Genomic DNA, 53,270 nt, shown 5'->3' with positions numbered 1-53,270 from the left:
TTCCATTACCGGAACCTCCTTCGTCCGCGCGTACGCACGCGGGAGGGGATCTCAAGTGACCAGTAGACCCTGGACGTTCAGAGCAGCCGCGATAGGCGTGGCCCTCGCGGCGGCCACCGCCACCTGCTCTGCGTTCACCGTGGCCCAGGCTGACACGGCTGACAAGGCCGACCGTCCCGGCGCCGTGGACCGGCAGGACCCGGCGGACCGCCACCATGTCGAGCACGACCTCGAGGGGCCGCTCTCCAAGACGCAGGCGGCCCAGCGTGAAGAGGCGCTGAAGCAGGTCCTCTCGGGCAAGGCCGAGGTGAAGAAGAAGAACGGCTCGAAGGTCGTTCAGCTCAAGAGCAAGAAGGGCGACAGCAAGTACGTAGAGCTCGGCCGGGAGAAGACCGACAAGATCTTCACCATCCTGGTCGAGTTCGGGGACAAGATCGACAGCCGCTACGGCGGCACCCCCGGCCCGCTGCACAACCAGATCGCCAAGCCGGACCGCAAGGTGGACAACTCCACGGCCTGGCAGGAGGACTACGACCAGCGGCACTTCCAGGACCTGTACTTCGGTTCCGGCAAGGGCGTCGACTCGGTCAAGACCTACTTCGAGAAGCAGTCCTCCGGCCGCTACTCGGTCGACGGCCAGGTCTCCGACTGGGTCAAGGTGCCCTACAACGAGGCCCGGTACGGCTCCAACCAGTGCGTGCCCGACAACTGCGCCTGGTACGCGGTGCAGGACGGCGTGACCGCCTGGGCCGAGCAGCAGAAGGCCGCCGGCAAGACCGACGCCCAGATCAAGGCGCAGCTCTCCCAGTACGACGAGTGGGACCGCTACGACCACGACGGTGACGGCGACTTCAACGAGCCCGACGGCTACATCGACCACTTCCAGATCGTGCACGCCGGTGAGGACGAGTCCGCCGGCGGCGGCGCCCAGGGTGAGGACGCCATCTGGGCCCACCGCTGGTACGCGTTCGGCACCGACGCGGGAGCCACCGGCCCCGAGCAGAACAAGCTCGGCGGCACCCAGATCGGCAACACCGGAATCTGGGTCGGCGACTACACCATCCAGCCGGAGAACGGCGGACTCGGCGTCTTCGCCCACGAGTACGGTCACGACCTTGGTCTGCCGGACCACTACGACACCCAGGGCGGCGAGAACTCCACCGGGTTCTGGACGCTGATGTCCTCGGGTTCCTGGCTCGGCACCGGCAAGAACGAGATCGGCAACCTGCCCGGCGACATGACCGCCTGGGACAAGCTCCAGCTCGGCTGGCTCAACCACGACACGGCCAAGGCCGGCGTCAACTCCTGGCACAAGCTGGGTGTCGCCGAGTACAACACCAAGCACAAGCAGGCGCTGGTCGTCGAGCTGCCGAAGAAGGACGTCACCACCGAGGTCGTCACTCCGGCCGAGGGGCAGACCCAGTGGTGGAGCGGCAGCGGTGACGACCTCAGGAACACGCTGACCCGCAGCGTCGACCTGACCGGCAAGGCGTCGGCCGAGCTGACCCTCGACGGCTGGTACGAGATCGAGGCCGACTACGACTTCCTCTACACCGAGGTGTCGACCGACGGCGGCGCCAACTGGACCGCCCTGGACGGCACGGTCGACGGTCAGCCGATCCCGCGCGACGGGAGCGACAAGCCGGCCCTGCACGGCACGGTCGACAGCTACAAGAAGCTGGCGTACCCGCTGGACGCCTACGCGGGCCAGAAGATCGACCTGCGCTTCCGCTACCAGACCGACGGCGGCGTGGCCCTCAAGGGCTTCGCGGCCGACGGGATCACGGTGACGGCGGACGGCTCCGCGCTCTTCACGGACAACGCCGAGACCGCCGACGACGCCTGGACGGCGAAGGGCTTCTCCCGCATCGGCGCGTCGTTCACCAAGAAGTACGCGCAGTACTACATCGCCGAGAACCGGCAGTACGTGTCGTACGACAAGACGCTGAAGGTCGGCCCGTACAACTTCGGCTTCGCGAACAGCCGTCCGGACTGGGTGGAGCACTACGCCTACCAGAACGGCCTGCTGATCTGGAAGTGGGACACCTCGCAGCAGGACAACAACACCAGTCAGCACCCGGGTACCGGTCTGCTCCTCCCGGTCGACTCGCACCCGACCGCGCTGAAGTGGTCCGACGGCACGCTGATGCGCAACCGCGTCCAGTCCTACGACGCGCCGTTCAGCAAGTACCGCACCGACGGCATGACGCTGCACAAGGCGGACGTGGCGACGTGGATCCCCTCGTCGAAGGGCGTGTCGGTCTTCAACGACCGCACCAACACCTACTACGACGAGTCGAACCCGACGGCGGGCGTCAAGATCACTGACACCAACACGAAGATCAAGATCCTGAAGGAGGCCAGGGACGGCTCGACGATCGAGCTCGAGGTCGGTCCTGCCGGCAGGTAAATAGCATCTTCGCAGGTCAGCACATGATCGGCGGTGGCCCCCTGGCGGGTCACCGCCGATCCGTGTTTAGGTGCCTCCTGTGACTCGCTTATTGACACCGGCTGACACGGGGGTGTGACCGCATGGCCGCAGGAGGTTTCTGCAAGCTGCCGAACGGCACGGTGGTGGTGGCACTGAACCTGCCCAGCCCCGCCGCCGACGCACCCGCCGGAGTCCGCGTCCTCGTCCACGCCCAGAACCGGGCGCGCGCCCTGACCAGGCTGCGCAACCTGGGCCTGCGGGCGGTCTACCTGCGCGGCAACACCGCCCCGCCCAGTCCCGACGAGGTCACCGCGGTCCTCCACCACCCCGACGGCCTCATATGGCGCACCACGCCCACCCCCGACCCCCTGACGGTGGAGCTCTGGCACCCGATCAAGGCCCTGCTGACCAGAACGTAGCCGGCCCGGCGCCGGGAGCCCTGAGCCACGTCCGGGAGCCCGGGCACCGGGACTACCGCACGACGACGGGCTTCCCGGACAGCTCCACGCCCGCCGCCCGCAGGTCCTCCAGCGCCCGCTCGGTGGTCTCCGGCGCCACCCCGGCGGTGAGGTCGAGCAGGACCTGGGTGCGGAAACCCTCGTGGGCCGCGTCCAGCGCCGTCGCCCGCACGCAGTGATCCGTGGCGATGCCCACCACGTCCACCTCCTCGACCCCCCGCTCCCGCAGCCACTGGGCCAGCGGCGTCCCGTTCTCGTCCGTCCCCTCGAACCCGCTGTAGGCAGCCGAGTAGGCCCCCTTGTCGAACACGGCGTCGATCGCGCCGGACGTCACCGCGGGCGCGAAGTTCGGGTGGAAACCCACCCCCTCCGTCCCGGCGACGCAGTGCGCCGGCCAGGACCGCACGAAGTCGGGGGCGTCGGCGAAGTGCCCCCCGGGGGAGATGTGGTGATCGCGGGTGGCCACCACGTGCTGGTAGCCGCCGGCCGAGGCGGCCTGGCCGATCAGCTCGGTGATGGCGGCGGCCACGTCCGCACCGCCGGTCACGGCGAGGCTGCCGCCCTCGCAGAAGTCGTTCTGCACGTCAACGACGATCAGTGCGCGGCGCATGGTCGGTGTCCTTCGGCTGAGGGGGCGGGTGGTGACGGGCCCGGCCGGATGAACCTCCGGGCCCGGTGAGGGCCGGACGATACGGACGGGGCACGGGCAGGGGCACGGGCAGGGGTACGCCTTTAGCTACCCGAGGTCCCGTGCGCGTACTCCGTCGGAAGGACGGGTTCCCCGCGGGAGAGCTGCGTAGCGGACAGCGGCAGACCCGCGCGGGCCGCCGCGTGCCGGTCGCGGATCACGTCCAGCGTCTCGCGGACGAGCACCTCGCCGCCCTCGACCAGCGGCACCAGCAGCTGCCGGCCGGCCAGCTCGTCCGGCACCTCACCGGTGCCGATCACCTCGGCCTCGGCGACGCCGTGCCCGTCCAGCCGCCGCGCGGCCCACTTGCGGCCGCCGACGGAGGTCTTGCCGCCGCTGGACTTCTTCGCCACCGGCACCAGCGGCGCCCCCGGGTCGGCGGACTCGGCGCGGGCGACCAGCTTGTAGACCATGGAGGCGGTCGGGTGCCCCGAGCCGGTCACCAGCTGCGTCCCCACGCCGTACGCGTCCACGGGCGCGGCGGCGAGCGAGGCGATGGCGTACTCGTCCAGGTCCGAGGTCACGATGATCTTCGTGTCGGTGGCGCCCAGCTCGTCGAGCTGCTGCCGCACCCGGTGCGCCACCAGCAGCAGGTCACCGGAGTCGATCCGCACGGCGCCCAGCTCCGGCCCGGCGATGTCGACGGCCGTGCGGACCGCCTCGGCCACGTCGTAGGTGTCCACCAGCAGCGTCGTACCGCCGCCGAGGGAGTCGACCTGGGCCCGGAAGGCGTCCCGCTCGCTGTCGTGCAGCAGCGTGAAGGCGTGGGCGGAGGTGCCCACGGTCGGGATGTCGTAGCGGAAGCCGGCCGCCAGGTCCGAGGTGGAGGCGAAGCCGCCGACGTACGCGGCACGGGAGGCGGCCACCGCCGACAGCTCGTGGGTGCGCCGGGCGCCCATCTCGATCAGCGGCCGGCCGCCGGCGGCGGAGGACATCCGGGACGCCGCGGCGGCGATCGCCGAGTCGTGGTTGAGGATGGAGAGGATCACCGTCTCCAGCAGCACGCACTCCGCGAAGCTGCCCTCGACGCGCAGGATCGGCGAGCCCGGGAAGTACACCTCGCCCTCGGGGTAGCCCCAGATGTCACCGGAGAAGCGGTAGCCGGCCAGCCAGTCGAGGGTGGCCCCGTCCACGATGTCCTTCTCGCGCAGGAAGGCGAGGACGTCCGGGTCGAAGCGGAAGTTCTCCACCGCGTCGAGCACCCGGCCGGTGCCGGCCACCACACCGTAGCGGCGGCCCTCCGGCAGCCGCCGGGTGAAGACCTCGAACACGCTGCGCCGCCCGGCCGTACCGGACTTCAGCGCCGCCTGAAGCATCGTCAGCTCGTACTGGTCCGTGAAGAGGGCCGTCGAGGGAACGCCCACCCGTCGCCCACGCCCAAGGTCTGCTGTGGTCATGGCAGGGATGCTACCCCCATTTCGTCAGTTTGACGATTTAGGTTCGGGCGCCGGAACAGCGGGCCGGTTTGTGCGACCACCCCCCTGCGGTGGCAGCATGGGCAGTGTGACGTCACCCGCACCCCTGGAGATCGAACGCACCGAGTCGGCGGAGGAGGTCTTCGCCGTACCCGAGCCCGACGTCCCGTGGGTCACCATCGTCCACAACGACCCGGTCAACCTCATGAGTTATGTGACGTACGTCTTCCAGACGTACTTCGGCTACTCCAAGGACAAGGCCACCAAGCTCATGCTCGACGTCCACCACAAGGGCCGGGCGGTCGTCTCCAGCGGTACGCGCGAGGAGATGGAACGCGACGTCCAGGCCATGCACGGCTACGGACTGTGGGCCACCCTCCAGCACGACCGGAAGTGACCGAGCCGGACATGACCCGACCCCGCCCGCAGGACCGGAAGTAGCGATCGCCGCCATGCCAGGAACCTTCGAACCGCTCCCCGGCGGCGGCGCGGCCGTCGCCCTCGACGTCGTCGAGATCTCCATCATCCGGTCCCTGGCCGTGCAGCTGATGGAGCTGATCGGCCCCGGACCCGCCGAGGACTCCTCCGGCGACCCGCTCGCCGGCCTCTTCGCCGAGGGCCCGAGCGAACCGCCCTCCGACCCCGTGCTGCGCCGCCTCTTCCCTGACGCCTACCGCGACCCCGAGGGCGCCTCGCAGGGCAAGGAGGCCGAGGAGCAGCGGGCGCACTCCGCCGAGTTCCGCCGCTACACCGAGAACGACCTGCGGGCCGGCAAGCGCGACAACGCGCTGACGGTGATCCGCTCCCTGGACGCGCTCACCCCGGCGGGCGAGGGCGGCGCGGTGCTCGAGCTCTCGCCGGACGAGTCCCGCCAGTGGCTCGGCGCGCTGAACGACCTGCGCCTGGCGATCGGCTCCCGTCTGGAGATCGGCGACGAGGACGACAGCGACCTCCTCTTCCACCTCCCCGACGACGACTCGCGCAAGCCGATGGTGATGGCGTACCTGTGGCTCGGCGGCCTCCAGGAGACCCTCGTCTCGACACTCATGCCGTGAAGATGTACTGAACTGTCCGGAAAGATCACCTGATCCGTTCGCTCAGAAGAACCTCAAGTCCGGATAACGATCCCGTCACCACCCCTGCGGATTCGCCCCGCTTGGGCGGTTTCCTGTGACCTGCATCACTCGGCCTGAGGTAAACGGCGTGGTAAAAATCGGCAACTCGCTTGCGGCCCACCCCCTGCCGTGAGCAAGGAAGCCGGTCACCGCCGGTGTGTACGACCAGCACGACAGAAGGACGACGGACCCGGTTCCCGGGCCGCCGCCCCATCGCCGTCGCCGAACGGGACGTGGGCCCCGCCCACCGACACCCGCTCCGCTGCGCACGCCAGCACGTCCCCGCGCCACCTGAGGAAGTTCGATGTCACTCGACTCCATCACGCAAAACATCGACGACGCAGTAAGTGATTTCTTCGACCCCGTCGCGACCACCGTCGGCGACATCGTCTTCTACACCGTTCCGGTCGGCGGCACCGAGCTACCGCTCATCGTCGCGTGGCTCGTGATCGCCGGTCTGGTCTTCACCGGCTGGTTCGGTCTGATCCAGGCGCGCAAGCTCAAACTCGCCTTCGACGTCGTACGCGGCAAGTACGACGAGGAAGGCTCCCCCGGCGAGGTCAGCCACTTCCAGGCACTGACCGCCGCCGTCTCGGGCACTGTCGGCCTCGGCAACATCGCCGGTGTGGCCGTCGCCGTCTCCATCGGCGGCCCGGGCGCCACCTTCTGGATGATCCTGTGCGGCCTGCTCGGCATGGCCACCAAGTTCGTCGAGGTCACCCTCGGTGTGAAGTACCGCGAGGAGCACGCGGACGGCACCGTCTCCGGCGGCCCCATGCACTACCTGCCCAAGGGTCTCGCCGAGCGCTTCGGCAACGGAGGCGCCAAGCTCGGCAAGGTGCTGGCCGTCCTGGCCTCCGTCATGATCCTGTTCTTCGGTCTGTTCGGCGGCAACCTGTTCCAGACCAACCAGAGCTACGCGCAGATCTCCTCCACCTTCGGCGGCGAGGACGGCTTCCTGGCCTCCTCCGCGGGCGCCGTGCTGTTCGGCCTGGTCGTGGCCGCCCTGGTCGGTCTGGTGCTGCTCGGCGGCATCCGCTCCATCGCCTCGGTCACCAGCCGGCTCGTCCCCGCGATGGCCCTCATCTACATCGTGGCCTGCCTGGCCGTCATCATGACCAACGTCACCGCGGTGCCCGACGCGTTCGCCTCCATCCTCGAAGGCGCCTTCGAGGCCGACGGTGTCGCGGGCGGTGTCATCGGCGCCCTGATCGTCGGCTTCCAGCGGGCCGCCTTCTCCAACGAGGCCGGCCTCGGCTCCGCGCCGATCGCCCACTCCGCGGTCAAGACGAAGCACCCCGCGAGCGAGGGCCTGGTCGCCCTGCTGGAGCCGTTCATCGACACGGTCGTCATCTGCACCATGACGGCGCTGACCATCGTCATCGCCAACCCCGCCAGCTGGGGCGAGGCCCGGGAGGGCGAGAGCATCGGCGGCGTCACCATCACGTCCGACGCCTTCGAGACCGTTCTGCCCTGGTTCCCGAACGTGCTGACCCTCGCGGTGCTGCTGTTCGCCTTCTCGACGATCCTGACCTGGGGCTACTACGGCCTCAAGGCCTGGTCGTACCTCTTCGGCCGGAGCAAGGCCAGCGAGACGACGTTCAAGGCCATCTGGAGCGTCTTCGTGATCGCGGGCTCCCTGCTCTCCCTCGACTCGCTGATCAGCCTCGCCGACTCGGCGCTCTTCCTGCTCTCCGTGTTCAACATCATCGGCCTGTACCTGCTGGCCCCCGTGGTCAAGCGGGAGCTGAACACCTTCCTGGAGTTCGTCCGCCGCCGCTCCACCGGCGCAGGCGGGGCGACGGGCGCGGAGTCCGAGGAGTCCGCCGTTCAGGCCACCAAGACGGTCTGACCCCGCTCAAGGCGTCCGGCATCCGGGCCGTTCCGTACCACCCCTCGGTACGGAGCGGCCCGTCTGCTTATCCTGAGCCCCATGCTGACCATCACCCAGGCCCTGTACGACCGGATCGTGGCCCACGCCCGCGAGGACCACCCCGACGAGGCGTGCGGCGTGGTGGCGGGCCCGGTGGGCTCCGGCCGCCCCGAGCGCTTCATCCCCATGCTGAACGCGGCCCGCTCGCCCACGTTCTACGAGTTCGACTCCCAGGACCTGCTGAAGCTGTACCGGGAGATGGACGACCGGGACGAGGAGCCGGTGGTGATCTACCACTCCCACACCGCGACCGAGGCCTACCCCTCCCGCACGGACATCTTCTACGCCAACGAGCCCGGCGCCCACTACGTCCTGGTCTCGACCGCGGACACCGACGGCGCCGGCGAGTTCCAGTTCCGCTCGTTCCGCATCCTCGACGGGGAGATCACCGAGGAGGAGGTCGAGGTCGTCGAGGCCTACTGACCCTCCTGGGCTGCGGGTCTCGCATGACGGAAGGGAGGCGTCCGAAGAATGAGATCACACTCCGGGAGTCCCTCCGGGAATCGATACGATGACCGCATGGTTCTTCTCGACGTGAGCGAAACAGCGCCGGGCGCACTGCTCGTGGCGCGGCTGCACGTCGATCTGTGCCGGCTGAACAGCGCCATCTGTTGATCTTCGCTGCCGCCGTACGGCCGAGAGCCGCGGCGGGCTGCGGCGTGCCGCCGCGCGCTCTCCCGAACCCCCGACAGACACTTCCGACAGGAGCCCTCAGCCATGGCCATCGAGGTCCGCATCCCGACCATCCTCCGCCAGTACACCGACGGCCAGAAGGCGGTGGAAGGCAGCGGGGACACCCTCGCCGAGCTCTTCGCCGACCTCGAGACCCGGCACTCCGGCATCCAGGCGCGCATCGTGGACGGGGCGCAGCTGCGGCGCTTCGTCAACGTGTACCTGAACGACGAGGACGTGCGCTTCCTCGACGGCATCGACACCAAGCTGTCCGACGGCGACAGCGTCACGATCCTGCCGGCCGTGGCCGGCGGTATGGCCTGATCGGCGATGCGTTACGACTCCCCGCTGGCCGCGGTGGGCAACACCCCTCTGGTGCGCCTGCCGCGGCTCTCGCCGTCCGCCGACGTCCGGATCTGGGCGAAGCTGGAGGACCGCAACCCCACCGGCTCGATCAAGGACCGCCCGGCCCTGTACATGATCGAGCAGGCGGAGAAGGACGGCCGCCTCACCCCGGGCTGCACGATCCTCGAGCCGACCTCCGGCAACACCGGCATCTCCCTCGCCATGGCCGCCCGGCTCAAGGGCTACCGCATGGTGTGCGTGATGCCGGAGAACACCTCGCAGGAACGCCGTGACCTGCTCGCCATGTGGGGCGCGGAGATCATCTCCTCCCCGGCCGCGGGCGGCTCCAACACCGCCGTGCGCGTCGCCAAGGAGCTCTCCGCGGAGCACCCGGACTGGGTGATGCTCTACCAGTACGGCAACCCGGACAACGCCGGCGCGCACTACGCCACCACCGGCCCCGAGATCCTCGCCGACCTGCCGTCCATCACCCACTTCGTGGCCGGCCTCGGCACCACCGGCACCCTCATGGGCGTCGGCCGCTACCTGCGCGAGCACAAGCCCGACGTGAAGATCGTCGCCGCCGAGCCGCGCTACGACGACCTGGTCTACGGGCTGCGCAACCTCGACGAGGGCTTCGTCCCCGAGCTGTACGACGCCTCCGTGCTCACCACCCGGTTCTCCGTCGGCTCCGCCGACGCCGTCACCCGCACCCGGGAACTCCTCCAGCAGGAGGGCATCTTCGCCGGCGTCTCCACCGGCGCCTCCCTGCACGCGGCGATCGGTGTCGCCAGGAAGGCACTGAAGGCGGGCGAGTCCGCCGACGTGGTCTTCCTCGTCGCCGACGGCGGCTGGAAGTACCTGTCGACCGGCGTGTACACGGCCGCGACCACCGAAGAGGCCATCGAGACGCTCCAGGGCCAGCTCTGGGCGTAGCGCCCCCCCGCACGACAAGGGGCCGGAGACGAGCGTCTCCGGCCCTTCACATGTTCCCGGGTCCGTCACCGCCGCGCCGACGGGACCGCCGGGAACGGTGCCCCCGTCCCCAGCCGTCGACGAGCGCGGTGACCAACGCGAGCAGGACCACCGCGGCGAGCGCGAGCCACCAGGCCGTGTGCATGCCCCGACCGTACCGGCGCGCGCCACCACCGCGCGCCCCTCCCGTCACCGGTGTGCGCGGCTTCCAGCCGAACCGGTGACAGCACAGGTGAGTTCGCCCACAACGGCCCCTGGTGGAGGAGCGACCACAGGTTTTGCGCCTTACGCTCGACGAACCGCACGACCCCCGTCTCTCCACCCCGCCAGCGGAGGTTTCTGCTTCATGAAGCTCACCGTCGTCGGCTGCTCGGGGTCGTTCCCGTCCGCGGAATCGGCCTGCTCGAGCTACCTCGTCGAGGCCGACGGCTACCGGCTGCTCCTCGACATGGGCAACGGCGCCCTGGGCGAGCTGCAGCGCCACTGCGGTCTCTACGACCTCGACGCGATCTTCCTCAGCCACCTGCACGTCGACCACTGCATCGACATGTGCGCCTACTTCGTGGCGCGCTACTACCGGCACGACGGCGGCCGCTGCGCCCCGCTGCCGGTCTACGGGCCCGAGGGCACCGAGCACCGGCTGACCACCGCCTACGCCGACACCCCCTCGGCCTCGTCCATGAGCGAGGTCTTCGACTTCCACACGGTCAAGCCGTCCACCTTCGAGATCGGCCCGTTCCTCGTGCACACCGAGCGCGTCGCGCACCCGGTCGAGGCGTACGGCATCCGCGTCGAGCACGGCGGGAAGGTGCTCACCTACTCCGGCGACACGGGAGTCAGCCCCGCGCTCGACGACCTCGCCCGCGACGCCGACCTCTTCCTGTGCGAGGCCGCCTTCACGCACGGCAAGGAGGACATCCCCGACCTCCACCTCAACGGCCGCGAGGCGGGTGAGACCGCGGCACGGGCAGGTGCCCGCCGCCTGATCCTCACCCACATCCCCCCGTGGACCGACCCGCAGATCAACCTCACCGACGCCCGCGCGGCGTACGACGGCCCGGTGGGGCTGGCGGCGCCGGGGGCGACGTACGAGATCTGAGGCGCGACGACCGGGGCCCCGGAACCGAATCGGTTCCGGGGCCCCGGTCGTCGCGTCACGCGAGGACCGCTCACACCTTCGTGGTGTCCTCGACCTCCTCGTCGGGCTCGCGGCCCGGGGTCGGCAGGTTGAACTTGGTGATGGCGAAGCGGAAGACCACGTAGTAGACCGCCGCGAACACCAGACCGATCGGGATGATCAGCCATGGCTTGGTCGCCAGGTTCCAGTTGAGCCCGTAGTCGATGACGCCCGCGGAGAACGTGAAGCCCGCGTGGACACCGAGCGCCCAGGTGATCGCCATGGACAGGGCGGTGAGCACCGCGTGGATCGCGTACAGCACCGGGGCGATGAACATGAACGAGAACTCGATCGGCTCGGTCACACCGGTCACGAACGAGGTCAGCGCGAGGGAGATCATCATGCCCATCACGGCCTTGCGGCGCTCCGGACGGGCGGCGTGCGCGATGGCGATGGCGGCGGCCGGCAGACCGAACATCATGATCGGGAAGAAGCCCGACATGAACAGGCCGGCGTCCGGGTCGCCGGCGAAGAACCGGTTCAGGTCGCCGTGGACCACTTCGCCCGCGGCGTTGGTGAAGTCACCGATCTGGAACCAGGAGACGGTGTTGACGAACTGGTGCATGCCGACCGGGATCAGCGCGCGGTTGATCAGGCCGAACAGACCGGCGCCGACGGCGCCCAGCTCGGTGATCCACTCCCCGACGTTCGAGATGCCCTCACCGATCGGCTCCCAGACCAGGCCGAAGAAGACGCCCATCGCGGTGCCGACGAAGGCCATGATGATCGGGACGAGCCGGCGGCCGTTGAAGAAGCCCAGCCAGTCCACCAGCTTCTTGCGGTGGTAGCGCTGCCACAGCACCGCCGCCAGCAGACCCATGAGGATGCCGCCGAGGACACCGGGGTTGTTGTAGGTGGCGGCTATGTCCGCGCCGTCCTGCACCTTCGCCTCGGTGACCGGGAAGGCCTTCAGGACGTTGCTGTACACCAGGAAGCCGACGAGCGCGGCGAGCGCGGTGGAGCCGTCGGCCTTCTTGGCGAAACCGATGGCGACACCGATGCAGAACAGCATCGGCAGGTTGTCGAAGATCGCGCCGCCGGCGGTGGCGAACACGGCGGCGACCTTGTCCCAGCCGAAGCCGTCGGCGCCGAACACGTCCGGCTGGCCGAGCCGGAGCAGGATGCCCGCCGCCGGCAGCACGGCGATCGGGAGCTGAAGGCTGCGGCCCACCTTCTGCAGGCCCTGGAACAGGCCGGATCCCCGCTTCTTCGCGGGGGCCGCCGAGTCGGTGGCGGTGCTCATACGTCCTCCATCGGTGGTGGTCTACACCACTAGTGGTGTAGACCTGTTCTAGCACGACGGGGGCGTATAAGGAACCCGTGAAATTGCGACCGCGGGGCTACGCACCGTACCTGCCCGAAGCGGTCAAACGGAACCGTCCGCCGCGCACCGGAAAGCCCCCGGACCACGACGGTCCGAGGGCTCCGGCAGCCGGGCGCGGCCCGCTGGATCACGCCTTCGTCGTGTCCTCCACCTCGTCCTCCGGCTCCCGCCCCGGCGTCTTCAGGTCGAACCTGGTGATGGCGAGGCGGAAGACCACGTAGTACAGCACCGCGAAGCACAGCCCGACCGGGATGATCGCCCACGGCCGGGTCGCCAGATTCCAGTTGATGACGTAGTCGATCAGGCCCGCCGAGAAGCTGAACCCGTCGCGCACCCCCAGCCCCCAGGTCACCGCCATCGACACACCCGTCAGCACCGCGTGCACCACGTACAGCAGCGGCGCGACGAACAGGAACGAGTACTCGATCGGTTCCGTGATGCCCGTGACGAACGACGTCAGCGCCACCGACAGCATCAGCCCGCCGACCTCCTTGCGCCGGTCCGGCCTCGCGCAGTGCGTGATCGCCAGCGCCGCCGCCGGCAGCGCGAACATCATGACCGGGAAGAACCCGGACAGGAACTGCCCCGCGTCCGGGTCACCCGCCAGGAACATGTTGATGTCACCGTGCACCACCGTGCCGTCCGGCTTCGTGTACGAGCCGAACTGGAACCAGATGGGCACGTTCAGGAACTGGTGCAGCCCCACCACCAGCAGCGCCCGGTTCGCCACGCCGAACACCCCCGCCCCCCAGGCGCCCAGACCGCTCATCCAGTCACTGAAACTCTCCAGCGCCGCCCCGACCGGCGGCCACACCCACAGACACAGCGCCGCGAACACGATCGCCGCGAACGCCATGATGATCGGCACCAGCCGGCGCCCGTTGAAGAAACCCAGCCAGTCCACCAGCTTCGTACGGTGGAACCGCTGCCAGAAGTACGCCGCCGTCAGCCCGACGACGATGCCGCCGAACACCCCCGGATTCTGGTAGTCGTACGACGTCACCGTCCCGTCCGTCAACTGGCAGCCGACGTTCGGCACCGCCTCCGACCCCTCCGGGCAGTCCTCCGGGAACTGGCGCAGCACGTTGAAGTAGACAAGGAACCCCGCCACCGCCGCCAGCGCCGTCGAGCCGTCCGCCTTCTTCGCCATCCCGATGGCCACACCCACGCAGAACAGCAGCGGCAGCCCCAGCGAACCGTCCAGCAGGGCACCCCCCGCGCCCGTCATCACCTTCGAGACGTTCGTCCAGCCCAGACCGTCGTCCCCGAACACGTCCGGCTGCCCGAGCCGGTTGAGGATGCCCGCCGCCGGCAGCACCGCGATCGGCAGCTGCAGGCTGCGCCCCATCTTCTGCAGACCCTGGAACAACCGATTCCATCGTTCCCGCGCGGGACCGGCCGTAGGCTCGGCACCGGCAGGACTGTCGGCGCTCATCCGCACCCCTTCCGCCGGCGAGCGGGCATGACGGGTTTGGCGGCAGTCCGCCCGCTGGTGTAGACCAGTGGGGCAGGACGGTTCCGCTGTCGTGACGTCATCCTTCGGCACCCACGACATGACCGCTCGCAAAGATGGGCCAACTGTGGGTTACTGCGACAAAGCGGTTCGGATCAGGGAGAACGAACATGGCCACCAAGGCTGAGAAGATCGTCGCCGGGCTCGGCGGCATCGACAACATCGACGAGATCGAGGGCTGCATCACCCGCCTCCGCACCGAAGTCGTGGACCCCGCCAAGGTCGACGAAGCCGCACTCAAGGCCGCCGGCGCCCACGGCGTCGTCAAGATGGGCAGCGCCATCCAGGTCGTCATCGGCACCGACGCCGACCCCATAGCGGCCGAGATCGAAGACATGATGTGACCCACGGCGACAGCCGTGCGCGAGCCACACCTCCAGGGCCCCTCCCCACCACCGCGGAAGGGGCCCTACCCACAGGTACGGCTAGGCTCGACGCCATGTCTCGAATCGACGGCCGCACCCCCGAACAACTCCGCCCGGTCACCATCGAACGCGGCTGGAGCAAGCACGCCGAAGGCTCCGTCCTCGTCTCCTTCGGCGACACCAAGGTCCTCTGCACCGCCTCCGTCACCGAAGGCGTCCCGCGCTGGCGCAAGGGAAGCGGCGAGGGCTGGGTCACCGCCGAGTACGCGATGCTGCCCCGCGCCACCAACACCCGCGGCGACCGCGAATCCGTCCGCGGCCGCATCGGCGGCCGCACCCACGAGATCAGCCGCCTCATCGGCCGCTCCCTGCGCGCCGTCATCGACTACAAAGCCCTCGGCGAGAACACCATCGTCCTCGACTGCGACGTCCTCCAGGCCGACGGCGGCACCCGCACCGCCGCCATCACCGGCTCCTACGTCGCCCTCGCCGACGCCGTCGCCTGGGCCCAGGGCAAGAAGCTGATCAAGCCCGGCCGCCGGCCCCTGACCGGCACCGTCAGCGCCGTGTCCGTGGGCATCGTCGGCGGAGTCCCCCTGCTCGACCTCCGCTACGAGGAGGACGTCAAGGCCGACACCGACATGAACGTCGTCTGCACCGGCGACGGCCGCTTCGTCGAGGTCCAGGGCACCGCCGAGGCCGAACCCTTCGCCCGCGAGGAACTCAACGCCCTCCTCGACCTCGCCGTCACCGGCTGCACCGAACTCGCCGCCGCCCAGCGGGCCGCGCTCGACACCGCCCCCGAAAGGTAAAGGGCACACCAAAACGGTGGCCGGCGCGGAGCAACCGCGTCGGCCACCGGCGCGTCTGAACCAGTACGGGCGCACGGCTCATCCCCGGGCGCCCGGCCGACGACCCGGGCCGCACCGGCCCGACGAGGGAGGGAACCTTCCATGGCCGCGAGCCGCCGACGCCGCACCACAGCCGTCGCCGCCACCCTGGCGGCCGTCGCGCTGACCGCCGGACTCACCACCGGCTGCGACGCCGTCGACAAGGCACTGGACTGCGTCCAGACCGCCGACGCCGTCGCCGACAGCGTCACCGACATGCAGCAGGCCGTCGAGAACGCCGGCAACGACGTCACCCGGCTCGAGGAATCCCTCGACTCCATCGACAAGAACCTCCGCGAGGTCGGCGACAAGACCGACAACGCCGACGTCGGCAAGGCCGTCGACGACCTCGACAAGGCCGTCCAGAACGTCCGCACCTCCATCGAGAACGGCGACACCACCCCCGACGTCAGCCCCGTCACCGACGCGGCCGGCGAACTCACCAAGGTCTGCACCCCGTAACCAGGGGCGCCCCACGAGCCCGGGATACTGGAGCCCATGACCCGCCTGATCCTCGCCACCCGCAACGCCGGGAAGATCACCGAACTCCGCTCCATCCTCGCCGACGCGGGCCTGCCCCACGACCTCGTCGGCGCCGACGCCTACCCCGACATCCCCGACGTCAGGGAAACCGGCGTCACCTTCGCGGAGAACGCCCTCCTCAAGGCCCACGCCCTGGCCCGGGCCACCGGCCTGCCCGCTGTCGCCGACGACTCCGGGCTCTGCGTGGACGTCCTCAACGGCGCCCCCGGCATCTTCTCCGCCCGCTGGGCAGGCACCCACGGCGACGACAAGGCCAACCTCGACCTGCTCCTCGCCCAGCTCTCCGACATCGCGGAGGAACACCGGGGCGCCTACTTCGCCTGCGCGGCGGCCCTCGCCCTGCCCGACGGCACGGAGCGTGTGGTCGAAGGCCGCCTCAACGGGACCCTGCGCCACACCCCCGCCGGCACGAACGGCTTCGGCTACGACCCGATCCTCCAGCCGGAGGGCGACACCCGCACCTGCGCGGAACTGACACCCGCCGAGAAGAACGCCATCAGCCACCGCGGCAAGGCCTTCCGCGCCCTGGTCCCGGTGGTACGGGAACTGCTGGGCTGAGGGCATGAAGGAGGCTCGGCCACTTCGATGCGAAGGGGCCGAGCCTCCTTTCCCTGTGGGCCCGGTGGGACTCGAACCCACGACACACCGGACCTAAACCGGCGCCCTCTGGCCTGCTGGGGTACGGGCCCGCAGCGACGCCTACTCTACTGGGCCGTGTGGCGGGTTCGTCTGCCTCCTCTGCACCACGTAGCGGTGACCGCGTGACAGTTGGGGCACAGCAGACGCAGATTCTCGCGCCGGTCGTCGCCCCAGTCCCCGCTGATGTGATCGATCTCCAGGGTCATCGGCTTGCCGAGCCACTCCGGTGCAACTCCGCACCTGTCGCACTTCTGAGGGACGCCGACATCGCGAAGCGCGCGGCGTAGCAGCGTCGTTTTCGTCCGGCGCCGGCCATCGTGCCGAATCAGGATGTCCTCGGCACGCTTGGCTGTGGAGCTCGTTCTGCCGCGCTGATGCGCCTGCCCGAGAAAGTGGGACGTGTCGATGCCGTCTTCTGCCACCCATTGATGAAACAGCGTGCGTAGCCGGGCGTTGCTGGGCCTGCCCAGGGCCTTCAAGGCGCCTGCGATGGAGATGGCTTCCGCGACGGCCGTGCGCAGCTCGTCAACGGTAGGTCTCTGGGGAACCGCCCATCGCCGTCGGCGCCGGAAATGTGAGATGTCGATGCCGAAGTGCTCGAAGCGCGCGTACAGATACTGACGGAGACCGCGGTAGGGCTGGGTGCCGAAGAAGGTGATGACGTCATCGATGTCGGAACACCGGGCAGCTGCTCGGGCGAGCCGCTCGCGGCTGTACTGCGTGCCGACTGTCACGAGCGTTGCCCCTTACTCCGGCCTCGATAGCTGTCGGTCGTTGAATGGCAGTTCGGGCAGAGCAATCGCAGGTTCCCAAGCCGGTTGTTCCGCCAGTTTCCGTCGATGTGGTCCACCTCGAGCGGCAGTGGTTCACCGAGCCACACGGGCTCGATGTCGCAGAGCGCACAGCGCTCCTGCACGCCGGCTTCCCGCATCGCCCTCTTCAAGCGACTGCCGGGGATTCGCCTGGCGTGTTCCGAGGTGTCCTCGACGAGGATCTCCGCGGCGGCCCGGCGGCGCTGGTTGTACCGCTGCCGCTCAGTGCGGACCTGCGCTGTGAAGTGCGACGTGTCGAGGCCGTAGGCCTTGATCCGGCGGGAGATGTTCGTGTGGTGGCCGCCGACCGGGTCGAGCCCGAGTCGACGGAGAACCTCGTTGGCGCTGGTCGATGCCGCAACCACAGGCTCAAGGATCTCCCGTGTCCACTTCGCTCCCTCGCGCTCGAAGCGGGAGACGTCCACCCCTAGTTTTCTCATCCGGTCGAGGACGTACCGCCGTTTCCAGCTCCTCGGATCCACCCCCAGCCGCTCCAGCGCCTCCGTCAGCGTCCGTGCCCCCCGGGCGGCCTTCTCCAGCCGCTCCTTGGTGTACGTGCTCGCCCCCATCGGGTCCCCTCCGTTCTCGGCCACCCGTTCGTGGCCTCGCACGGAGTAACGAACCGGATATCGGACGGTCACGTACGAAAAGCGGAACGGCCCGCACCGGGGTGCCGGTGCGGGCCGTTCCGAAGGTGCGGTGGGGTCAGATGCCCAGGTCCTTGATGATCTTGGCTACGTGGCCCGTCGCGCGGACGTTGTAGAGGGCGCGTTCGACCTTGCCCTGCTCGTCGACGACGACCGTGGAGCGGATGACGCCCATGTACGTCCTGCCGTAGTTCTTCTTCTCGCCGTAGGCGCCGTACGCGTCGAGGACCTTCTTGTCCGGGTCGGCGAGGAGGGTGACCTTCAGCGACTCGGTGTCGCGGAACTTGGCGAGCTTCTCCGGCTTGTCGGGGGAGATGCCGATGACGTCGTAGCCGGCGCCCGCGAGCAGCTCCAGGTTGTCGGTGAAGTCGCAGGCCTGCTTGGTGCAGCCGGGGGTGAGGGCCGCGGGGTAGAAGTAGACGATGACCTTGCGGCCCCGGTGGCCGGCCAGGGACACCTCGTTGCCGTCGGCGTCGGGCAGGGTGAAGGCGGGGGCCTCGTCCCCGGGCTGGAGGCGTTCGCTCATCGGTCTGGTCTCCTCGTACGTACGCACTGCGTGGATCGGGTGCCGGGATCGAGGGTAACCGGGGGTCCTGACAGTGCGCGGCGGCGTGGAGCTGACAGACTGTCCGGCACAGGTATCAGTGGATTTCGGAGGCGACACGGTGGCGGACACGGCGGACACCAGGACCCCGGCGCAGATCGAGGCGGACATCGAGCGCCGCCGTGCGGTGCTGGCCGAGACCCTGGACGAGATCGGGGTGCGGGTGCACCCGAGGACGGTCGTGGGGGACGCGAAGGCCAGGGTCGTGTCCCATGTGGACCACACGCTCGGGCGGGCGTACGTCCGCGTCAACAGCGCGGTGAGCGACGTCAAGGGCCAGTTCGTGGACGAGGGGGGATCGCCGCGGCTGGAGCGGGTCGTGCCGGTGGCGTTGCTGGTCGTGGGCGTCGTGGGGCTGCTGGCCCTGGGGACGCGTCGGCGCAGGCGTTGACCCCTCCCGCGTACGCGCGGGACGAAGGCAGGTAGGTTTCAGGACGTGAGCGCCAAGAGACACGAGCAGGGTTCCCAGGACGACAAGCTCCCCATCCGGATGCTGCACGATCGCGTACTCGTGCGGCAGGAGACCGGTGAGGGCGAGCGGCGTTCCGGGGGCGGCATCCTGATCCCCGCGACGGCGGCGGTGGGCCGTCGGCTGGCCTGGGCCGAGGTGGTCGCGGTGGGGCAGAACGTGCGGACGGTTGAGCCGGGTGACCGGGTGCTGTTCGATCCGGAGGACCGGGCGGAGGTGGAGGTGCGCGGGACCGCCTATGTGCTGATGCGGGAGCGCGATCTGCACGCCGTGGCCGCGGACCGGTTCGAGGGTTCCGAGGATTCGACCGGCCTGTACCTGTAGTTCCGTGGGGTGATGGGGCCGGTGACCGTGGTCACCGGCCCCATCACCCGTTCTCGGCTACGGTGGGAGGTCTTGTGAGCACCCGTGTGGGCTCATGGGCCCCGACGAGACGCGCCGTACCGGGGTGAAGGCAAAGACGACGCACCCCCGTTTCCTTTCGTGTCCCGGAGGTGCCTGTCATGGCCTGGGTTCTGCTGGTGGTCGCCGGTCTGCTGGAGGTCGGCTGGGCGGTCGGTCTGAAGTACACCGAGGGCTTCACCCGTCCGGTGCCCAGCGTGTTCACCGGTGCCGCCATCGTCGCGAGCATGCTGCTGCTGTCGTACGCCGCCCGCACGCTGCCGATCGGTACGGCGTACGGCGTGTGGGTCGGGATCGGCGCTGCCGGGGCGGCCGTGCTGGGCATGGTGGTGCTGGGTGAGCCGGTGACCGCCGCGCGGATCTTCTTCATCAGCCTGCTGCTGGTCGCCGTGGTGGGCCTGAAGGCGACCTCGGGGCACTGAGGGCGTTCACAGGGCCCGTCGGGCGTTCTGGGTGATCGTTCCGGTGAGGCTGCCGGGGCGGGTCGGTCCGTCGCCGTTGCTGTCGCCGTCGCCGGTGTCACCGCCGGTGTCGCCGCCCGGGGCGGTGCCGCCCTCCGTCGTTCCGTCGCCGGTGTCGCCGTCCGTGGTCCCGCCGGTGGTGCCGTCCTCGTCCCGGCCGTCCGTCGGCTCCTCCTCGGCCGGTTCGCCGGTGCCGTCCGGGGTCCGGCTGGCGGTGTCCTCGTCGTCCGGTGTCGGGCCGTCCTCGCGGGTGGGGTCGCCGGAGGACGAGGGGCCGGTGGAGTCGACGGGCGGCTGGCTCTCCCAGGCGCCGGGCTGGAGCCGGAGGCTGAACGCCTGGACCGGCTGTCCCTTCAGGGCCTCGCGGGTGTACTGGCCCCAGATCTCGGCGGGCGCGCCGCCGCCGTTGATGCGGGGCAGGCCGAGGGCGCCGTAGAGCGACTTGTGGCCGGCGGTGACGGGGTCCTGGCCCATGACGGCGACGACGGTGGCGAGGTCGGGGGTGTATCCGGCGAACCAGGCGGCGGTGTCCTCCTCGGCGGTGCCGGTCTTGCCGGCGGCGGGGCGGCCCGCGGTCTGGGCGGCGGTGGCGGTGCCGTTCTCGACGACGCCGCGCAGCACGGCGGTGGTGGTGTCGGCGGCCTGGCGGCTGACGGCCTGGCGGGTGCTGCGCTCGGGCAGATCGACGGTCTCGGTGCCGCGGGTGACCTTGTCGACCATCGTGTAGGCGCCGTGCTTGCCGTGGTTGGCGAGGGTGGCGTACGCCTCGGCCATGTCGAGGACGCTGGCGGTGGCCACACCCAGGGCGATGGAGGGCCCGGCGTCGTCGAGGCTGGGGGTGTTCTCGGACAGGCCCAGGTCGATCGCGGTCCGCCGCACCTTGTCGGGGCCGACGTCCACGGCCATCTGCGCGTACACGGCGTTGACGGACTTGTCGGTGGCCTCGCGGACGGTGATGTCGCCGTAGTCGCGGTGGTCCTCGTTCTCGGGGGCGTAGCGGGCACCGGGCCAGCCCTGGACGGGGCGTTCGCTGGTGCCGTCGTAGAGGGTGTTCGGGGTGATGCGGCGGCCGTCCTGGGTGCGGGACTTGTTCTCGACGGCCGAGGCGAACACGAACGGCTTGAAGGCGGAGCCGACCTGGAAGTCCCGGCGCGTGGCGTTGGGGGTGTACTGCTTGACGTAGTCGATGCCGTTGTACATCGCGACGACCTCGCCGGTCTTCGGGTCGACCGAGGCGCCGCCGGCGCGGACGTAGGTGTCGACCTTGCGGTTCTCCTGGTCGAGCCGGTCGATCAGCTGGTCGTTGACGGCGTCGACGAACGCGTCCTGCTTGTCCTTCTGCAGGGTGGTGGTGATGCGGTAGCCGCCGCTGTCCAGGGACGCCTCGTCGACGATGTCGTGGGAGATCAGGTACTGCTTGACGACGTTCACGACGTAGCCGCGCTGGCCGGACAGGCCGGTGGAGACGGTGGTCTCCTCGGGCATCGGGAACGTCATGCCGGCGCGTTCGCCCTCGCTGAGCCAGCCCTCGTCGACCATGCCGTCCAGGACGTAGTTCCAGCGGTCCTCGACCGTGTCGCGGTTCTCCGGGTGGGTGATCACGTCGTACTGGCTGGGCGCGTTGACGAGGGCGGCGAGGTAGGCGGCGCGCCCGGCGTCGAGTTCGGAGGCGTCCATGTCGTAGTAGGCGTGGGCGGCGGCCTGGATGCCGTAGGCGCCGCGGCCGAAGAAGCTGGTGTTGAGGTAGCCCTCGAGGATCTGGTCCTTGCTCTGCTCGCGGTCGAGCTTGATGCTGATGAAGAACTCCTTCACCTTGCGGGTGACGGTCTGTTCCTGGCGCAGGTAGTAGTTCTTCACGTACTGCTGGGTGATCGTGGAGCCGGACTGCTTGCCCTTGCCGGTGACGGTGTTCCAGGCGCCGCGGACCATGGCCTGGGGGTCGATGGCGGACTCGGTGTAGAAGTCGCGGTCCTCGGCGGCCAGGACGGCGTGCTGGGCGTCCTTCGAGATCTGGGAGAGGGTGACGTTCTCCCGGTTGACCTCGCCGTCGCGGGCGATGACGGAGCCGTCGGCGTACAGGTAGACGTTGGCCTGCTGGGTGGCCAGGGCGTTGGCGGCGGGGATCTGTACGAGGTGGTAGCCGAGGAGGAAGCCGCCGACGACGAGGAGGGCGGTGACGAGGAAGCCGCCGGCGACCATCCGCCAGGTGGGGATCATCCTGCGCCATCCGGTGCGCCGGGTCGTGCCCCTGCCCTCCGCCCTGCCTCCCGCCTTCCCCTCGGCGGCGTCGGCCGCCTCGGGCTCCTGCGGTGCCCGGCCCCGGTCGGGCTGCTGCGGCTGCGGCTCGTCGCTCATGTCGTGCACGGACTCCTGTTTCGCCTCGTTCGTTCCCGTACGCCGGGTGCGTCCCTCTTCTTCGGGACTGTCGCCTTATTCAAGACTGTCGCATCCGCCGGCGCGTTCCGCGGTGGCGGCGCGCGTCGCGCACCCATGCGGCCTGTCACACGCATGGCCCTCTCGGGCGCTCCCACACCACCCCGGACGGTGGGAAATCGTGTGGCAGGGGGACCGGCGCGCGCACTAGGCTCCTGCGCTTCGGTGCCGGGTGCGGGAGGAGGGGGCGGGCGTGGGCGCGTGGCGCGTGTACCCGGCCGTGGCCGCGGGGTCCTTCCGGCGGTACGCGACGTACCGTGCGGCCACCGCGGCCGGGGTGTTCACCAACACCGTCTTCGGGCTGATCCTGGTGTACACGTACCTGGCGCTGTGGGAGGCCCGGCCCGGTCTCGGGGGCTACGACCAGGCGCAGGCCGTCACGTACGTGTGGCTGGGGCAGGCGCTGCTCGCGATGCTGGCGGTCCAGGGGGGCGGCTTCGAGTCCGAGCTGATGGAGCGCATCCGTACGGGTGAGATCGCGGTCGACCTGTACCGGCCGGTCGATCCGCAGTGGTGGTGGCTGGCCCACGACATGGGGCGGGCGGTGTTCCAGCTGCTGGGGCGGGGCGTGGTCCCGTTCCTCTTCGGTGCGCTGTTCTTCCCGGCGGCGCTGCCGGGTGAGGCCGCCGTGTGGGGGGCGTTCCTGGTCTCCCTCCTGCTGGCGATGCTCGTCAGCTTCGCGATCCGCTACCTGTTCGCGCTGAGTGTGTTCTGGCTGCTGGACAGCCAGGGCGTCGCGCAGGCCGTGATGGTCACGGGGGTCTTCTGTTCGGGCATGACCCTGCCGCTCAACGCCTTCCCGGGCGGCCTCGGTGAGGTCGTCCGGGCGCTGCCGTGGGCGGCGCAGCTCCAGGTGCCGGCGGATGTGCTGATGGGGGAGACCGCCGCGCCGGCGGCGTACCTGTTCCAGGCGGCGTGGGCGGTGGCGCTGCTCGCCGCGGGCCGGCTGGTGCAGTCGGCGGCGACGCGGCGGGTGGTGGTGCAGGGTGGCTGAGGTTGCGGTGCGGTGGCCCTCGCGTGCGGCGGAGGGGGTGCGGGCCTACCGGCTGATCGCCGGGATGTGGATCCGCTCCACGATGACCTACCGTGCCTCGTTCGCCCTCACGGTGTGCGGCAACCTGGTGCTGACGGGGCTGGACTTCGTGGCGATCCTGCTGATGTTCTCGCAGGTCGACGCGCTCGGCGGCTGGACGCTGCCGGAGGTGGCGCTGCTGTACGGCCTGTCCGTGACGGCGTTCGGGATCGCCCACCTGGCGTTCGGCTCCATGGCCTCCCTGGGCGGACGGGTGCGGGACGGCTCGTTCGACACGCTGCTGGTCCGTCCCGCGCCGGTGCTCGCCCAGGTCGCCGCGGACCGGTTCGCGCTGCGCCGGCTGGGCCGGGCCGTCCAGGGGGCCGGCGTGCTGGGCTGGGCGCTGGTGGCGGTCGACGTCGACTGGACCGTGGCGAAGGTGCTGCTGCTGCCGGTCACGCTGCTCTGCGGCGCGGTGATCTTCGGTTCGCTGTTCGTGGCGGGCGGTGCCTTCCAGTTCCTGGCGCAGGACGCCGCCGAGGTGCAGAACGCGTTCACCTACGGCGGTACGACGCTGCTGCAGTACCCGCCGTCGGTGTTCGGACGGGACCTGGTGCGCGGGGTGACGTTCGTGCTGCCGCTCGCCTTCGTCAACTGGGTGCCGGCGGCCCATCTGCTGGGGCGCCCCTACCCGCTCGGACTGCCGGACGGGGCGGCCTTCGCGACGCCGCTGGTGGCGCTGGTGTGCGCGGTGCCGGCCGGCGCGGTGTGGCGGGCCGGTCTCAGGTCGTACCGGAGCACGGGGAGTTAGGACGGTCATGGCGGAGGCGTTCATCGAACTGGACCGCGTCGAGAAGGTGTTCGAGGTGCGCAGGAGGGCCGGTTTCCTCAGGCGGGAGCGGCGGCAGGTGCGGGCCGTGGACTCGCTCTCCTTCACGGTGGCGCGCGGGGAGATGGTCGGCTACATCGGGCCCAACGGCGCGGGCAAGTCGACGACCGTCAAGATGCTCACCGGGATCCTGACGCCCAGCGCCGGCCGGCTGCGGGTGGCGGGCATCGATCCGTCGAGGGAGCGGACACGGCTCGCGCACCGCATGGGCGTGGTGTTCGGGCAGCGCACGACGCTGTGGTGGGACCTGCCGCTGATCGACTCCTACCGGCTGATGCACCGGATGTACCGCATCCCTGACGCGCGGTACCGCGAGAACCTGGACCGGCTGGTCGAACTCCTCGGCCTGGGTGAGCTGCTGGACGTGCCGGTGCGTCAGCTCTCGCTCGGCCAGCGGATGCGCGGGGACATCGCGGCGGCCCTGCTGCACGATCCGGAGGTGCTGTACCTGGACGAGCCGACCATCGGCCTGGACGTGATCTCCAGGACCAGGGTGCGGGACTTCCTGCGGCAGGTGAACGCCGAGCGGGCCACGACGGTGCTGCTGACGACGCACGACCTGCAGGACATCGAGCAGTTGTGCTCGCGGGTGATGGTCATCGACCACGGCCGGCTGGTGTACGACGGCGCGCTCGCCGGGCTGCACGAGGTGGGGGAGAGCGAACGGACCCTGGTGGTGGACCTGGAGCGGGAACTCCCGCCGATCGAGGCGCCGGCGCCCGCGCGGGTGGTACGGGTGGTGGGTCCGCGGCAGTGGCTGGCGTTCCCGGCGTCGGAGTCGGCGGCGGGGCTGGTGGCGCGGATCGCCGCGCGGTATCCGCTGGTGGACCTGTCGGTGCGGGAGCCGGACATCGAGGCGGTGATCGCGAAGATGCTGCACGGGACGGAGGGCACCCCCGAGCCCCCGCCGGACCGCGACGCGAGTCCTGTCCCGGAGTCCTCGTAGCCGTGTGACGGAGACAACTCGTAGGCTGCTGGGTATGACCGACGACGCTGCCGCACCGGATCTCCGCGCCTCCGACGCCGACCGTGAGCGGGTCGCCGACGTCCTGCGGGACGCCCTGGCGGAGGGCCGCCTCGACATGGAGGAGTTCGGGGAGCGGCTGGACGCGACGTACAGGGCGCGTACGTACGGGGAGCTGGCGCCGATCACCCGTGATCTGCCGGGCCCGGGCAGGACGGGCGTGCCCGCCGTCTCCCTGGCGAAGGACCCGGAGGCGGGCGGCGACTGGGCGGGCCGGATCGTCGGCGAGGGCGACGCGGGAACGTCGACGTGGGCCGTGGCCGTGATGTCCGGCTTCCAGCGCAAGGGCCGCTGGACGGCGCCGCGCCGCTTCAACTGCTTCGCCTTCTGGGGCGGCGGCGAGATCGACCTGCGCGAGGCCCGTTTCGCCGACCGCGAGATCGTGATCAACGCTGTCGCGATCATGGGCGGGGTCGACATCATCGTCCCGCCCGGTGTGGAGGTCGTCGTGCGCGGCATCGGCATCATGGGCGGCTTCGACCACGGCGAGGAGGGCGTGCCGGGCGAGCCCGGCGCACCCAGGGTGATCGTCACGGGCGTGGCCTTCTGGGGCGGTGTGGGCGTCCAGCGCAAACTGCCGCGGGCTCAGAAGCAGCTCCTGCGCGAGGAGCGCCGCCGCGAGAAGCTGGAGCGCAAGGAGGAGCGCCGCCGGGAACTGGACGGCTCCCTCCAGGACCACCTGAACCTCCACCCCGTGCGGGAGGAACGCGAACCCCACCCCCGCGACGACCGCTGAGCGAACCACTCGGCCCCTCCGGCGTCTGAGGAGCGGGGTCCGGGGCGGAGCCGCGGGACGACCGCTACAGCTTCGCCGGAGCCCCGCCCCTCAGCGAGCCGAGCTCGAACGCCTCCGCCATCCGCGTGTACCCCCGGTCACTCGGATGCAGATGGTCCCCGGAGTCGTACACCGGACGGAACCGCCGCGGGTCGTACGGATCCCGCAGCGCCGCGTCGAAGTCGGCGACCGCGTCGAAGACACGCCCCGCCCGGATCTCCGCGTTGATCCGCTGCCGCACCGCCTCCCGCGCCTCCGTGTACCCGCGGTGCCCCCCGAAGGGCATCAGCGTCGCTCCGACGACCTTCAGCCCCCGCGCGTGCGCCCGCTCCACGAGCGTGTCGAGCCCCGTCAGGATCCGCTCCGGATCGGCGGTCCCCGGCGTCCGCAGGATGTCGTTGATGCCGAGCACGACGACGACGGCCCGGACGTTCGTCCGCCCCAGCACGTCCCGCTCGAAGCGGTGCAGCCCGCCGGGGTTCTCGGCCGGCCGCCCGAGCCCGTCGGCGAGCACCTGGTTCCCGCTGATCCCCTCGTTCACGACGCTGTACCGCGGCACGTCCCGCCCGGAGGCCACCGCAGCCCGCAGCCGGTCGGACAGCACGTCCGGCCAGCGGTTGTTCGCCCCGGTCGTGGAGGTGATCCCGTCGGTCAGCGAGTCACCGAGGACGACGACCGTGCCGTCGGACTCGTTGCTCAGCACGTCCAGCGCGGTCACGTACCGCCAGACCCGGCTCCGCCCGGTGTACGCCGTCCCGGCCGTGTCCCGCGTGTGCTCGCCGTCGGCGACGTACGAGATCTGGCGCGCGTGCGGGTGATAGGTCACCGGCCCGGACTCGGTGGGGGAGTAGGTGGTGATCAGGACGTCCCCGTCGTGCGGCACGCGGACGCGCACGACGTCGCTCATCACCTGCCCGCCCGCCGGGACGACGACCGACGGGCTGCCGGTGAACGTCAGCCGGCGCATGGTGCCCGCGAGCGCCGCCGCCGTGCCGGGACCCGCCGACACGGCGATCGAGGCGTGGCTGATGGTCAGCGGTGACTGCCCGTAGAGGTTGGACAGCGTGACCCGGGCACCCGTACCGCCGGCGCTGGTGTGCACGACGTTGCGCACGGAGCGGCCCGCGAGCCCCGTCAGCTCGGTGCCGGGCTCGCCGCCGACCGGGGCGGTCGCCCAGGAGGCGACCCAGGTCCCGGTGGAGGCGGGTGCGGCCGGGTTGTTCTGCGCGCCGCGGCCACCGGCGAGGGTGTTGCGGTGCCGCGTACCGTCGTCGGCCGCCACACCGGCGTAGATGGTGGCGGAGACCGCCACAATCGCGGCGACGATCGCGGCGAGCAGGGCGCGCTGCCTGGTGGGAGGCGTCCCCGCGCGCGCGTCACGACCACGGGTCATGCTGTTCTGTTCTCCTCGGAAGACGGGAGCCCGATGCTCCGATCCGGCACACCCATGATGAGCCATGGGCCGGGAAGGCTGACCGGAGGGACCCCCTGGGTGATCCCCTGGACAATTCCCCTCAGGACAGACGCCGGGAACTCCTGTTCCGTTCCAGGAGTCGGTCAGGAAGGGACAATGTGTGAGGGATCACCGAACGGGTGGAGCGGATGGAACGGACTGAGACCGGAGACCGGGGCGACGTGGGGCAGCCTGCCCGCACCGGCGCGTTCACGAACCGCGCGATGAACACCTTCAGCCCGGCGGACGAGGAGAAGCGGCGCGGAGTGCGCCAGATGAAGCTCACCGCCACCGGTCTGCTGCTGTTCGTCGCCCTGGTCTACGTCCTCGCCAAGTGGGCCTCCCACCAGGGCGCCGGCCCCTGGGCGGGCTACGTCGCCGCCGCGGCCGAGGCGGGCATGGTCGGCGCGCTCGCGGACTGGTTCGCCGTCACCGCCCTCTTCCGTCACCCCCTCGGCCTGCCCATCCCGCACACCGCGATCATCCCCACCAAGAAGGACCAGCTCGGCGTCTCCCTCGGCGAGTTCGTCGGTGAGAACTTCCTCTCCGAGGCTGTCGTGCGGCAGCGGCTGCGCGCCGTCGGCATCGGCAGCCGGCTCGGCGCCTGGCTCGCCGTCCCCGAACACGCCGACCGGGTGACCGCGGAGCTCTCGGCCGCCCTGCGCGGCGCGCTGACCGTGCTGCGCGACTCCGACGTCCAGGCGGTGGTCGGCGAGGCCATCACCCGCCGCGCCGACGCCCAGGAGATCGCGCCCGGCATGGGCAAGATGCTGGAGCGGATCGTCGCCGACGGCGGCCACAAACGGGCCGTCGACGTCATCGTCACCCGTGGGCACGACTGGCTGGTGCTGCACAGCGACACCGTGATGGACGCCGTCCACGGCGGCGCCCCCGGCTGGACCCCCCGCTTCGTGGACCGCAAGGTCGGCGAGCGCGTCTACAAGGAACTGCTGCGCTTCGTCACCGAGATGCGCGACATGCCCTCCCACCCCGCGCGCGGCGCCCTCGACCGCTTCCTCACCGACTTCGCCTCCGACCTGCAGTCCGACACCGACACCCGCGCCCGGGTCGAGCGGCTCAAGACCGAGATCCTCGGCCGCGGCGAGGTGCAGGACCTGATCGCCTCCGCCTGGACCGCCGTACGATCCATGATCGTCTCCGCGGCGGAGGACGAGCGCAGCGAGCTGCGGCTGCGTCTGCGGGCCTCGCTGCTCTCGCTCGGCGCCCGCATGTCGCTCGACCCCAAGCTCCAGGGCAAGGTCGACGGCTGGCTGGAGAGCGCCGCGGTGTACGTGGTCACCACCTACCGCAAGGAGATCACGTCCCTGATCACGGACACGGTGGCGAGCTGGGACGCCGAGCACACCACGAAGAAGATCGAGGCCAACATCGGCCGCGACCTGCAGTTCATCCGCATCAACGGCACGGTGGTCGGCTCCCTGGCGGGCCTGCTGATCTACACGGTGTCACGCGCACTGGGCGCATAGCACAGGCGAACCCCCGCACCCCTGCCCTCGCCGGCCGACGACGCCCGCACCCCCCTCACGGGGCCCCATGCCGGCCGACGACGCCCGCATCTCCCTCAGGGGGCCCCTTATCGGCCGACGATGCCCGCACCTCCCTCAGGGGCGCGGGGAACTGCGCGACCAGCCACCACGCACCCGCGGGAGCACGACGCACCGCAAGCCCCCGTGCCCGGCCCTCGCACCGGGGGCCTCCCGGCCGACGACGCCCGCATCTCCCTCAGGGAGCGCGGGGAACTGCGCGACCAGCCACCACGCACCCGCGGGATCACCACGCACCGCAAGCCCCCGTGCCCGGCCCTCGCACCGGGGGCCTCGCCGGCCGACGATGCCCGGATCTCCCTCAGTGGCGCGGGGAACTGCGCGACCAGCCACCACGCACCCGCGGGATCACCACGCACCGCAAGCCGGCACAGCGCACCGGCGTGACACGGCCCGGCCGGGCGTGAAAACGGCAGCCCGGGGCAACCGACGGGGGTTCGCTTCGTCGGGGAGGGAGCCCATGAGCACCGCGCAGTCCGAGTCCGGCCGCACCATCACCTCCAGCATTCCAGCCCGCCTGGACCGCCTTCCGTGGTCCCGCTGGCACTGGTCGATCGTCATCGGCCTGGGCACCGTGTGGATCCTCGACGGCCTGGAGGTCACGGTCGTCGGCAACATCGCCAGCCGCCTGTCCGAACCCGGCAGCGGACTGCCCATCACCTCCGGCGAGGTCACCGGCATCGCCGCCGCCCTCTACGTCGCCGGCGCCTGTGCCGGCGCCCTGTTCTGGGGCCGCCTGACCGACATCTGGGGGCGCAAAAAACTCTTCATGATCACCCTCGCGGTCTACCTGGGCGCCACCGCCCTGACCGCCGTCGCCTTCGACACCTGGTGGTTCTTCCTCTTCCGCTTCCTCACCGGCTTCGGCATCGGCGGCGAGTACGCGGCCATCAACTCCGCGATCGACGAGCTGATCCCGGCGAAGTACCGGGGCCGCGTCGACCTGCTCATCAACGGCAGCTTCTGGCTGGGCGCGGTCGGCGGCTCGCTGCTGTCGATCCTCGCGCTGAACACGTCGATCTTCCCGGCGAACGTCGGCTGGCGCCTGACCTTCGCCCTCGGCGCCGTCCTCTCCCTGGTCATCCTCCTGGTGCGCCGTCATGTCCCCGAGAGCCCGCGCTGGCTGCTGATCCACGGCCGAGACGAGGAGGCGGAACGCATCGTCGGCGACATCGAACGGCGTATCCAGGCCGAGCGGAACGAGCCGCTGCCCCCCGCGGAGGGCGAGCTGACCATCCACCAGCGTGAGCGGGTCACCTTCCTGGAGATCGCCCGCACCGTCTTCGCCAAGTACCGCAAGCGCTCGGTCCTCGGCTTCTCCCTCTTCATCGGGCAGGCGTTCCTCTACAACGCCATCACCTTCGGGTTCGGCGCCATCCTGACCACGTTCTTCGACGTCCCCTCCGGCAGCACCGGCTACTACTTCGCCGTCATCGCGCTGGGCAACTTCATGGGCCCGCTGCTGCTCGGCAAGCTGTTCGACACGGTCGGCCGCCGCGTGATGATCTCCGGCACCTATCTGCTCTCCGGGCTGCTGCTGTTCGGCACGGCCTGGCTGTTCGACCGCGGCGCGCTGGACGCCGTCACGATGACGGCCTGCTGGTGCGCGGTCCTCTTCTTCGCGTCGGCGGGCGCGAGCAGCGCCTACCTGACGGTCTCCGAGGTCTTCCCCATGGAGACCCGCGCGATGTCCATCGCCTTCTTCTACGCCCTCGGCACCGCCGCAGGCGGCATCAGCGGCCCCTTGCTGTTCGCCGACCTGACGGGCACGGGCGAGGTCGGCGACACGGTCCTCGCCTTCCAGATCGGCGCCGCCCTGATGTGCGCGGCGGGTCTGGTGGCCGTGTTCCTCGCGGTGAACGCGGAACGCCGCTCCCTGGAGGACATCGCCAAGCCCCTGACGGCGGCGGCCTCGAAGGCGAAGGCGAAGACCCGCGCGGGCGCGGACCCCGACGCGGGCGGCTCCAAGCCGGCGACGGCGTGACGGGAACGGTTCGGAGGGGCCACCCTGGACCCTCCGAACCATGGGCCCCCCGAGCAGCCGGCGGGCCGAGCAGAGACGAGGAGCCGCAGCCCATGACCGTCCGCAGGATCATGCCGGACTTCCAGGTCGCCTCACCGGAGGCGCTGACCGCCCACCGGGACTTCTACGGCCTCCTCGGCTTCCAGGAGGCCATGGACATGGGCTGGGTGGTGACCCTGGCCTCGCCGGCCAACCCCACCGCCCAGATCAGCTTCTTCACCGAGGAACGCACGGCACCGGTGGTCCCCGACCTCAGCGTGGAGGTGGAGGACGTCGACGCGGTGTACGAGGCGGTACGGGCGTCCGGCGCGGAGATCGTCCGGGAGGTGGCGGACGAGGAGTGGGGCGTACGCCGCTTCTTCGTCCGCGACCCGGACGGCCGCGTGGTGAACGTCCTCACGCACCGCACCTGACGGCGCGGGCCCGCCGCACGCCCTGCGGCTCAGCCGCGCCGGTCGGCCACCGCCCAGGAGGCCAGCGCCACGGCTCCGGCCACCCCGAACACGGCGGGCCAGGCGCCCACCTTCTTCGCCAGCGGATGCGACCCCGCGAAGGCGGCGACGTACGCCAACGACAGCGCCCCCGCCGCCCCGCTGCCGGCCCGCTCCCGCCACTGCCGCGCCGCCGCGGTGCCGGCGGCGGCCAGGACGACCCCGCCCAGCGGCCGCTGCCGGGTCCAGCGGGCCACGCCGTACCCGCCGACGAGTCCGCTCGCGGCCACCACCGAACTGGGAACCTTCGCCATGTCTGCCTGCCTCCTGCCGCGCGCCGCCCGGACGGGCGAGTCTCACCGGCTTCGAGGCTAACGCCCAAGCCCGGGCGCCACGGACACGGCCCCGGCGACACGATCACGACGTCGACTTGAGTCGTGGCTTGTCAAGTTTCCTCCTCCGAGCTATATAAGAAGACGTAGACCAAGGGCATCGCACCGATGACACACAGAGAGGAGTGGACTGTGATGCTCATGCGTACCGACCCGTTCCGCGAATTCGACCGACTCGCGCAGCAGGTCCTCGGCTCCACCGCCGCCGCCCGTCCCTCGGCGATGCCGATGGACGCCTACCGGTCGGGGGACGACTTCATCGTCCACTTCGACCTCCCCGGCATCGACCCGGAAACCATCGAGCTGGACGTCGAACGCAACGTCCTCAACGTGCGCGCCGAGCGCCGTTCACCCGCCCCGGAGGGCGCGGAGACGGTGGTCGCCGAGCGTCCCACCGGCACCTTCACCCGCCAGTTGTTCCTCGGCGAGACGCTGGACACGGAACGCATCGACGCCTCCTACGAGGCCGGTGTCCTGACCCTGCGCATCCCGGTGGCCGAACAGGCCAAGCCGCGCCGCATCCAGATCACCGGCGGCGACAGCCGCAAGCAGATCGGCGGCTGACCGCAGCATCCCCCTCACGCGTCCCGCGGACACGGCCGTCCCCCCCGGCCCGTCCGCGGGACGCGCCCCACGCCTGTCCGCCCGCCGCGCGACCAAGGCCCCCGAGAAGGAGAGGAGCCGCACATGACCACACTGACCCCGGACAACCCCGCCCTCGCGAGCCCGCAGGCGGTGATCCCGGCCCCGGCCGGAAACCCTGACCGCCGCGGCCCGGACGACGGCTGGCGCGCGTTGATCGACGCGGTGCGGGAGTCGGGGCAGTATCCGACCAGGACGGAGGCGGAGAGCGTCACCCGCGTCGTCCTGTCCGCCCTCGGCGGCCACGTCGTCGGCGACGAACGCGTCGACCTGGCCCGCGCCCTGCCCGAGGAGGCGGCGAGAGTGGTCGCGTCCCAGATCCCGGCGACCCGCGAGCTCACGGCGGCGGAGTTCGTCGACTCCGTGGCGCTCCGCATCGAGGGCGCGACCCCGGCCACCGCCCGCTGGGACGTCAGCTCGGTCCTGAGCGTGCTGCCCGGGCTGGTGGGCGACGACCTGGTGAGCCGCGTCCTGGCCCAGCTGCCCCCGGGCTACGCCCTCCTCTTCGGCCGGGCGGAACTGGCCCCGCTGGGCTGACGGTCGGGTCGGGGCCCGGCCCACGGCCCCTCCCCCCACCGCCGGGTCCCACGGACCACCGGCATCCGCGCCCACCCCGCTCCACCACCCCACCCCGCTCCACCACCCCACCCCCTCGCGCGCCCTCGTCCGCCGCGCCCCGTACCGCGGCGCGCGAGGGCGCGCGGGCACGACCGGACCGGACGCACCGTAAATCGTTCGACGTCCCCCTCCCCGCTTGCGATCCTGCGAGCCGGAAGCCACCAGTGGCTCAACTCAACACACCCGGAGGACCGTTGAACCCCACCATCCGCCACCTCACCTTCGACTGCACCGGCGACCCGTACGACCTCGCCCAGTTCTGGAGCGCGCTGCTGGGCAGGCCCCTCGCCGACGACGACAAGCCGGGTGACCCGGAGGCCCTGATCGCGGATCCGGAGGGTGGTCCCGGACTGCTGTTCGTCCGCGTGGAGGAGGGCAAGACCGCCAAGAACCGGCTGCACCTCGACCTGCGCCCGACGGGCCGCACCCGCGCGCAGGAAGTGGCCCGCGCCCTCGACCTCGGCGCCCGGCTCCTGGCCGACCGCACCCGCCCGGACGGCAAGGGCTGGGTCACCCTCGCCGACCCCGAGGGCAACGAATTCTGCATGGAGCGGGGTGAACTGGGCTGACCCTGCGGTACCGGCGGCCGTGAGCGTACGATCGTACGCATGGCGACGGACCACTTCGCGGACGATCCGCGCACCAACCTCGAACGGATGCTCGCCGGCGACCTCTACATCGCCGACCACCCGGACATCGCCCGCCTGCAGCGGCAGGCGATGCGGCTCGCGGCCCGCTACCAGGCCGCGTACCTCGACGACCCCGCCGAGGCCAGGACGCTCCTCACCGAGCTCCTCGGCTCCGCCGGGGAGGACATCGACGTACGCCCGCCCCTGTACGTCGACTACGGAACCAACATCAGCATCGGCGACCGTACCTTCGTCAACTACCACCTGACCGCGCTGGACGTCGCGCGCATCACCATCGGCGAGGACTGCCAGATCGGCCCCAACGTCCAGCTCCTCACGCCCACCCACCCCGTGGAGCCGGAGCCCCGCCGCGCCAAGCTGGAGGCCGCGCTGCCCATCACCATCGGCGACAACGTCTGGCTCGGCGGCGGAGTCGTCGTCTGCCCCGGCGTGACCATCGGCGACAACTCCGTCATCGGCGCCGGCGCGGTCGTCACCAAGGACATCCCCGCCGACGTCGTGGCCGTGGGCAACCCGGCCCGCCCCGTCCGCACCCTTTGATCCCCGACCCCCGACCCCCGACCCCGGAACACGCACCCCGCCATGGCCACCGGACACACCGACCCGCACCGCCGGGACCGCATTCTCGCCGCCACCCTCGACCTGATCGCCGAGGAGGGCGTCGCCGGTGTCTCCCACCGCAAGATCGCCGCGCGGGCCCAAGTCCCCCTGGGCTCGATGACGTACCACTTCACCGGCATCGACGAAGTGCTCCTCGAGGCGTTCACCGGCCACGCCGACCACGTGGTGACCGTCTTCGAGCGGTACCTCGCCGACGCCACCACCCCCGACCAGGCCCGGGAGGCGGTCACCGACCTCATCCACACCCTCTCCGACGCCCCGGGCCGCGACCTGATCCTCACCCAGGAGCTCTACACCCTGGCCGCCCGCCACGAGCCCTACCGCGCCCTGTGCCGACGCTGGATGCGGCGCAGCCGCGACCTCCTGGAACGGCACTTCCCCCCGCCCACTGCCCGCCGGCTCGACGCGTTCATCGAGGGCCTGACCCTCCACCGCGCCCTGGACGACGACCCACCCGACCGTGACCTCACCCGGGAGGCGGTCCTGCGCCTGACCGCGCTCCCGTAGGCCGGAGAAAAAGACCGGAAGGACATGTCGTCGGCGATGTCGAGAACCCACGTCCGGCTCCGTCCCCGAGGTGAACGCGACCACAATGGGTCGTACAGCACCGAGGAGAACACGATGGCCAAGTACCTGCTGCTCAAGCACTACCGCGGCGCACCGACTCCCCCGAACGACGTGCCCATGGACCAGTGGACGCCGGAGGAGATCTCGGCCCACATCCAGTACATGAACGACTTCGCGGCCCGGCTGGAGAAGACCGGAGAGTTCGTCGACGGCCAGGCGCTGGCCCCCGAGGGCACGTGGGTCCGGTACGACGGCGAGGGCCGCCCGCCGGTCACCGACGGCCCGTTCGCCGAGACCAAGGACCTCATCGCCGGCTGGATGGTGATCGACGTCGACAGCCACGAACGCGCCGTCGAGCTGGCCGGGGAACTGTCCGCCGCCCCCGGTGCGGGCGGGAAGCCGATCCACGAATGGCTCGAGCTGCGCCCGTTCCTGACCGCGCCCCCCACCATCACGGAGTGACCTCCACGATGAACGAGGACCTGCTCAGAAGCCTCACACCGAGCGTCCTCACGATCCTCGTCCGCCGCGGAGCCGACTTCGCGGCGGCCGAGGACGCCGTCCAGGAGGCGCTGGTCGAGGCGGTCCGCGTGTGGCCGGCCGGCATGCCCCGCGACCCCAAGGGCTGGCTGGTCACCGTGGCCTGGCGCAAGTTCCTCGACGCGACCCGCGCGGACACCGCCCGCCGTCGTCGCGAGGACCGCTTCGACGAGGAGCCGGCCCCCGGGCCCGCGCCCGCCGTGGACGACACGCTCCAGCTCTACTTCCTGTGCGCCCATCCGGCGCTGACGCCGTCGTCCGCGGTCGCGCTCACCCTGCGCGCCGTCGGCGGGCTCACCACCCGCCAGATCGCCCGCGCCTACCTGGTCCCCGAGGCGACCATGGCGCAGCGCATCAGCCGGGCCAAGCGCACCGTCTCCGGTGTGCGGTTCGACCGGCCCGGCGACGTGGCCACGGTGCTGCGCGTCCTCTACCTCGTCTTCAACGAGGGCTACTCCGGCGACGTCGACCTCGCCGCCGAGGCCATCCGGCTCACCCGCCGCCTCTTCGCCGCGATCGACCACCCCGAGGTGGCGGGGCTGCTCGCCCTCATGCTGCTGCACCACGCCCGGCGCGCCGCCCGGACGGCGCCCGACGGCAGCCTGGTGCCGCTCGCCGAGCAGGACCGTGGCCGGTGGGACACCACGTCGATCGCCGAGGGCATCGGGATCCTCCAGGCGGCACTCGCCCGCGACCGGCTGGGCGAGTTCCAGGCCCAGGCCGCCGTCGCGGCCCTGCACGCCGACGCACCCACCGCCGAGGAGACCGACTGGGTGCAGATCGTCGAGTGGTACGACGAACTCGTGCGCCTGACCGACAGCCCGGTCGTCCGGCTCAACCGCGCGGTGGCCGTGGGCGAGGCCGACGGCCCGCGCGCCGGTCTGGCCGCGCTAGCGGAGCTGGACGATTCCCTGCCCCGCCACACCGCGGTGGCCGCGTACCTCCACGAACGCGACGGCGACCTCGCCAGGGCGGCCCGGCTGTACGCCGAGGCGGCCCACAAGGCACCCGACCTCGCCGAACGCGACCACCTGACGCGCTGTGCCGCCCGCCTCAACACCCGCCTACGCGGCTGACGTGCGGTCAGCCCGCGTCTCAGCGTGGGTCTGAGCGCGAGCCGTTGTCGCCGCTCCGCCGTCCCGGTGTCCGACCACTAGCTTGGTCTAGACCAAGCGCGCTATGCTTCCCTCGCCGCCCATGGTCGTCCCCATGGTCCATGGAGGCTCTGCTTGACATGCTCACGCCTGTCTGCCTACCGGGTCGGCGGGCACCAACCCCCCACAGGAGTTGTCATGAAGAGCAAGAAGATGCTGGCCGCCGCCATCGGCGCGGGGATCGCCCCGCTCCTGGTCGTGAGCCTGCCGGCCGGCAGCGCGAGCGCGCACGGCTACATATCCTCGCCCCCCAGCCGGCAGGCCCAGTGTGCCGCCGGCCTGGTCCCCTGCGGTTCCATCAAGTACGAGCCGCAGAGCGTCGAGGGCCCGAAGGGCCTGATGAGCTGCAGCGGAGGCAACGCCCGCTTCGCCGAGCTCGACAACGACAGCAAGGGCTGGAAGGTCACTCCGGTCAGCCGGACGACCAGCTTCAACTGGCGGCTGACGGCCCGCCACGCCACCAGCACCTGGCAGTACTACGCGGGTGGCCGGAAGATCGCGGAGTTCAACGACGGTGGCGCCCGGCCGGGCGCCACCGTCACCCACCAGGTGAACTTCGGCAGCCTGACCGGCAAGCAGAAGGTGCTGGCCGTGTGGAACATCGCCGACACCGCCAACGCCTTCTACGCCTGCGTGGACGTGAACGTGAGCTGACGCGGAGCCCCACCACCCGGCCCCGCCCGGGCCGGCCGGTGTCCCGGTGCCCGGAGCGGACGGTGTGCCGCCCGCTCCGGGCACCGGGTGTGCCTCCTCCTCTCCCGTCCGCCCGACGGCCGGGAGCCTTCGGACCACGGCGTGCGAGCACGTGCGAAAGGTGGGTACGACGGTGGCGAGAGTCGGTGAGCGGAGCCAGCACCCCCCTCGGGGACCCGCCCCGGAGGAACCCGGGGACGGCGGGCGGGGCAGCCGGGCCGCCCGGTCCCTGGCCGGCCGGATCCAGCGACGCGGCCCGGGGCTCCTCAGAGTCTGCGTGGGCACGGTGTTCCTCTGGTTCGGCGTCCCCAAGTTCTTCCCCGCGGCCAGCCCCGCCGAGGGGGTCGCCGTCCGGGCCGCGTCGAAGCTCACCCTCGGCCTGCTGCCGCCGGACGTGGTGCTACGCGTGCTGGCGGCGTCCGAGACGGCCATCGGCCTCGGCCTCGTCACGGGAGTGCTGCTCCGCGTGGCCCTGGTGGGGTTCTTCGCCCACATGGCCGGCGTCTTCTCCGCGCTCCTGCTGCTCCCGGGGGAGATGTGGCAGGGGGACGCGCCGGTCCCCACCCTGGAGGGCCAGTACATCATCAAGAACGTCGTCCTCGTCGCGGCCTGTCTCGTGGTGGCGGCCGACGAGTGGGGCCGGCCGCCGCCGTGAGGACGTCCGGGCACCGGGGCGCCCGACGCGACTCGGTGGCGCGTCCCGGACACCCCACGGGCCGACCCTTGTTCGACAGGGGCGGCCACGCGGACGCTGCGATCACGACCGCCCGCCAGGTCCCCGGCAGCCGACCCGGACAGGCCGGCCCACCATCCGCCCCACCGAGACGAGGTCCCATGAACCGCCACGGAGCCACCGCCCGCGCGATCGCCGTGACCCTGCTCGCCACCGGCCTCGCCGCCGCCCCGGCTGCCGCCGCCCCCGCCGCCACGGCGGCGAAGGCGCGCGTCGGCGCCGACTGGGCGACTCAGTCGATCGTCTTCACCGCCGCCGCGGGACGGGCCAGCGACCTCCACGTGATCCCCATGGATCTCGGCGCCGGAGTCCGGCGGATCGGGTTCCGCGACGCGGTCCCCCTCGACCCCGGCGACCACTGCGCGTACCTCGAACCCGGCGACGACACCTTCGTCGTCTGCGAGCTGCCCACCGGCAGCTCCCGGCCGGACAGGATCGACATCTTCCTCGGCGACGGGGACGACACGGTGGTCACCAGCGACCCCGGGGTCGCCACCGTCCGTGGCGGCCCCGGCGACGACGAACTGCACGCCCACACCGCGCACACGGTACGGGGCGACGCGGGGGACGACGTGGTCATGGGACGCGCGGTCCTGGACGGCGGCGACGGCACGGACCACCTGATGGGCGACGACAGCGGCCAGCGGCTGTGGGGTGGCCGGGGCGACGACATGATCGAGGCGTACGGCGGTGCGGACATCGTCCACGCCGGCCCGGGCGACGACCACGCCATGGGCGGGGACGGCCACGACATCGTCCTCGGCGGCCCCGGCGACGACACACTGCACGGTGAGAGCGGCGACGACCTGGTCGGCGGCGGCCCCGGCAAGGACACCGTCGAAGGCGGCCCGGGCCGCGACGTCGTCCTCCGGTAACAGGCGCGCGGCGGCCGGATGCCCGGCGGGACGAGAAGCCGGCGCACCGGATCGCCGACGCCGTGACCGACCCGGAGCCGGGCGCGCCGCCCGGGGCAGGGTGAACGTCGAGGCGCCGACGGACGCGCCGTTCCACAACCTGCTGTCCGAGAACGCCTGGACGACGGGCGAACCGCGGACACCTCTGCGGCGCGACCTCACGGAGCCGGTGGAAGACCCCGGGCGAGCGGATCGAGGTGACCGGCCCGGACCGGGAGGTCTCCGACGTCACGACGACCCCCGGCGACGCGGTGGGCCGCGAACTCCTCGCGACGATCCCGCAGTCCGCGAGACCGGAGGACGAGGACGCCTTCCTCGGGCAACTGGTCGACGAGCGCCGGGTGGTGATCCGCCTGAAGGTGGACCGGCTGTACGGAACGGCACTCGACATCGAGGGCTAGAAGCTCCGTCCCCGGACGTCGTGCCCCGGATCTCCTGCCGTGGGGTGCGCATCCGTGGCGACATGCCGACACCCACCACGCCGAGGAGGCACCCCCATGACCGACACGGGCAGTCCAGAGCAGGTGCGGGAATTCGGCCCGGCCCAGTGCGATCACGGGACCGGGGGAAGGCCGCAGCGGCGGGAACGTTCCGGCGAGGCGTTTCGTTTCCCCTGGGCCCATCCACGTTGCTACCCCTGGGAGTATCGTGCCCGAAACCACGCACGCCACCTCCGCTGTTCTCCCCGCACTCCCGGCCCTGAGCGCGCAGGCCGAGCGACTCATCGAGCTGGGGGTGCACGAGTTAGCAGGGCTGCCTGCCGTCGAGCTTCGCACCTTCGCCGCAGCCGCCGAGGCCCCTGCGGGCGGCGAAAGCGCCCTGCTCGCCGTTCACCCGGACCAAGCCCCTGCCTCCGCCCTGGCGCCGCTGCTCCGCCGTGACGGCAAAGCGGGCTTCGTGGTCACGGACATGCCGGATGTCGACCTCTTCGCCCCGCTCGACACGGTCGTGCTGCCCGACGCTCCGCTCTACCTCCTCACGGGCCTCGACCGTGGCGACCAGATGGCCAACTGGAGTCCGAACGAGGCGCTGCCCGCCCTCACCGCGGAGGCCCGGACCCCATTGCTGCTCACCGAGGGCATCCACTGGGTGATGCAGCAGCCCGCCGTCCTGGAGCGCAACCACTGCTTCATGACCATCGGCTCTCGGTTGCGCAAAGCCAACGGCGCTCTGGACGCCCGCACGCCGGCACTCTGGATCAGCAACGGCACCGGGCGCGATGGCCGCGAGCGCCGCAACGCCCCCAAGGTCGGCTGGTGCTGGGCGGGCAACCGTCACACCTGGCTGGGCTTCGCCTCCGCAACGGGCCGTCGGGTCCAGAACCTGTGAGCAGCCGTGTTCGGGCGGGGCGGAGGCTGCGCAGCCAGATGACCGTGCCGCGCAGCTGGAGCCCCGCTTCGAAGCTCTCCGGTCTCTTGTCGTAGCGGGTTGCCGCCGGCCGACCCGGTCGGATAGGAAGCTCGCATGCTCAGAGGCAGCAAGGTCGGGCTGAGGGCCCGGCACGAGGAAGACATCCCGATCCTGCGGACCGAGCTCTACGACGACGTGGTCAACGGCTCGCGGGCCGAGGGCGGACCGTGGCGGCCGATCACACCCGGCTCGAAGGACCCACGGCTCGTGCCGGACGACACGGATCAGAGGCACGTCTCCTTCTCCGTGGTGGAGCTGAACGGCGGCACGCTGGTCGGCATGGCGACGCTGTGGGGCATCGACCACCACAACCGGTTCGCCCACATCGGCCTCGGCCTGCTCCCGGCCGCCCGCGGAAGGGGCTACGGCACGGACGTCGTGGCGGTGCTGTGCCACTACGGCTTCATCGTGCGGGGCCTGCAGCGGCTGCAGATCGAGACGCTCTCGGACAACACGGCGATGCTCCGCTCCGCCGAGCGCAACGGCTTCGTCCGCGAGGGCGTACTGCGCTCCTCGGCGTGGGTGCTGGGCGAGTTCCTGGACGAGGTGGTGCTCGGACTCCTCGCCCACGAATGGAAGCCGGACGCGACGGCATAGGCGGCGAGGATGGACGGACCGACCGACGTGACCGAGAGCTGTGCCCGACCCCCAAAACCGTACGTGGCGAACGACTACGACAACTTCGCCGAGGCGTACGCGGCGGAGACCGAGAACAATCCGGTGAACGCGTACTACGCCCGGCCCGCGATGCTGGCCCTCGCCGGAGACGTGGCCGGCCGCCGCGTCCTGGACGCCGGCTGCGGCGCGGGCCCCCTGACCGCCGCCCTGCGCGACCGCGGCGCCGTCGTCACCGGCATGGACGCCAGCACTGGGATGCTGGCGCTGGCCAGGCGGCGGCTGGGTGAGGACGTCGCCCTGCACCAGGCCGACCTGGGCGAGCCCCTGCCGTTCGAGGACGGTGCGTTCGACGACGTGGTGGCGTCGCTGGTCCTGCACTACCTGGAGGACTGGGGACCGACGCTCTCCGAGATCCGGCGCGTGCTTCGTCCCGGCGGCCGGCTGATCGCGTCGGTCGACCACCCCTTCGTGGCCTACACGTTCACGGATCCCCCGCCCGACTACTTCGCGACCACCAGCTACGCCTTCGACTGGACGCTCAACGGCCGTCCGTACCCGATGAGGTTCTGGCGCACGTCACTCCACGCGATGACCGAGGCCTTCACCACCGCGGGCTTCCGCATCACCACCATCAGCGAGCCCCAACCCGACCCGGCGGCCCGCGACCTGTTCCCCGAGGCCTTCCGGGACCTTTCGACGAAGCCGTGTTTCCTGTTCTTCGTGGTTCAGTTGCCTCCGACGGCCACCGGCTGACGTCAGTCAGGGCCTCGGGGATGGCTCGCGTAAGTGTGCCCGTGACCGTTTTTGTGAGGGTCTCCGTACGCCCTTTCCTCGTCCTGCGCCAAGGACAGAAGAGGCCACGTGTGAGCAGTGATTGGCGTGGATCCGCTCTTCCGGACCGGGTGACCGTGTTGGCATGATCATGCCTATTCAGATGCAGGCGGTGCATCTCTCGCCGGCCCTTGCCTACGACTGGCGAAAGCTGTCGGACCGCGGAAAAGGCCTGGACGACCATCAAGGAGACCTATGAAGCTCAGGCAGTATGTGTGCGTCCTCCTGGCGACCACGGCGACGGCGCTAGGCGTAACAGTGGCCGCACCCCATCAGGCCGCAGCCGACACCGCCTACGGTTGCGGCTACCCGCAGGTCTGCTTCTACGACTCACCTGAGGACTGGCAGGCCCGGCGCTGGGACGCGGCCTACAAGGACATCACCTCGACCTATCAGAACCTCACGCCTCAGGCGTACGGGAGCTACGCGATCTACAACTCCCGCAATGATGACGGGGTACTGCTTCACCACACCGACGGTTGGACCAAGTGCCTAGGCCCCGGCGGGGTGATGACCTACGGCCTCGCCGTGGTCGACAAGATCCGCATCATGAATTCACCCACCTGCTCCTACTGACCTGCTCCCAGCGACCAGGTCATTCGTAAGGGGCCGCCGACGATGCCGGCGGCCCCTTACGCTTGGTGCAGCAGTTCGTCGGAGATCCGGTTACCGGTGGTGATCCTGCGGCTCTCTCCGCGGCCCCGCAGGGGAGTGGGGACTTAAGGAATCACCACGTACGGGCTGTAGTAGTAGGCGCCGCTGTTGACGTCCTTCATTCGCACTCTGCAGGATCCCTGGTCTCCGACCGAGAAGACGAAGCTTCTCCGCTGACCTGCCGAGATGGAGAAGGCGCCGTTGTCGTCCTTCTGGAACCCGTTGATGCACATCAGTCTGAACCGCACGGTCACAGTGGAACCCGAGATCTTCTTGTAGGCCGCGTCGTATCCGTCGGGGGAACCCGAGATGCCAGTGGCGCAGAGGTCACCATTCGTGAGGTACGAGCACTTCGTCGGGCCGTAGGCGAGGGTGCCCGTCGTTCCGGCCTGGGCTTGGGTTGCGGAGAAGGCCGTGAGCGGTACGGCGCAGGCCGCTGCGAGTACGAGAGAGCTCAGCTTACGACGGAGTGTCATGTGTCGATCCTTTCGTGGGTGGATTTTCCTGTACGCTGGCGCACTTCTTGCCCGCCCGCCCGCACTTCCGGGCCGGGCGGTTTTCGCTGCCCGTCTGGCGGGCGGACAGCTGGGACTGATTCATGGTGACGCCGTGGACCGACCGCCTCGCACCTCAGCCGTCGTCAGCCCCGTTGCCGTAGCCGTCGGGCAACTCTGAGACGGTGATGTGCTACGTGTGGACGCCGAGATCGTCATCCCTTGGATCGCAGGCTCGAAGCAAGGTGCCATAACCGCATGCCTTGACGAAATCGACTGCGGTTCCATTGACGTGGACGACCGCCCTCACGTCCGCCACGGTTGCCGGGACGGTGGCGAAGAGTGCCCCCTGCACCGCCGCCGAACAAGCGGCCCCGCTACGCGAAACGACACGGCCATCTGACCCCTCTGACTAGGTGATGGAAGCCCGGCCTATATGTCACTCATGGGCACGCTCTGCACCTTGTAATGCGCATGATCATGCCGTGGTAATCGCCCTCCCGGGTAGGCGAAAACCGGACGGTGAGTCCAGGGTCTACTGGCTGGTTACTCACTTGCGGATTCCCGGGGCCGGCCTGTCGGACCAAGACCGGTGGGCGGGCGGAGAAGAGCTGCGACGGGACGTCGTGGACGCGATTCGCCGCATCGTCGACAGCGGCGCCGGTTGGCTGGCCCTACCTGCAATTCTCCGCCCTGGAAAACCGCTTACGGGTTTCCTCTGGCGGGTTCACCCGTACTGCCCTCGACCGACCGCTGTCCCCACCCGGTGACGGTGATCGTCAACTCCAGTCGGTCAAGGCCGCCGCCACCGTCTCCAAAATCATCCGTTGGGCGCTCAACGGCCGTCCATACCCGATGAGGTTCTGGCGCACGTCACTCCACGCGATGACCGAGGCCTTCACCACCGCCGGCTTCCGCATCACCACCATCAGCGAGCCCCAACCCGACCCGGCGGCCCGCGACCTGTTCCCCGAGGCCTTCCGGGACCTTTCGACGAAGCCGTGTTTCCTGTTCTTCGTCGTCGAGACACCGCAGAAGACCACAGGCTCGGACGCCTGACCAGTCGCGGATCACAGACGAGGCCAGAGCCGGACCACGGTGACGATGTCGACGAAACCCGTCAGCCCGGCAGCAGACCGCGCGGGAGCCCTTCGGACTCCCGCGCGGTCGGGTACCCGCTCCTCAGGAAGGCACCTGGATGCTGGCTGTCCACCGGACCCGGTCAGCGGTCTCGATGTGAAGGCGTCCCTTCCTACCCTCGGCAAGGTCGAGCTGGTTCACGTTGATGCGGGCCTCGTCGCTGGGGCAGTCGACGGTGAAGGCGCCCACGGTGTCGATCGTCAGGGTGAGCTTGCCGGTCCCGGTGTCCGACAGGCAGTTCACGTTCACCCAGGAGACCCCCTCGACGAGCCGGACCGGCCCCAGGTCCCAGTCCCCTCTGCGCGGACCGCCGGAGGCGACTTCCTTGTAGCCGGGCCGTACGTCCGGAGGACGGAGCGTCACCGCGGCTGAGGATGCGGAGGAAGTGGTGGGAGAGGGCTTGTCCGTGTCCGCTTGCCCGCTGTTGGTGCAGCCGGTGGCAGCCACCACAAGGGCGGCTGTGAGCGCCGCGACCCTGACGGGGCGGAGAGAGAACATCAGCTGCTGCTTTCCCAGTAACGGAACCCGACGGCCTTGTTCACGACTTTGACCTTCCCTGAGGTTCGCTGACTTTTACGGCAGTTGGGAAGCTCGTAATACTTCTCCCACGTTGCCGAATGTCCCCAGGAGCCGTACTGGGTGTTCCCGTACTTCTGAGCGGAGATGTTCCGGCGGTAGGAGTGGTCCGATCCCCAACTGACCTCTTTGGCCGCCTCGGCGCTCACTTCCACCTTCGCCTGTGCCACGGCGTAGTCAACCGTTACGCCCGCAGTACCACTGACCTTCGTCGTGGCGGTCTCGGAGGTCGTCCGTGTGACGAGCATGGTGCCACCCGGGCCGTCCTTGTAGATCGGACCCTTGCCTATGTGGGTGGCCTTGTAGCCGTACACGTTCTTCCGCCAGCCGCCGCTGCAGACAGCTGTGGGAGCCAGGTCCCCGTCGTCGGCGACGGCGGAGGCCGGGGTCGAGAAGGAGCCGGCTATCGCCGCACAGAATATTGAAGCGTAAATCTTTCGAGAATAAACAATCGCCATCGATTCCCCCGCTTTCGCATCCCACGGTTCTCATTCTTTGCCGGGTGGTCATTTCCGGCTTCGGGAGTCAAGCACGGTGGTGATATGACCAGCGAGTGAACTGAGCTTCTCTTGAGCTGATGGCTTCGCGGTCGAACTCCGATGATGGGCACCGCTTTCGCAGCGACTGCGTGACGGTCGAGAGGATGGACGACGTCCGTTCCCTCCGGCGGGCCACCGCCGAGCAGCGCCCCCTGGGGCGTTTCCTGCGGATCAGAGGACGTTCCGTCGCTGACGGGCCGCAGCACCGACGCAGTAGACTCGCACTCTTGTACAGCGCGTTTGGGGGCGACGTGGCAGGTGACGGCATCAGCTCTGCAAGAGCGAGGCGTATCGACTTCGGCGTGACGATGCTGTTTGGCGCGGTGTACGCCAGCGCGTTGTTCCTCGTCGTGACGGGCTTTACCGTGGAACCGAGTGGTTGCGGAGGTCGCTTTCGTACTTCGTGCTCAGGCGGGACGTACTGGCGCCTTGGTGTCGGCTTCAGTCTCATGGCGGTAGTTGCGCCTGTGCTGCACAAGGTCGTGCCGAGTGTCCCGTTCGAGCAGGGCGTCGGTCGAACGGGGGCGATCACCGCTCTGTTGCTGGGCGCAACGGCCGGTATCGGCCTGACCTTGGCGGTTGTTCGAGCGGTTGCCTGAGGCGTTGAGTCACCTCGTGGACCAGATGAAGATTCCAGCGATGTGATGTGCGGCGAGGTAGACGGTGGCGGTCTTGTCGTATCGGATGACGAGGCCGAGCCATTGCTTGAGGCGGTTGATGCACCGCTCGACCGTGTTGCGCTGTTTGTAGGCGTCGCGGTCGAAGGCGGGCGGTCTGCCTCCAGCACTCCCGCGGCGCTTTCGGTTGGCGATCTGATCGGAAGGCTGCGGGATCGCCGTACGCGCACCTCGGCGCCGCAGGTGCTCGCGGATGGCCCGGGACGAGTACGCCTGATGGGCGGTGAAGCGGGGCCGCTGACGCTCCGGGGTACTCGCAGGCGGGCCATGACCTGTGTGAAGGCGGGTGCGCCACCGGCCTGACCTGGGGTGAGGTGAAGCGCCAGCGGTCGGCACCCCGCCGGATGTCCAGCACGAACCGTGCGCGCCTCGATCCCCTCACTGCGTCCCAGGGGCACCCGGAACACGATGCTGTGACCGCGTGGCCGAGGGCCCGAGAGCACCGCGGCTTCCCTGCGCGAGGCGCTGGAGACCTACCAGCGCCTGGGAGCGCGGGCGGAGGCCGACGCCGCCCGGGAACTGCTGGCTATGCAACCGGGATGACGGACAACTGTGGCTGGTTCGTCCATGCCCCGGAGGTCCCCGGCACCGCTACGTTTCGAGCCGAGACCGCCCTTCGCCCGCCGACGCCTTCAACGCCCCGTCCCACGCAGGGCGCCGCCGTTCTGACCCGTGTCGCGTACCGCGTCCGTCAACGGCTCCAGACGGAGCAGGCCATGACCGCACAGTCGGGCGACGGCGGGCACGCCGCCTCGCTGACCCCGCCCCCGCCGCTGTGGGCGCACGCGCTTGAAAGCTCACAGTGAGGATGCCGCGCCCTTCACGGCCTTCATCCTCAAGGTCGCCAACCGCTGCAACATCGACTGCGACTACTGCTACGGCCCGCGCCACATGGCCGCCCTGCTCGACGCAGTTATATATCCAGAACCGGTTGAATACACCTCAGTTCCTCCACAAAGCATTGCCATGCACCCGCTCTAACGAAGACGACAGAGCTGCCCAAATCCTTGGAGTCGCGTATGAGTACGCCGTACGGGACGTGGGCGCACTCCACACACTCGGTTGTGTTCGCGCCGCTGTAAGAGGACTTGAACCAGGTGAGCTCATGAGGTGCGGGAGGACGGGCGGGCATCTACAGCTCCTTGCGTGCGCGGTGGATCAAGGCGGAGGAAGCCTCCATGTCCAACGCTTGTGCGCGAAGGTACTCGAACGCAAGTCTGTATCGGTCCAACTCCTCGTCCTTCTCCAAGAAGAGGGAGCCGGTGTGGAAGTCCACGTAGACCACGTCGAGGGCCGACTCGGTACCACCGATGATCACGAAGCTGCCGAGAGCGGCACCATGGGCGCCGTTCGAGAACGGCAGTACTTGCAAGGTGATGTGTGGTGACTCGTTGACGTCGAGAAGTCGTCCGAGCTGTTCCCTCATGGTCTCCGGCGAGCCCACGACCCGGCGGATCACGGACTCGTCGAGGATGGCCCACAGCCGGAACGGCTTCGGCCGGGTGAGGATCTCCTGGCGCTTCATGCGGATGTCCACCAGCCGCTCGATCTCGGCCGGTTGCAGGGGGACCTCGTTGGCCTTCTGGAGAGCGGTGCTGTAGGCGCGGGTCTGGAGAAGGCCGGGGACGTAGACGCAGGAGAAGTGGTCCTCGCGTACAGCCTCGTCCTCAAGGGTGAGCAAGAGGTTCATGCTCTCCGGGATGGAGTCGGCGAATGAGCTCCACCACCCTTGTTGCTTGGCGTCCTTCGCCAGACGCACCACGGCTTCCCGCTCAGCGTCGGTGGCTCCGTACTCACGGCACAGCGCGTCCACGACGATCCACTTCACCGGTCCCGCCTGTGTCTCGTACCGGCTGACCGTTGCCTTCGATACGCCGACCAGGCCGCCGGCCTCCTCCAGGGTCATTCCTTTGCGGGCGCGCAACTTACGGAGCATGGCACCGAGTTGGCGACGGCGTGTGGTGGTCCGTACGGACATGAAACTCCTCAAGCGCTCACCCGGGCAGGCGCTCGGGGTGTGAACAGGCTAGGTAGCGCGGCAGCCGACTCCCTAAGCGATTCACTCGATCGAGATGCGTGAGAAGTTACATGGCGAGACTTCTCTGTGTCATTCTCGGTGACGGACAGCTACGCAGTGCAGCCGTTGGGACACGGCAGGCGCAGCATGCGCGTGGCACGGGAGGGAGAACCGCTTATGCCTGGGATCGACATTGAGGACCGCCAGCGCCGCTGTGTCCTGCCTTTCGAGGCGCTGCCTGCGGAAGTACGTCTGCTGCGGCGGGCCGCCGTTGTGCAACTTGGCCGCTGGGGCGTGCAGACCGCCGGCGACGCGACGCAGCTCGTCGTGACGGAGTTGGCGACGAACGTCATCAAGCACGTGGGTGAGGGCTCGCCGGCGACCCTGATTCTGGAGTGGAAGCGCGAGCGTCTGCGCGTCGAGATGCACGACAAAAGCAGTTCGCTGCCCACGCTCCGCACCGCCGACTGCGAGGCTGAGTGCGGCCGCGGCCTGCACCTGCTCGCCGCCATGGCCGTGGACTGGGGGACCGCCATCACAGCACTGGGCAAGGCGGTGTGGTGCGAGATTGAGCTGGGCTCGGACGCCGTGTGCCTGCGTATGGAGCGGGCCATCGACGCGCTGGAGAGCTACCGGAAGCGCGGCGGGTCCGTACTGCACGGGCGATGCGGGGCGGTCCTGGAGGAGTCAGCCGTCGAGCTGATCGCTGACCTGCTGCATTGGACATCCGCGCGGGGCCTGGATCCGGACGACATCCTGGACCGGGCGCAGATGCACTACGAGGCCGAAGCGGACGCTGCCTAGTGAGCGGTCGTCTCGGCGGCGGGCTTTCGCATCAACTCCCGAAGAGCAGCTGGGGTACGCCAGGATTCTCCGGGGCGGCTCCTGTGACACATGCGGTGGCAGTTGGCACACAGGCATGCGAGGTCGTCCAACCGGGTCTCTCTGGCCCCGGCGACATGAAGAGGAGTGACATGGTGCACCTCGATGTAGCCGTCCCCCAGCTCTCCGTAAGTGCGAGCAAAATCGAAGGTGCAGACCTCACACCGCAGGGGAAGCCCTTGGCGCCGTACACGCTCTACTTTCCGGGCGCGAAGGCTGGGGTCTCGCTCGCGGAAGAGCGCCCGGCGGACGAGGAGACGCCCCTCGACTGCCGTCGCCCCTGTCTCATCGACCTCGTCGGGTTGCGGCGGGATGAGATGCAGCTCACCAGAGCTGATGCTTTCCGTAATGGCTCGAGCTGCCTGGCACATCTCAGATTCGCGCTCAGTGAAAGCCTGGATCATGAGCAGGGTTGGCTTGCCGCATCGCGTGGCCTTACCGGCGTACGCGCCGTGGTTCGTCATGAAATCTGTGGTCTTGCGGCTCACGCTGTCCGGGGACCTGAAGCCCGGCAGGGCGCGGGCTTCGGCGGTATGAAGCGGCAGCGAACGCAGCAACTCCGAGAGCTCCTGTACCTCCGGATCCCTGGTACGCAGCTCGCGCCAGCCGTTCCTCGCGACCAGAGCCCCGGCAAGCACAAGCTCATCCTCGGTCCAGGCAGGTATCCGCATGAGCAATATCGTATGAGCGTTCGGCGTGACCAAGGGTGCGTTCCTGGAACCGTGAGGCGTGTTGCACACTTGGTCCGGTCTCGTTGTCAGTGGGGTCTGTCACCCTCAGTGATGGTAGATCGCAAAGTGTGTCTGCCACTGCATGGCTGTAAGGAGGGGGCATGACCCGCACACAGGAAGCCCAGGGCGCCAGTACGACACCCATGGAGCCGCAGTTCACCTCGATCGAGATCTGTGCTGGAGCTGGTGGGCAAGCCATCGGTCTCCACCAGGCAGGCTTTGGCCACCTGGCGTTGGTCGAGATCGACGCGCACGCGGTCGAAACGCTCAAGCTGAATATCGAAGACCACGAGGTATGGGCGTGGGAAAGAGAGCACTGCGACGTTCTGTCAGCAGACGTCAAGGAGTTCGACCCCTACCGAGATGTGCAGAAAAGTTCCGAGCTGTTGAAAATGCGAGGACTGGACCTGCTGGCCGGCGGCGTGCCGTGCCCTCCGTTCTCCCACGCAGGGAAGCAACTGGGCAAGGATGATGAGCGAGACCTATTCCCGCGCATGCTGGAGCTTGTCGGGATCCTCAAGCCGCGCGCCGTCATGATCGAGAATGTCCGTGGAATTATGGATCCGAAGTTTTCGGATTATCGTGACTGGATTATGGCCAGGCTTCAAGGTGGTGTATACCGCGGTGATGACGGTCAGATGACTGAGGAGTCTGGCCTCGGTTACACCGTCGCACACTGGGGAGTCCTCGAAGCCAGTGACTTTGGAGTGCCGCAGCTGAGGCCTCGCGCTATTCTTGTAGCCTTCCGTGATGACATCATCACGGACTTGAAGTACGAGTGGCCTGCGGCTACGCATGAGGAACCTGTGAGTATTGCTGAGGGGCTTCAAGAGTCGATGCTTGAGCGATACTCACGGTACTTTGAAGGGGCCCAATCGAAACGGGCGCATGCAGCCTATGAGAAGTGGTTCAAGAAGGCGAAGGAGCGAGACGAGGAGCTCAGAGGAAAAGGCGGAGGGGTTGCTCCCACCCTTGTAGGCGGCTCGAAGAAGCATGGTGGTGCAGACCTTGGTCCGAGCCGTGCGAAGGCGGCTTGGAGGCAGCTCGGTATCTCCGGCATGGGCGTGGCCAATGATATCGACACCTGCAAGGTGAAGCAGACCGAGGAACGTGACCTATTTGGCCCCGACGGGCCGATGCTCACGGTGCGACAAGCTGCTATTGTTCAGGGATTCCCGACAAGTTGGGACTTCTTCGGCGGAAAGACTGCGCAGTACCGGCAGGTGGGTAATGCTTTCCCCCCGCCGGTAGCGAAGGCTGTTGGCCAGTCGATCGCCGATGTGCTCAAAGCAGCGCAGGAGCGTGACCAGTCCGAAAGCTGATTCAGTCGCGAGATTTCGCCTGCTGCACCGCACGACGGTGCCTCTGGACTTCATCCGCAATACGCACAGCACAGTCTTCCGGCGACTCGTGTTCCCAGAATCGGAGGACCGTCCAGCCAGCTTCGGTTAGACGCTGGTCGGTGTCCCGGTCGCGGGCTATGTTGCGGGCGACCTTGTCTGACCAGTAACCAGGGTTAGTCCTCGGCGGGATGTAGTGCTCAGGGCATCCATGCCAGTAGCAGCCATCGATGAAGACAGCCACCTTCGCCGGACGGAAGACCATGTCAGCCGTCCGGCGAAGCTTGGGCAGGGGCCTGGCTGCAACCCGGTACCGTAGACCATGAGCATGAACCAATCGCCTGATCAGCTTCTCAGGCGTGGTATCGCGACTGCGGATGGCCTGCATGTTGCGTCGGCGGGCGGCTGATGAGGCCCAGGAACCAGCCGGTGGCTCCCAGGCCTCCTTACTGACCATCCCGGCCTCCACTGTTTCTCGGTCGCTGTCCGGTTGATCAGGATTCTTCTTCACCGGTGACCTTTGGTAGGCGGGGCGCTGTCACCACGGGATCGTCTGCCGTCGCGAGGACCCAGTGGCGTCCTTCCAGCTCAACGTGCGGACGGTCACTATGGTGAGGCATGGCCTCAGCTACCCGGAAGCTTACAAACTCTCCTCGCTGCGGCACCTCGGCTCCAATCTGCCGGGCGATCTCCTGATGCTTGCTGTAAGGGCCGACTATCACGATGCCCTCTTTGCGGAGCTCCGTTCGAGCTCGACCCTTGCCTTCCCGTAGACGCGCCATGTAATCGAGTTGCTGCGCCGCAGTTCTGATGGAGCCCCGCCCAATGCGGCGGTTCTGAACGCTGCGAAACAATTCGATAACACGCTTCTGGCCCTGGCGAGACCCATTGGTGAGGATTCGATTACGTGTGGCTTCAGGTAGATGGAGAAGTACATTCTCTGGCAGGTGCGCGTCACGCCAGATCCAGTGCACCTTATCCTCGCGGTGCTCTGCTTTCAAGGTCAATTTCTTGTCGCGGTTACTGCCGCTGTTAAGCCATTCTTTGCGTACTCGAAAGATCCCTGCACTCCAGCGGCTCTTGTAATCGTCTGCCCATACGAGAAGGCACAGATAACCCATGGCCTCGGGTGGAATCATCCACCCTCCGAAGTCCTGGGAAAACTTGCAGTCTACGTCTACTCCTAGGATCCGGTAGTCCATAGGGTGCTGGTCGTAGGCACCTACGTCACCGCCGTCGGCGAACTTGAACTCGCGTTGCAAGTTGATCTCGACAAGGGTGCCGGCGTGGGTCTTCTCTGTTTTGAGCAGTTGCTTCCATGCGTACCGTCCAGTCGCCTCGCCATTCAATAGCTGGTCAATAGTGTCGCGGAGGACGGCAGCGAATCTCTTTCCGTCTGGATCGAGTGACTGGATGTGATCGGCCACCTTCTTGGCGTCAAGGTCTTGTTGGATCAATTCCTTGTGTGCAATCCAGGTGGCTGCCTGGGTGCTGACATCTTCGTCGAAAGGTAACAATTTTTGTCCTTTTGGTGTCAGGTGACGCATTTGAGAAATCGGTAATGCTGTTGTATGGCGCGTTAAAGCTTCTGTGCTTATCGCGACGCGGCTACCGGGGCTGGAGTTGCGTCCATATGACACGAGTGAAAGTCAACACCATTCCTCCGGCGAGCGTATAGAAATCATGCAGCGCAGTCGGCAGCGAGCAGCCGAGAATCGCCTCAGTCTCCGCTAGTTCAGCCCGAGGTGTGTCGTCGCCGCCGGTCAACAGAGCACTCCCGGAACCAGCAAAGCTGCCGGTGAAGGCCCACCCCCGCTCCCGCTCGGGAACCCGCCGTCTAGCCCCTCGGCCACGTTGAAGCTGCCACTCATGCAACGCAAGGTATCGGAAGCCCAGCCGCATCACCGAGGGACCATCGGGCCACCCAGGGAGAGCCACGCACCGGACCGGTCGGCAGCTCACCAGAGTGCCGGCATGGACCCGAAAGCCACCCCGTCAGGTTCGCCGTAGCCGAGTACGAGACCATCCCCGGCCTGCCGTCCTTCGTGTGGACGACCACCACCCGGCCCGGACCCGCCGGGTCGTGGTGCAGGACCACCGGCATGCCCGCGTGCAGGGGGTGGGGCTCCTGGTTTGAGGGGGTGCGGCTGTACGTCTGGGTGGATGGGGCAGCCGGGCGGTCGACGGGCGGGCCCTGATGACGGACCTGCGGGGGGATGGACCGCCGGGGCCTCGCGGCGGGCGCTGCGGGCCACCTCGCCGCGGGTGCGCACACCCCGGACGGCAACGTCCGCTTCGTGGAGGTCACGCCGTCGAAGTGGCCCGGCCCTCGGCACGAGTAGCCGAGTTCACTG

General features: G+C 69.4%; 63 protein-coding genes, 1 tRNA gene, 3 pseudogenes and 1 riboswitch. Of the genes and pseudogenes, 46 read left to right on the top strand and 21 right to left on the bottom strand.

Going from position 1 to position 53,270, the window contains the following annotated elements:
* Nucleotides 1-55: 55 nt before the first annotated feature.
* Together BU52_RS10975 and BU52_RS10970 are read left to right on the top strand one after the other, a co-directional pair.
* Nucleotides 56-2,410, top strand: a complete 2,355-nt coding sequence (locus BU52_RS10975) for an immune inhibitor A domain-containing protein (protein ID WP_037931989.1) — start codon at nt 56-58, stop codon at nt 2,408-2,410.
* Nucleotides 2,411-2,532: 122 nt separating this feature from the next.
* The gene (locus BU52_RS10970; RefSeq protein WP_037931987.1) at nt 2,533-2,850 is read left to right on the top strand and encodes a hypothetical protein; all 318 of its coding nucleotides are present in this window, start codon (nt 2,533-2,535) and stop codon (nt 2,848-2,850) included.
* A 52-nt stretch (nt 2,851-2,902) separates the two neighbouring features.
* Here BU52_RS10970 and BU52_RS10965 read toward each other — a convergent pair whose 3' ends face one another.
* Together BU52_RS10965 and BU52_RS10960 are read right to left on the bottom strand one after the other, a co-directional pair.
* Complete coding sequence (locus tag BU52_RS10965) at nt 2,903-3,499, bottom strand: nicotinamidase (protein ID WP_037931985.1); 597 nt, start codon at nt 3,497-3,499, stop codon at nt 2,903-2,905.
* A gap of 122 nt (nt 3,500-3,621) precedes the next feature.
* The gene (locus BU52_RS10960) at nt 3,622-4,974 is read right to left on the bottom strand and encodes a nicotinate phosphoribosyltransferase (protein WP_078903198.1); all 1,353 of its coding nucleotides are present in this window, start codon (nt 4,972-4,974) and stop codon (nt 3,622-3,624) included.
* 97 nt (nt 4,975-5,071) lie between these two features.
* Here BU52_RS10960 and clpS point away from each other — a divergent pair, with 97 nt between their 5' ends.
* From clpS to BU52_RS10930, 7 genes are all read left to right on the top strand, one after another.
* Complete coding sequence (gene clpS, locus BU52_RS10955; protein ID WP_006131673.1) at nt 5,072-5,389, top strand: ATP-dependent Clp protease adapter ClpS; 318 nt, start codon at nt 5,072-5,074, stop codon at nt 5,387-5,389.
* Between the two features lie 55 nt (nt 5,390-5,444).
* Nucleotides 5,445-6,047, top strand: coding sequence for a DUF2017 domain-containing protein (locus BU52_RS10950; protein ID WP_037931980.1), 603 nt, complete (start codon nt 5,445-5,447; stop codon nt 6,045-6,047).
* Between the two features lie 364 nt (nt 6,048-6,411).
* Nucleotides 6,412-7,959, top strand: a complete 1,548-nt coding sequence (locus BU52_RS10945) for an alanine/glycine:cation symporter family protein (RefSeq protein WP_037931977.1) — start codon at nt 6,412-6,414, stop codon at nt 7,957-7,959.
* 81 nt (nt 7,960-8,040) lie between these two features.
* Nucleotides 8,041-8,463 (top strand): Mov34/MPN/PAD-1 family protein, encoded by a 423-nt coding sequence (locus BU52_RS10940; protein ID WP_037931974.1) that lies wholly within the window; start codon nt 8,041-8,043, stop codon nt 8,461-8,463.
* A gap of 96 nt (nt 8,464-8,559) precedes the next feature.
* Entirely contained in the window at nt 8,560-8,655 is a 96-nt protein-coding gene (locus BU52_RS36975) for a putative leader peptide (RefSeq protein ID WP_312847494.1), read from the top strand.
* Nucleotides 8,656-8,757: 102 nt separating this feature from the next.
* Nucleotides 8,758-9,036, top strand: coding sequence for a MoaD/ThiS family protein (locus tag BU52_RS10935; protein WP_037931972.1), 279 nt, complete (start codon nt 8,758-8,760; stop codon nt 9,034-9,036).
* 6 nt (nt 9,037-9,042) lie between these two features.
* A complete protein-coding gene (locus tag BU52_RS10930; protein WP_037931969.1) occupies nt 9,043-9,993 on the top strand; it encodes a PLP-dependent cysteine synthase family protein in 951 nt (316 codons plus the stop codon).
* 46 nt (nt 9,994-10,039) lie between these two features.
* On the opposite strand, the gene BU52_RS35620 is transcribed toward BU52_RS10930, so the two are convergent.
* Nucleotides 10,040-10,177 carry a hypothetical protein gene (locus BU52_RS35620; protein WP_167343511.1) on the bottom strand — a complete coding sequence of 46 codons (138 nt, stop codon included), beginning with the start codon at nt 10,175-10,177 and terminating at the stop codon, nt 10,040-10,042.
* Nucleotides 10,178-10,378: 201 nt separating this feature from the next.
* Between BU52_RS35620 and BU52_RS10925 the strand changes: the two genes are divergently transcribed.
* A complete protein-coding gene (locus BU52_RS10925; RefSeq protein ID WP_037931967.1) occupies nt 10,379-11,131 on the top strand; it encodes an MBL fold metallo-hydrolase in 753 nt (250 codons plus the stop codon).
* Between the two features lie 70 nt (nt 11,132-11,201).
* Here the strand turns inward: BU52_RS10925 and BU52_RS10920 are convergent, their stop codons facing one another.
* A complete protein-coding gene (locus BU52_RS10920; RefSeq protein WP_037931964.1) occupies nt 11,202-12,452 on the bottom strand; it encodes a PTS transporter subunit EIIC in 1,251 nt (416 codons plus the stop codon).
* A gap of 208 nt (nt 12,453-12,660) precedes the next feature.
* A complete protein-coding gene (locus tag BU52_RS10915) occupies nt 12,661-13,968 on the bottom strand; it encodes a PTS transporter subunit EIIC (protein WP_037931961.1) in 1,308 nt (435 codons plus the stop codon).
* 188 nt (nt 13,969-14,156) lie between these two features.
* Here BU52_RS10915 and BU52_RS10910 point away from each other — a divergent pair, with 188 nt between their 5' ends.
* From BU52_RS10910 to rdgB, 4 genes are all read left to right on the top strand, one after another.
* Entirely contained in the window at nt 14,157-14,390 is a 234-nt protein-coding gene (locus BU52_RS10910; protein WP_037931958.1) for a glucose PTS transporter subunit EIIB, read from the top strand.
* 95 nt (nt 14,391-14,485) lie between these two features.
* Entirely contained in the window at nt 14,486-15,223 is a 738-nt protein-coding gene (rph, locus tag BU52_RS10905; protein ID WP_037931956.1) for a ribonuclease PH, read from the top strand.
* 141 nt (nt 15,224-15,364) lie between these two features.
* A complete protein-coding gene (locus BU52_RS10900; RefSeq protein ID WP_037931954.1) occupies nt 15,365-15,763 on the top strand; it encodes a hypothetical protein in 399 nt (132 codons plus the stop codon).
* Between the two features lie 36 nt (nt 15,764-15,799).
* Nucleotides 15,800-16,402, top strand: a complete 603-nt coding sequence (gene rdgB, locus BU52_RS10895; protein WP_037931952.1) for an RdgB/HAM1 family non-canonical purine NTP pyrophosphatase — start codon at nt 15,800-15,802, stop codon at nt 16,400-16,402.
* A gap of 56 nt (nt 16,403-16,458) precedes the next feature.
* Here the strand turns inward: rdgB and BU52_RS10890 are convergent.
* From BU52_RS10890 to bcp, 4 genes are all read right to left on the bottom strand, one after another.
* Nucleotides 16,459-16,533: transfer RNA gene (locus BU52_RS10890), tRNA-Leu, on the bottom strand.
* Between the two features lie 15 nt (nt 16,534-16,548).
* Nucleotides 16,549-17,217 (bottom strand): HNH endonuclease, encoded by a 669-nt coding sequence (locus tag BU52_RS10885; RefSeq protein ID WP_037931951.1) that lies wholly within the window; start codon nt 17,215-17,217, stop codon nt 16,549-16,551.
* Nucleotides 17,214-17,864, bottom strand: a complete 651-nt coding sequence (locus BU52_RS10880) for an HNH endonuclease signature motif containing protein (RefSeq protein ID WP_037931949.1) — start codon at nt 17,862-17,864, stop codon at nt 17,214-17,216. The genes BU52_RS10885 and BU52_RS10880 overlap by 4 nt, the downstream gene beginning before the upstream one ends.
* 136 nt (nt 17,865-18,000) lie before the next feature.
* Nucleotides 18,001-18,468, bottom strand: coding sequence for a thioredoxin-dependent thiol peroxidase (gene bcp / locus BU52_RS10875; protein WP_037931947.1), 468 nt, complete (start codon nt 18,466-18,468; stop codon nt 18,001-18,003).
* Nucleotides 18,469-18,607: 139 nt separating this feature from the next.
* Between bcp and BU52_RS10870 the strand changes: the two genes are divergently transcribed.
* The 3 genes from BU52_RS10870 (at nt 18,608) to sugE (ending at nt 19,839) form a co-directional block, all read left to right on the top strand.
* Complete coding sequence (locus tag BU52_RS10870; protein ID WP_037932173.1) at nt 18,608-18,937, top strand: DUF3618 domain-containing protein; 330 nt, start codon at nt 18,608-18,610, stop codon at nt 18,935-18,937.
* 99 nt (nt 18,938-19,036) lie between these two features.
* On the top strand, nt 19,037-19,339 hold the full coding sequence (locus BU52_RS10865) for a GroES family chaperonin (RefSeq protein ID WP_156698885.1): 303 nt from the start codon (nt 19,037-19,039) through the stop codon (nt 19,337-19,339).
* A 77-nt stretch (nt 19,340-19,416) separates the two neighbouring features.
* Nucleotides 19,417-19,485, top strand: a riboswitch (guanidine-III (ykkC-III) riboswitch).
* Nucleotides 19,486-19,518: 33 nt separating this feature from the next.
* Nucleotides 19,519-19,839, top strand: a complete 321-nt coding sequence (sugE, locus tag BU52_RS10860) for a quaternary ammonium compound efflux SMR transporter SugE (RefSeq protein ID WP_037931942.1) — start codon at nt 19,519-19,521, stop codon at nt 19,837-19,839.
* Nucleotides 19,840-19,845: 6 nt separating this feature from the next.
* On the opposite strand, the gene BU52_RS10855 is transcribed toward sugE, so the two are convergent.
* Complete coding sequence (locus BU52_RS10855; RefSeq protein ID WP_037931939.1) at nt 19,846-22,233, bottom strand: transglycosylase domain-containing protein; 2,388 nt, start codon at nt 22,231-22,233, stop codon at nt 19,846-19,848.
* 271 nt (nt 22,234-22,504) lie between these two features.
* On the opposite strand from BU52_RS10855, the gene BU52_RS10850 reads away from it, so the two are divergent.
* The 4 genes from BU52_RS10850 (at nt 22,505) to BU52_RS10835 (ending at nt 25,972) form a co-directional block, all read left to right on the top strand.
* Nucleotides 22,505-23,305, top strand: coding sequence for an ABC transporter permease (locus BU52_RS10850; protein WP_037931936.1), 801 nt, complete (start codon nt 22,505-22,507; stop codon nt 23,303-23,305).
* Between the two features lie 64 nt (nt 23,306-23,369).
* On the top strand, nt 23,370-24,134 hold the full coding sequence (locus tag BU52_RS10845) for an ABC transporter permease (RefSeq protein WP_107061140.1): 765 nt from the start codon (nt 23,370-23,372) through the stop codon (nt 24,132-24,134).
* Nucleotides 24,135-24,141: 7 nt separating this feature from the next.
* Nucleotides 24,142-25,158 (top strand): ABC transporter ATP-binding protein, encoded by a 1,017-nt coding sequence (locus BU52_RS10840; protein ID WP_037931932.1) that lies wholly within the window; start codon nt 24,142-24,144, stop codon nt 25,156-25,158.
* A 34-nt stretch (nt 25,159-25,192) separates the two neighbouring features.
* Nucleotides 25,193-25,972, top strand: a complete 780-nt coding sequence (locus tag BU52_RS10835; protein WP_051858105.1) for a DUF1707 SHOCT-like domain-containing protein — start codon at nt 25,193-25,195, stop codon at nt 25,970-25,972.
* A gap of 64 nt (nt 25,973-26,036) precedes the next feature.
* Here the strand turns inward: BU52_RS10835 and BU52_RS10830 are convergent, their stop codons facing one another.
* Nucleotides 26,037-27,404: an SGNH/GDSL hydrolase family protein gene (locus BU52_RS10830; RefSeq protein ID WP_037931929.1), complete on the bottom strand. Its 1,368-nt coding sequence runs from the start codon at nt 27,402-27,404 to the stop codon at nt 26,037-26,039.
* 209 nt (nt 27,405-27,613) lie between these two features.
* On the opposite strand from BU52_RS10830, the gene BU52_RS10825 reads away from it, so the two are divergent.
* The 3 genes from BU52_RS10825 to BU52_RS10815 all read left to right on the top strand — a co-directional run bounded on the left by BU52_RS10825 (nt 27,614) and on the right by BU52_RS10815 (nt 31,465).
* Nucleotides 27,614-28,951 carry a DUF445 domain-containing protein gene (locus BU52_RS10825; RefSeq protein ID WP_037932168.1) on the top strand — a complete coding sequence of 446 codons (1,338 nt, stop codon included), beginning with the start codon at nt 27,614-27,616 and terminating at the stop codon, nt 28,949-28,951.
* 538 nt (nt 28,952-29,489) lie between these two features.
* A complete protein-coding gene (locus BU52_RS10820) occupies nt 29,490-31,013 on the top strand; it encodes an MFS transporter (protein ID WP_037931926.1) in 1,524 nt (507 codons plus the stop codon).
* A 92-nt stretch (nt 31,014-31,105) separates the two neighbouring features.
* Complete coding sequence (locus tag BU52_RS10815) at nt 31,106-31,465, top strand: VOC family protein (protein ID WP_037931923.1); 360 nt, start codon at nt 31,106-31,108, stop codon at nt 31,463-31,465.
* A gap of 29 nt (nt 31,466-31,494) precedes the next feature.
* Here BU52_RS10815 and BU52_RS10810 read toward each other — a convergent pair whose 3' ends face one another.
* Nucleotides 31,495-31,797, bottom strand: a complete 303-nt coding sequence (locus BU52_RS10810) for a hypothetical protein (RefSeq protein WP_037931922.1) — start codon at nt 31,795-31,797, stop codon at nt 31,495-31,497.
* Nucleotides 31,798-32,010: 213 nt separating this feature from the next.
* Here BU52_RS10810 and BU52_RS10805 point away from each other — a divergent pair, with 213 nt between their 5' ends.
* The 15 genes and pseudogenes from BU52_RS10805 (at nt 32,011) to BU52_RS10735 (ending at nt 42,442) form a co-directional block, all read left to right on the top strand.
* Nucleotides 32,011-32,439, top strand: coding sequence for an Hsp20/alpha crystallin family protein (locus BU52_RS10805; protein ID WP_200881174.1), 429 nt, complete (start codon nt 32,011-32,013; stop codon nt 32,437-32,439).
* A gap of 123 nt (nt 32,440-32,562) precedes the next feature.
* A complete protein-coding gene (locus tag BU52_RS10800; protein ID WP_037931917.1) occupies nt 32,563-33,054 on the top strand; it encodes a DUF2267 domain-containing protein in 492 nt (163 codons plus the stop codon).
* A gap of 275 nt (nt 33,055-33,329) precedes the next feature.
* Nucleotides 33,330-33,704, top strand: a complete 375-nt coding sequence (locus BU52_RS10795) for a VOC family protein (protein WP_037931914.1) — start codon at nt 33,330-33,332, stop codon at nt 33,702-33,704.
* A 39-nt stretch (nt 33,705-33,743) separates the two neighbouring features.
* Nucleotides 33,744-34,325 carry a sugar O-acetyltransferase gene (locus tag BU52_RS10790; protein ID WP_037931911.1) on the top strand — a complete coding sequence of 194 codons (582 nt, stop codon included), beginning with the start codon at nt 33,744-33,746 and terminating at the stop codon, nt 34,323-34,325.
* 42 nt (nt 34,326-34,367) lie between these two features.
* Nucleotides 34,368-34,913, top strand: a complete 546-nt coding sequence (locus BU52_RS10785; protein WP_037931908.1) for a TetR/AcrR family transcriptional regulator — start codon at nt 34,368-34,370, stop codon at nt 34,911-34,913.
* 114 nt (nt 34,914-35,027) lie between these two features.
* Nucleotides 35,028-35,435, top strand: coding sequence for a YciI family protein (locus BU52_RS10780; RefSeq protein ID WP_037931906.1), 408 nt, complete (start codon nt 35,028-35,030; stop codon nt 35,433-35,435).
* 8 nt (nt 35,436-35,443) lie between these two features.
* Nucleotides 35,444-36,589 carry an RNA polymerase sigma factor gene (locus BU52_RS10775; protein ID WP_037931903.1) on the top strand — a complete coding sequence of 382 codons (1,146 nt, stop codon included), beginning with the start codon at nt 35,444-35,446 and terminating at the stop codon, nt 36,587-36,589.
* A gap of 216 nt (nt 36,590-36,805) precedes the next feature.
* Entirely contained in the window at nt 36,806-37,321 is a 516-nt protein-coding gene (locus BU52_RS10770) for a lytic polysaccharide monooxygenase auxiliary activity family 9 protein (protein ID WP_037931900.1), read from the top strand.
* Nucleotides 37,322-37,637: 316 nt separating this feature from the next.
* The gene (locus tag BU52_RS10765) at nt 37,638-38,015 is read left to right on the top strand and encodes a DoxX family membrane protein (protein ID WP_037931897.1); all 378 of its coding nucleotides are present in this window, start codon (nt 37,638-37,640) and stop codon (nt 38,013-38,015) included.
* Between the two features lie 179 nt (nt 38,016-38,194).
* On the top strand, nt 38,195-38,968 hold the full coding sequence (locus tag BU52_RS10760; protein ID WP_037931894.1) for a calcium-binding protein: 774 nt from the start codon (nt 38,195-38,197) through the stop codon (nt 38,966-38,968).
* A 251-nt stretch (nt 38,969-39,219) separates the two neighbouring features.
* Nucleotides 39,220-39,408 (top strand): annotated as a pseudogene (locus tag BU52_RS10755) (PPOX class F420-dependent oxidoreductase); the annotation flags it as partial.
* 247 nt (nt 39,409-39,655) lie between these two features.
* A complete protein-coding gene (locus BU52_RS10750) occupies nt 39,656-40,336 on the top strand; it encodes a DUF5701 family protein (protein WP_037931891.1) in 681 nt (226 codons plus the stop codon).
* Nucleotides 40,337-40,471: 135 nt separating this feature from the next.
* A complete protein-coding gene (locus BU52_RS10745) occupies nt 40,472-41,014 on the top strand; it encodes a GNAT family N-acetyltransferase (protein ID WP_037931888.1) in 543 nt (180 codons plus the stop codon).
* Between the two features lie 9 nt (nt 41,015-41,023).
* Complete coding sequence (locus tag BU52_RS10740) at nt 41,024-41,788, top strand: class I SAM-dependent methyltransferase (protein WP_037931885.1); 765 nt, start codon at nt 41,024-41,026, stop codon at nt 41,786-41,788.
* 273 nt (nt 41,789-42,061) lie between these two features.
* Nucleotides 42,062-42,442: a hypothetical protein gene (locus BU52_RS10735; protein ID WP_051858104.1), complete on the top strand. Its 381-nt coding sequence runs from the start codon at nt 42,062-42,064 to the stop codon at nt 42,440-42,442.
* A gap of 143 nt (nt 42,443-42,585) precedes the next feature.
* On the opposite strand, the gene BU52_RS10730 is transcribed toward BU52_RS10735, so the two are convergent.
* Nucleotides 42,586-42,996 (bottom strand): hypothetical protein, encoded by a 411-nt coding sequence (locus tag BU52_RS10730; protein ID WP_037931882.1) that lies wholly within the window; start codon nt 42,994-42,996, stop codon nt 42,586-42,588.
* 582 nt (nt 42,997-43,578) lie between these two features.
* On the opposite strand from BU52_RS10730, the pseudogene BU52_RS37130 reads away from it, so the two are divergent.
* Nucleotides 43,579-43,729, top strand: a pseudogene (locus BU52_RS37130) (transposase); the annotation flags it as partial.
* A gap of 125 nt (nt 43,730-43,854) precedes the next feature.
* A pseudogene (locus BU52_RS33435) lies at nt 43,855-44,073 on the top strand (SAM-dependent methyltransferase); the annotation flags it as partial.
* Between the two features lie 123 nt (nt 44,074-44,196).
* On the opposite strand, the gene BU52_RS32750 reads toward BU52_RS33435, so the two are convergent.
* Both BU52_RS32750 and BU52_RS10720 read right to left on the bottom strand, forming a co-directional pair.
* Nucleotides 44,197-44,517, bottom strand: coding sequence for a hypothetical protein (locus BU52_RS32750; RefSeq protein WP_157847867.1), 321 nt, complete (start codon nt 44,515-44,517; stop codon nt 44,197-44,199).
* Between the two features lie 134 nt (nt 44,518-44,651).
* A complete protein-coding gene (locus tag BU52_RS10720; RefSeq protein WP_051858100.1) occupies nt 44,652-45,188 on the bottom strand; it encodes a hypothetical protein in 537 nt (178 codons plus the stop codon).
* A gap of 308 nt (nt 45,189-45,496) precedes the next feature.
* Between BU52_RS10720 and BU52_RS10715 the strand changes: the two genes are divergently transcribed.
* A complete protein-coding gene (locus BU52_RS10715; RefSeq protein WP_157847866.1) occupies nt 45,497-45,868 on the top strand; it encodes a hypothetical protein in 372 nt (123 codons plus the stop codon).
* A 9-nt stretch (nt 45,869-45,877) separates the two neighbouring features.
* On the opposite strand, the gene BU52_RS33430 is transcribed toward BU52_RS10715, so the two are convergent.
* Nucleotides 45,878-46,282 carry a transposase gene (locus BU52_RS33430; RefSeq protein WP_078903197.1) on the bottom strand — a complete coding sequence of 135 codons (405 nt, stop codon included), beginning with the start codon at nt 46,280-46,282 and terminating at the stop codon, nt 45,878-45,880.
* An 8-nt stretch (nt 46,283-46,290) separates the two neighbouring features.
* On the opposite strand from BU52_RS33430, the gene haaA reads away from it, so the two are divergent.
* On the top strand, nt 46,291-46,752 hold the full coding sequence (haaA, locus tag BU52_RS36970) for a HaaA family cyclophane-containing RiPP peptide (RefSeq protein WP_327149120.1): 462 nt from the start codon (nt 46,291-46,293) through the stop codon (nt 46,750-46,752).
* A gap of 107 nt (nt 46,753-46,859) precedes the next feature.
* Here the strand turns inward: haaA and BU52_RS33420 are convergent, their stop codons facing one another.
* Both BU52_RS33420 and BU52_RS10710 read right to left on the bottom strand, forming a co-directional pair.
* Nucleotides 46,860-47,078 carry a DUF397 domain-containing protein gene (locus BU52_RS33420; protein WP_078903195.1) on the bottom strand — a complete coding sequence of 73 codons (219 nt, stop codon included), beginning with the start codon at nt 47,076-47,078 and terminating at the stop codon, nt 46,860-46,862.
* Nucleotides 47,079-47,924, bottom strand: coding sequence for a helix-turn-helix domain-containing protein (locus tag BU52_RS10710; protein WP_037931877.1), 846 nt, complete (start codon nt 47,922-47,924; stop codon nt 47,079-47,081).
* A gap of 216 nt (nt 47,925-48,140) precedes the next feature.
* On the opposite strand from BU52_RS10710, the gene BU52_RS10705 reads away from it, so the two are divergent.
* Entirely contained in the window at nt 48,141-48,767 is a 627-nt protein-coding gene (locus tag BU52_RS10705; protein WP_037931875.1) for an ATP-binding protein, read from the top strand.
* Here BU52_RS10705 and BU52_RS10700 read toward each other — a convergent pair.
* A complete protein-coding gene (locus BU52_RS10700) occupies nt 48,764-49,516 on the bottom strand; it encodes an HNH endonuclease (protein ID WP_037932153.1) in 753 nt (250 codons plus the stop codon). The two genes, BU52_RS10705 and BU52_RS10700, sit on opposite strands and share 4 nt — an antisense overlap.
* A 161-nt stretch (nt 49,517-49,677) precedes the next feature.
* Here BU52_RS10700 and BU52_RS10695 point away from each other — a divergent pair, with 161 nt between their 5' ends.
* Nucleotides 49,678-50,898 (top strand): DNA cytosine methyltransferase, encoded by a 1,221-nt coding sequence (locus tag BU52_RS10695; RefSeq protein WP_051858099.1) that lies wholly within the window; start codon nt 49,678-49,680, stop codon nt 50,896-50,898.
* 1 nt (nt 50,899) lies between these two features.
* Here BU52_RS10695 and BU52_RS33415 read toward each other — a convergent pair whose 3' ends face one another.
* Both BU52_RS33415 and BU52_RS33410 read right to left on the bottom strand, forming a co-directional pair.
* Complete coding sequence (locus tag BU52_RS33415; protein WP_078903194.1) at nt 50,900-51,373, bottom strand: very short patch repair endonuclease; 474 nt, start codon at nt 51,371-51,373, stop codon at nt 50,900-50,902.
* Between the two features lie 37 nt (nt 51,374-51,410).
* Complete coding sequence (locus tag BU52_RS33410) at nt 51,411-52,463, bottom strand: NaeI family type II restriction endonuclease (RefSeq protein ID WP_078903193.1); 1,053 nt, start codon at nt 52,461-52,463, stop codon at nt 51,411-51,413.
* A 669-nt stretch (nt 52,464-53,132) separates the two neighbouring features.
* On the opposite strand from BU52_RS33410, the gene BU52_RS36795 reads away from it, so the two are divergent.
* Entirely contained in the window at nt 53,133-53,258 is a 126-nt protein-coding gene (locus tag BU52_RS36795; RefSeq protein WP_268747605.1) for a hypothetical protein, read from the top strand.
* Nucleotides 53,259-53,270 lie beyond the last annotated feature (12 nt).

This window comes from Streptomyces toyocaensis (assembly GCF_000725125.1).
GTDB lineage: Bacteria > Actinomycetota > Actinomycetes > Streptomycetales > Streptomycetaceae > Streptomyces > Streptomyces toyocaensis.
This window is presented reverse-complemented; position numbering and strand designations above follow the sequence as displayed.

What these genes read in the sequence shown, in the direction of transcription:
- BU52_RS10835 (WP_051858105.1), top strand. Translation starts at nt 25,193, where the DNA reads ATGACCGACGACGCTGCCGCACCGGATCTCCGCGCCTCCGACGCCGAC.
- BU52_RS10940 (WP_037931974.1), top strand. Translation starts at nt 8,041, where the DNA reads ATGCTGACCATCACCCAGGCCCTGTACGACCGGATCGTGGCCCACGCC.
- BU52_RS10910 (WP_037931958.1), top strand. Translation starts at nt 14,157, where the DNA reads ATGGCCACCAAGGCTGAGAAGATCGTCGCCGGGCTCGGCGGCATCGAC.
- BU52_RS36975 (WP_312847494.1), top strand. Translation starts at nt 8,560, where the DNA reads ATGGTTCTTCTCGACGTGAGCGAAACAGCGCCGGGCGCACTGCTCGTG.
- BU52_RS10935 (WP_037931972.1), top strand. Translation starts at nt 8,758, where the DNA reads ATGGCCATCGAGGTCCGCATCCCGACCATCCTCCGCCAGTACACCGAC.
- BU52_RS10740 (WP_037931885.1), top strand. Translation starts at nt 41,024, where the DNA reads ATGGACGGACCGACCGACGTGACCGAGAGCTGTGCCCGACCCCCAAAA.
- BU52_RS33420 (WP_078903195.1), bottom strand. Translation starts at nt 47,078, where the DNA reads ATGCCCGCCCGTCCTCCCGCACCTCATGAGCTCACCTGGTTCAAGTCC.
- BU52_RS10785 (WP_037931908.1), top strand. Translation starts at nt 34,368, where the DNA reads ATGGCCACCGGACACACCGACCCGCACCGCCGGGACCGCATTCTCGCC.
- haaA (WP_327149120.1), top strand. Translation starts at nt 46,291, where the DNA reads ATGTCCAGCACGAACCGTGCGCGCCTCGATCCCCTCACTGCGTCCCAG.
- BU52_RS10920 (WP_037931964.1), bottom strand. Translation starts at nt 12,452, where the DNA reads ATGAGCACCGCCACCGACTCGGCGGCCCCCGCGAAGAAGCGGGGATCC.
- BU52_RS10780 (WP_037931906.1), top strand. Translation starts at nt 35,028, where the DNA reads ATGGCCAAGTACCTGCTGCTCAAGCACTACCGCGGCGCACCGACTCCC.
- BU52_RS10805 (WP_200881174.1), top strand. Translation starts at nt 32,011, where the DNA reads ATGCTCATGCGTACCGACCCGTTCCGCGAATTCGACCGACTCGCGCAG.
- BU52_RS10735 (WP_051858104.1), top strand. Translation starts at nt 42,062, where the DNA reads ATGAAGCTCAGGCAGTATGTGTGCGTCCTCCTGGCGACCACGGCGACG.
- BU52_RS10915 (WP_037931961.1), bottom strand. Translation starts at nt 13,968, where the DNA reads ATGAGCGCCGACAGTCCTGCCGGTGCCGAGCCTACGGCCGGTCCCGCG.
- BU52_RS10695 (WP_051858099.1), top strand. Translation starts at nt 49,678, where the DNA reads ATGACCCGCACACAGGAAGCCCAGGGCGCCAGTACGACACCCATGGAG.
- BU52_RS36795 (WP_268747605.1), top strand. Translation starts at nt 53,133, where the DNA reads ATGGACCGCCGGGGCCTCGCGGCGGGCGCTGCGGGCCACCTCGCCGCG.
- BU52_RS10760 (WP_037931894.1), top strand. Translation starts at nt 38,195, where the DNA reads ATGAACCGCCACGGAGCCACCGCCCGCGCGATCGCCGTGACCCTGCTC.
- BU52_RS10745 (WP_037931888.1), top strand. Translation starts at nt 40,472, where the DNA reads ATGCTCAGAGGCAGCAAGGTCGGGCTGAGGGCCCGGCACGAGGAAGAC.
- BU52_RS10845 (WP_107061140.1), top strand. Translation starts at nt 23,370, where the DNA reads ATGTGGATCCGCTCCACGATGACCTACCGTGCCTCGTTCGCCCTCACG.
- BU52_RS10705 (WP_037931875.1), top strand. Translation starts at nt 48,141, where the DNA reads ATGCCTGGGATCGACATTGAGGACCGCCAGCGCCGCTGTGTCCTGCCT.
- BU52_RS10800 (WP_037931917.1), top strand. Translation starts at nt 32,563, where the DNA reads ATGACCACACTGACCCCGGACAACCCCGCCCTCGCGAGCCCGCAGGCG.
- BU52_RS10930 (WP_037931969.1), top strand. Translation starts at nt 9,043, where the DNA reads ATGCGTTACGACTCCCCGCTGGCCGCGGTGGGCAACACCCCTCTGGTG.
- BU52_RS10775 (WP_037931903.1), top strand. Translation starts at nt 35,444, where the DNA reads ATGAACGAGGACCTGCTCAGAAGCCTCACACCGAGCGTCCTCACGATC.
- BU52_RS10830 (WP_037931929.1), bottom strand. Translation starts at nt 27,404, where the DNA reads ATGACCCGTGGTCGTGACGCGCGCGCGGGGACGCCTCCCACCAGGCAG.
- BU52_RS10730 (WP_037931882.1), bottom strand. Translation starts at nt 42,996, where the DNA reads ATGACACTCCGTCGTAAGCTGAGCTCTCTCGTACTCGCAGCGGCCTGC.
- BU52_RS10880 (WP_037931949.1), bottom strand. Translation starts at nt 17,864, where the DNA reads ATGGGGGCGAGCACGTACACCAAGGAGCGGCTGGAGAAGGCCGCCCGG.
- BU52_RS10960 (WP_078903198.1), bottom strand. Translation starts at nt 4,974, where the DNA reads ATGACCACAGCAGACCTTGGGCGTGGGCGACGGGTGGGCGTTCCCTCG.
- BU52_RS10825 (WP_037932168.1), top strand. Translation starts at nt 27,614, where the DNA reads ATGGAACGGACTGAGACCGGAGACCGGGGCGACGTGGGGCAGCCTGCC.
- sugE (WP_037931942.1), top strand. Translation starts at nt 19,519, where the DNA reads ATGGCCTGGGTTCTGCTGGTGGTCGCCGGTCTGCTGGAGGTCGGCTGG.
- BU52_RS10700 (WP_037932153.1), bottom strand. Translation starts at nt 49,516, where the DNA reads ATGCGGATACCTGCCTGGACCGAGGATGAGCTTGTGCTTGCCGGGGCT.
- BU52_RS10815 (WP_037931923.1), top strand. Translation starts at nt 31,106, where the DNA reads ATGACCGTCCGCAGGATCATGCCGGACTTCCAGGTCGCCTCACCGGAG.
- BU52_RS35620 (WP_167343511.1), bottom strand. Translation starts at nt 10,177, where the DNA reads ATGCACACGGCCTGGTGGCTCGCGCTCGCCGCGGTGGTCCTGCTCGCG.
- BU52_RS10810 (WP_037931922.1), bottom strand. Translation starts at nt 31,797, where the DNA reads ATGGCGAAGGTTCCCAGTTCGGTGGTGGCCGCGAGCGGACTCGTCGGC.
- clpS (WP_006131673.1), top strand. Translation starts at nt 5,072, where the DNA reads ATGGGCAGTGTGACGTCACCCGCACCCCTGGAGATCGAACGCACCGAG.
- BU52_RS10925 (WP_037931967.1), top strand. Translation starts at nt 10,379, where the DNA reads ATGAAGCTCACCGTCGTCGGCTGCTCGGGGTCGTTCCCGTCCGCGGAA.
- BU52_RS10710 (WP_037931877.1), bottom strand. Translation starts at nt 47,924, where the DNA reads ATGTCCGTACGGACCACCACACGCCGTCGCCAACTCGGTGCCATGCTC.
- BU52_RS10790 (WP_037931911.1), top strand. Translation starts at nt 33,744, where the DNA reads ATGGCGACGGACCACTTCGCGGACGATCCGCGCACCAACCTCGAACGG.
- BU52_RS10965 (WP_037931985.1), bottom strand. Translation starts at nt 3,499, where the DNA reads ATGCGCCGCGCACTGATCGTCGTTGACGTGCAGAACGACTTCTGCGAG.
- BU52_RS33415 (WP_078903194.1), bottom strand. Translation starts at nt 51,373, where the DNA reads ATGGTCAGTAAGGAGGCCTGGGAGCCACCGGCTGGTTCCTGGGCCTCA.
- BU52_RS10945 (WP_037931977.1), top strand. Translation starts at nt 6,412, where the DNA reads ATGTCACTCGACTCCATCACGCAAAACATCGACGACGCAGTAAGTGAT.
- BU52_RS10900 (WP_037931954.1), top strand. Translation starts at nt 15,365, where the DNA reads ATGGCCGCGAGCCGCCGACGCCGCACCACAGCCGTCGCCGCCACCCTG.
- BU52_RS10840 (WP_037931932.1), top strand. Translation starts at nt 24,142, where the DNA reads ATGGCGGAGGCGTTCATCGAACTGGACCGCGTCGAGAAGGTGTTCGAG.
- BU52_RS10865 (WP_156698885.1), top strand. Translation starts at nt 19,037, where the DNA reads ATGCTGCACGATCGCGTACTCGTGCGGCAGGAGACCGGTGAGGGCGAG.
- rdgB (WP_037931952.1), top strand. Translation starts at nt 15,800, where the DNA reads ATGACCCGCCTGATCCTCGCCACCCGCAACGCCGGGAAGATCACCGAA.
- BU52_RS10970 (WP_037931987.1), top strand. Translation starts at nt 2,533, where the DNA reads ATGGCCGCAGGAGGTTTCTGCAAGCTGCCGAACGGCACGGTGGTGGTG.
- rph (WP_037931956.1), top strand. Translation starts at nt 14,486, where the DNA reads ATGTCTCGAATCGACGGCCGCACCCCCGAACAACTCCGCCCGGTCACC.
- BU52_RS10855 (WP_037931939.1), bottom strand. Translation starts at nt 22,233, where the DNA reads ATGAGCGACGAGCCGCAGCCGCAGCAGCCCGACCGGGGCCGGGCACCG.
- bcp (WP_037931947.1), bottom strand. Translation starts at nt 18,468, where the DNA reads ATGAGCGAACGCCTCCAGCCCGGGGACGAGGCCCCCGCCTTCACCCTG.
- BU52_RS10820 (WP_037931926.1), top strand. Translation starts at nt 29,490, where the DNA reads ATGAGCACCGCGCAGTCCGAGTCCGGCCGCACCATCACCTCCAGCATT.
- BU52_RS10770 (WP_037931900.1), top strand. Translation starts at nt 36,806, where the DNA reads ATGAAGAGCAAGAAGATGCTGGCCGCCGCCATCGGCGCGGGGATCGCC.
- BU52_RS10720 (WP_051858100.1), bottom strand. Translation starts at nt 45,188, where the DNA reads ATGGCGATTGTTTATTCTCGAAAGATTTACGCTTCAATATTCTGTGCG.
- BU52_RS10950 (WP_037931980.1), top strand. Translation starts at nt 5,445, where the DNA reads ATGCCAGGAACCTTCGAACCGCTCCCCGGCGGCGGCGCGGCCGTCGCC.
- BU52_RS33410 (WP_078903193.1), bottom strand. Translation starts at nt 52,463, where the DNA reads ATGCGTCACCTGACACCAAAAGGACAAAAATTGTTACCTTTCGACGAA.